General features: G+C 42.3%; 36 protein-coding genes (2 of these 36 only partly in view). 7 read left to right on the top strand and 29 right to left on the bottom strand.

Annotated elements, in window-relative coordinates:
* The 11 genes from DJ568_RS09105 to DJ568_RS09155 form a co-directional block, all read right to left on the bottom strand.
* Nucleotides 1-131 carry the 5' portion of an RICIN domain-containing protein gene (locus tag DJ568_RS09105; RefSeq protein WP_158534902.1) on the bottom strand. It extends 1495 nt beyond the left edge of the window, so the window shows 131 of its 1626 coding nt (coding positions 1-131); the start codon lies at nt 129-131; the stop codon falls past the left edge of the window.
* A 62-nt stretch (nt 132-193) separates the two neighbouring features.
* A complete protein-coding gene (locus DJ568_RS09110) occupies nt 194-3277 on the bottom strand; it encodes a discoidin domain-containing protein (protein ID WP_114004951.1) in 3084 nt (1027 codons plus the stop codon).
* A 96-nt stretch (nt 3278-3373) separates the two neighbouring features.
* Nucleotides 3374-6427, bottom strand: coding sequence for a SusC/RagA family TonB-linked outer membrane protein (locus DJ568_RS09115; protein ID WP_114004952.1), 3054 nt, complete (start codon nt 6425-6427; stop codon nt 3374-3376).
* A 41-nt stretch (nt 6428-6468) separates the two neighbouring features.
* The gene (locus tag DJ568_RS09120; RefSeq protein ID WP_233496663.1) at nt 6469-8235 is read right to left on the bottom strand and encodes a RagB/SusD family nutrient uptake outer membrane protein; all 1767 of its coding nucleotides are present in this window, start codon (nt 8233-8235) and stop codon (nt 6469-6471) included.
* A 14-nt stretch (nt 8236-8249) separates the two neighbouring features.
* The gene (locus tag DJ568_RS09125) at nt 8250-11336 is read right to left on the bottom strand and encodes a SusC/RagA family TonB-linked outer membrane protein (protein ID WP_114004954.1); all 3087 of its coding nucleotides are present in this window, start codon (nt 11334-11336) and stop codon (nt 8250-8252) included.
* 39 nt (nt 11337-11375) lie between these two features.
* Nucleotides 11376-12476, bottom strand: coding sequence for a glycoside hydrolase family 43 protein (locus tag DJ568_RS09130; protein ID WP_158534903.1), 1101 nt, complete (start codon nt 12474-12476; stop codon nt 11376-11378).
* A 22-nt stretch (nt 12477-12498) separates the two neighbouring features.
* Nucleotides 12499-13518 carry a DUF4961 domain-containing protein gene (locus DJ568_RS09135; RefSeq protein ID WP_158534904.1) on the bottom strand — a complete coding sequence of 340 codons (1020 nt, stop codon included), beginning with the start codon at nt 13516-13518 and terminating at the stop codon, nt 12499-12501.
* Between the two features lie 10 nt (nt 13519-13528).
* Entirely contained in the window at nt 13529-13981 is a 453-nt protein-coding gene (locus tag DJ568_RS09140; protein ID WP_158534905.1) for a DUF5004 domain-containing protein, read from the bottom strand.
* Between the two features lie 11 nt (nt 13982-13992).
* Nucleotides 13993-15768 (bottom strand): RagB/SusD family nutrient uptake outer membrane protein, encoded by a 1776-nt coding sequence (locus DJ568_RS09145; protein WP_114004958.1) that lies wholly within the window; start codon nt 15766-15768, stop codon nt 13993-13995.
* A gap of 45 nt (nt 15769-15813) precedes the next feature.
* The gene (locus tag DJ568_RS09150; RefSeq protein ID WP_158534906.1) at nt 15814-17592 is read right to left on the bottom strand and encodes an SGNH/GDSL hydrolase family protein; all 1779 of its coding nucleotides are present in this window, start codon (nt 17590-17592) and stop codon (nt 15814-15816) included.
* Between the two features lie 250 nt (nt 17593-17842).
* A complete protein-coding gene (locus DJ568_RS09155) occupies nt 17843-19990 on the bottom strand; it encodes a glycoside hydrolase family 31 protein (protein ID WP_114004960.1) in 2148 nt (715 codons plus the stop codon).
* Between the two features lie 306 nt (nt 19991-20296).
* Here DJ568_RS09155 and DJ568_RS09160 point away from each other — a divergent pair, with 306 nt between their 5' ends.
* A complete protein-coding gene (locus DJ568_RS09160; protein WP_147238735.1) occupies nt 20297-24247 on the top strand; it encodes a hybrid sensor histidine kinase/response regulator transcription factor in 3951 nt (1316 codons plus the stop codon).
* Nucleotides 24248-24414: 167 nt separating this feature from the next.
* Here DJ568_RS09160 and DJ568_RS17200 read toward each other — a convergent pair whose 3' ends face one another.
* Together DJ568_RS17200 and DJ568_RS17110 are read right to left on the bottom strand one after the other, a co-directional pair.
* Nucleotides 24415-24585: a hypothetical protein gene (locus DJ568_RS17200; RefSeq protein WP_158534907.1), complete on the bottom strand. Its 171-nt coding sequence runs from the start codon at nt 24583-24585 to the stop codon at nt 24415-24417.
* Between the two features lie 87 nt (nt 24586-24672).
* A complete protein-coding gene (locus DJ568_RS17110; RefSeq protein WP_147238736.1) occupies nt 24673-24810 on the bottom strand; it encodes a CpsD/CapB family tyrosine-protein kinase in 138 nt (45 codons plus the stop codon).
* A gap of 274 nt (nt 24811-25084) precedes the next feature.
* On the opposite strand from DJ568_RS17110, the gene rhaT reads away from it, so the two are divergent.
* Complete coding sequence (rhaT, locus tag DJ568_RS09170) at nt 25085-26167, top strand: L-rhamnose/proton symporter RhaT (RefSeq protein WP_114004963.1); 1083 nt, start codon at nt 25085-25087, stop codon at nt 26165-26167.
* A gap of 176 nt (nt 26168-26343) precedes the next feature.
* Here the strand turns inward: rhaT and DJ568_RS09175 are convergent, their stop codons facing one another.
* The 6 genes from DJ568_RS09175 to DJ568_RS09200 are packed head-to-tail and all read right to left on the bottom strand — an operon-like array spanning nt 26344 to nt 33344.
* Nucleotides 26344-27723, bottom strand: a complete 1380-nt coding sequence (locus tag DJ568_RS09175) for an FGGY-family carbohydrate kinase (RefSeq protein WP_114004964.1) — start codon at nt 27721-27723, stop codon at nt 26344-26346.
* A gap of 11 nt (nt 27724-27734) precedes the next feature.
* Nucleotides 27735-29009, bottom strand: a complete 1275-nt coding sequence (locus DJ568_RS09180; RefSeq protein ID WP_114004965.1) for a TIM barrel protein — start codon at nt 29007-29009, stop codon at nt 27735-27737.
* A 49-nt stretch (nt 29010-29058) separates the two neighbouring features.
* Nucleotides 29059-30090, bottom strand: coding sequence for a GntR family transcriptional regulator (locus DJ568_RS09185; RefSeq protein WP_114004966.1), 1032 nt, complete (start codon nt 30088-30090; stop codon nt 29059-29061).
* A gap of 54 nt (nt 30091-30144) precedes the next feature.
* Nucleotides 30145-31560 carry an L-fucose/L-arabinose isomerase family protein gene (locus DJ568_RS09190; RefSeq protein ID WP_114004967.1) on the bottom strand — a complete coding sequence of 472 codons (1416 nt, stop codon included), beginning with the start codon at nt 31558-31560 and terminating at the stop codon, nt 30145-30147.
* A 55-nt stretch (nt 31561-31615) separates the two neighbouring features.
* Nucleotides 31616-32296, bottom strand: coding sequence for a ribulose-phosphate 3-epimerase (locus DJ568_RS09195; RefSeq protein ID WP_114004968.1), 681 nt, complete (start codon nt 32294-32296; stop codon nt 31616-31618).
* Nucleotides 32289-33344, bottom strand: a complete 1056-nt coding sequence (locus DJ568_RS09200) for a zinc-binding dehydrogenase (RefSeq protein ID WP_114004969.1) — start codon at nt 33342-33344, stop codon at nt 32289-32291. The genes DJ568_RS09195 and DJ568_RS09200 overlap by 8 nt, the downstream gene beginning before the upstream one ends.
* Nucleotides 33345-33453: 109 nt before the next feature.
* Here DJ568_RS09200 and DJ568_RS09205 point away from each other — a divergent pair, with 109 nt between their 5' ends.
* Nucleotides 33454-34497 (top strand): galactitol-1-phosphate 5-dehydrogenase, encoded by a 1044-nt coding sequence (locus DJ568_RS09205; RefSeq protein WP_114004970.1) that lies wholly within the window; start codon nt 33454-33456, stop codon nt 34495-34497.
* A gap of 1 nt (nt 34498) precedes the next feature.
* Nucleotides 34499-35401 carry a TIM barrel protein gene (locus DJ568_RS09210; protein ID WP_114004971.1) on the top strand — a complete coding sequence of 301 codons (903 nt, stop codon included), beginning with the start codon at nt 34499-34501 and terminating at the stop codon, nt 35399-35401.
* 53 nt (nt 35402-35454) lie between these two features.
* On the opposite strand, the gene DJ568_RS09215 is transcribed toward DJ568_RS09210, so the two are convergent.
* The 8 genes from DJ568_RS09215 to DJ568_RS09250 all read right to left on the bottom strand — a co-directional run bounded on the left by DJ568_RS09215 (nt 35455) and on the right by DJ568_RS09250 (nt 48903).
* Complete coding sequence (locus DJ568_RS09215; protein ID WP_114004972.1) at nt 35455-36234, bottom strand: DeoR/GlpR family DNA-binding transcription regulator; 780 nt, start codon at nt 36232-36234, stop codon at nt 35455-35457.
* A 128-nt stretch (nt 36235-36362) separates the two neighbouring features.
* A complete protein-coding gene (locus DJ568_RS09220; protein WP_114004973.1) occupies nt 36363-39485 on the bottom strand; it encodes a SusC/RagA family TonB-linked outer membrane protein in 3123 nt (1040 codons plus the stop codon).
* Between the two features lie 25 nt (nt 39486-39510).
* A complete protein-coding gene (locus DJ568_RS09225; RefSeq protein ID WP_233496664.1) occupies nt 39511-41277 on the bottom strand; it encodes a RagB/SusD family nutrient uptake outer membrane protein in 1767 nt (588 codons plus the stop codon).
* 7 nt (nt 41278-41284) lie between these two features.
* Nucleotides 41285-44419 carry a SusC/RagA family TonB-linked outer membrane protein gene (locus tag DJ568_RS09230; RefSeq protein ID WP_114004974.1) on the bottom strand — a complete coding sequence of 1045 codons (3135 nt, stop codon included), beginning with the start codon at nt 44417-44419 and terminating at the stop codon, nt 41285-41287.
* 72 nt (nt 44420-44491) lie between these two features.
* Entirely contained in the window at nt 44492-45595 is a 1104-nt protein-coding gene (locus DJ568_RS09235; RefSeq protein ID WP_114004975.1) for a glycoside hydrolase family 43 protein, read from the bottom strand.
* Between the two features lie 19 nt (nt 45596-45614).
* Complete coding sequence (locus DJ568_RS09240; protein ID WP_114004976.1) at nt 45615-46652, bottom strand: DUF4961 domain-containing protein; 1038 nt, start codon at nt 46650-46652, stop codon at nt 45615-45617.
* Nucleotides 46652-47128, bottom strand: coding sequence for a DUF5004 domain-containing protein (locus DJ568_RS09245; RefSeq protein ID WP_158534908.1), 477 nt, complete (start codon nt 47126-47128; stop codon nt 46652-46654). The genes DJ568_RS09240 and DJ568_RS09245 overlap by 1 nt, the downstream gene beginning before the upstream one ends.
* Before the next feature lie 17 nt (nt 47129-47145).
* The gene (locus tag DJ568_RS09250) at nt 47146-48903 is read right to left on the bottom strand and encodes a RagB/SusD family nutrient uptake outer membrane protein (protein ID WP_114004978.1); all 1758 of its coding nucleotides are present in this window, start codon (nt 48901-48903) and stop codon (nt 47146-47148) included.
* Between the two features lie 360 nt (nt 48904-49263).
* On the opposite strand from DJ568_RS09250, the gene DJ568_RS09255 reads away from it, so the two are divergent.
* The 3 genes from DJ568_RS09255 (at nt 49264) to DJ568_RS09265 (ending at nt 55439) form a co-directional block, all read left to right on the top strand.
* Entirely contained in the window at nt 49264-50703 is a 1440-nt protein-coding gene (locus tag DJ568_RS09255) for a cellulase family glycosylhydrolase (RefSeq protein ID WP_114004979.1), read from the top strand.
* A 109-nt stretch (nt 50704-50812) separates the two neighbouring features.
* On the top strand, nt 50813-52156 hold the full coding sequence (locus DJ568_RS09260) for a DUF5005 domain-containing protein (RefSeq protein WP_158534909.1): 1344 nt from the start codon (nt 50813-50815) through the stop codon (nt 52154-52156).
* Nucleotides 52157-52484: 328 nt separating this feature from the next.
* Nucleotides 52485-55439 (top strand): glycosyl hydrolase, encoded by a 2955-nt coding sequence (locus tag DJ568_RS09265; protein ID WP_114004981.1) that lies wholly within the window; start codon nt 52485-52487, stop codon nt 55437-55439.
* A gap of 247 nt (nt 55440-55686) precedes the next feature.
* On the opposite strand, the gene DJ568_RS09270 is transcribed toward DJ568_RS09265, so the two are convergent.
* Both DJ568_RS09270 and DJ568_RS09275 read right to left on the bottom strand, forming a co-directional pair.
* Entirely contained in the window at nt 55687-57309 is a 1623-nt protein-coding gene (locus DJ568_RS09270; protein ID WP_114004982.1) for an NADP-dependent glyceraldehyde-3-phosphate dehydrogenase, read from the bottom strand.
* A gap of 49 nt (nt 57310-57358) precedes the next feature.
* A protein-coding gene (locus tag DJ568_RS09275) for a sialate O-acetylesterase (RefSeq protein ID WP_114004983.1) crosses the window boundary here: on the bottom strand, nt 57359-57671 show its 3' end. Its footprint extends 1187 nt past the window's final position; only the last 313 of its 1500 coding nucleotides appear in the window; its start codon lies off the right edge, out of view — the gene reads right to left on this strand; it ends in the stop codon at nt 57359-57361.

The following is a 57671-nucleotide window of genomic DNA, read 5'->3' on the forward strand; positions in this document are numbered from 1 at the left end:
CCCGACGATTTTTCGATAGTTGTGACAACCTCGTTTTCAGCTGATATAACCGGCTCTGTCTTTTTACAACCCTGTATAATCAGCAATGCAGTTGCTGCTATCAGGATAGATTTTATTTTGTTTGACTTCATAGTCATGATTTAATTGGTTAATCCGTTACAATTGAACTAATTTACTGTTGGCAGCTAACCGGTTAAAAGCTTACAGTGATGCTCTCCTTTTCTGCGTATCCATACTGTTTAAGCATCAGGGCTGCTCCATTTTTAAGCATTTTTGAATCTGCTTCCATGGTTAACACTCTTTCTTCGCCGGGCATCAACGTAAAGTAATTATCGGGCATTAACACCGGCAAAATACGCTGACGGGTAACTTTATCAATCAATCTGAGCCTATTTCCAAAAGCAACGGTATTTGAGTTGTTTTTTACTTTTATACGCAATATTTCTGCACGGTTAGTTTTTGATTTATTCACCAGGCTACACGTTACATCAGCTACAGGCAGGTTATTAAGTGGTGTGTAATCAAGATCCTTTACCCCGTTGCGCCAATAAAAATTCTCAGATAGCAAATCACCCTTGCTGTCCTTTAACTCTAATTTGATAAATTGAAGCGGAGTAATGTCTGAATCTTTCTTCTTATCACCATAAACTTCAATTTCATAAATTGAGTAACCATACTCGGTAGCCCGTTTTACACCGGCCATCCGTATATACTGCGCACTTACAGGCTTAAGTGAAATCTCTTCAGTTGCGCCCTTTCCATCAGTTACATTATGTACCGTTTTCCAGCTTTTGGCATCATCTGATACTTGTAATTTATAAGCCTTGGCGTAAGCATTCTCCCATTTTATCACAACGCTACTGATTTTTTCCTTGCGACCAAGGTCCACATAAATCCATTGGTCATCAGTCCCCCCACTCTCCCAGCGGCTGCCGGCACCGCCATCAACGGCCAGCGCTGCAGTTCCATTATTTGAAGACGATGAAGCAACGGCTGTTTTTCCGGCAGCTAGGTTGGCCGGGTTTAGGTTTAAAACAAACGCCTCGGCTACATCGCTTGCCGATACATTTACCTGTGCGGTTTTACCAAACTTTGGCAACTCCTTGCCGGCAAGGTTGTATACTTTAGCGGTAGCAACGGCACCACTTAGTTTGTTTGAAGTTGTATTAACTACTTTTATGCTGTTACTTGACGCATTCCATTGAATATGCAACGGCTCACACGCCTTCTTAGCCCCCCAATATGCCCCTGTGGCATCATAGTAATAATCATAAGTTTGCCATACAAAAGAAGGGTAGGCCGACTGGCTCATCCAGATAAGCAGGCCCGCTGCATCATTCCACATTTTATCATTCCAGGCCTCATACATTCCTTTCATCACCTCGATATTGATGAACTGGGCTTTTTCACAAAACTCTTCAAGCCCCTTGGATTCACCAAACTGGGTGTTTACCGCAGTTTTGTAATTAACAGGGTTTGCGTTTGACGCCTCTTTACCGAAATAGTGTTTGTTATATAAATTATCGTCCTGGTTTTTCAGTTGTTCATCCGTTGGCAATGGCCATAATTTATCTTCCGGAATGAACATTTTAACACTTTCATAGGTCGGGAAAGTTGCGGTACCAATTTCAGAACGCATTCCATAACCGCGGTCTGATCCATATGGATAGGGCGGCTTGTTCCAGGCAAGGTTACTTCCTGAATTTTCGAAATGATGCCTTGGCGGTTGATTTCCCCACCAGCCGCTGCCTGATAAACCATCCTGGTTGGAGCTAGACTTATACATCCGATCATTATGATCTTCAAGTGCTACAATGGACCGCAGATAATTATCTAACTCGGGCTTAGGGTGCGTTTCGTTAGCACCGCACCACAAGGCAATACTTGCATGGTTTCGTAAACGTTTTACCTTATCAAGTGCGTTGGCTTTAAAATCATCATCATCAGCCACATCATTGTAGGCCACATACAACCAAAAATCGTCCCACACTAAAATTCCATATTTGTCGCAGTAGTCATAAAACTCATCATCAGTCACACAACCTGTCCACAAACGAATCATGTTGTAATTCATGTCCTTGTGCAACTTTATTTTAGTTTCATATTCCTCGCCCTGGCAACGCAACAGGTACTCACTCATTCCCCAGCTTCCGCCTTTCAGGTATATTTTTTGCCCGTTTATGTAAAAATTAAGCACAGGCCAGCCAGCGGCATTTTTGGCGTAGGCATAGTCATATTTTCTTATACCAAAAGTGATGTCCTTCTCGTCAGAAACCTTGTTATCAATTGTGCAGGTTAACTTACAAGTATATAAATTCGGCTCGCCATAGCCATTAGGCCACCATAGTTTCGGCTCGTTTATAAGGAATTGTGGATAGTCCCTCCTATCCAGGTAAATTTTTGAGGAAGCGCCGGGTTCAAGCGTAACTTTTTTTGAGAATTTGATATTGCCGGGCTGTATAATCCCCGAAATGGTAGCTTCCTTTTTTGTAGCGGACGCATTTTTCACCAATGAAGCTACATACAGGTAAGCTATTTCATTTGATTCGAGTTGCGAACGCACCCATGGGTCTTCCATGGTAACGTCACCGGTTACTTCCACATAGGTATTGCCGGTTATTCCCGCTAGCCTGCCGGGGACATACGGCATCCAGTCCCAACTTGCAGCCGATAGGTACGTGGGGCTGGCCGTAACACCAAAGTTGTCTGAAGAATTACGCCTCTTTTTCTGGTCTGCATCGGTTATAAGTACAGCAATGGCATTTTTTCCGGTTGCATTTATCAAGTCTGTTACATCATACTTGGTGCGAAGCATGTGCCCGCTTACGTCTTTTGTAGACGTTTTTGTCCCTGACAGCTTTTTACCATTGAAGTAGAAATCGGCATAACGATTGGTATTGTCAAAATGCAACCAAACACGCTGCCCTTTGGTGTATGCTGCAGGTAAAGCAAAATCGGTACGATACCAAAACGGCCTATTATAAAACGCTTCATCTACCTTCCAAATGTTATCGGCGTAGTTTGGTTCAGGGGCAAGTTTGGCATTCACATAAGCTGTAAACACCGTACCGGGAACTACACCTTTAACCGCGTTAGGTATTTTGAAACCAGGCTTTGAAATTTCAAACCCTGAATTTTTCACATCTGCCTGCGGTTTTATTTCCCAGGTTATACTTGGGTTGGTACTGTTTAATGAAAGCTTTGTAGTTTGCGCATAAACATCAGATAAGCAGAATGTGCAAAAAAACAGGTATAGATAAAACTTAAAATTATTCATTTATTGTATCAAGAATTAGAGGCTGCACCGTTTACATGGCGAGGTGCTATAGTATTTTTTTAATCGGTAATGGTATCAATTATACTGTGTAACAACTTAAAAACCGAGCTGAACGCCAATATTTACGACGCGCTGGTTAAGATAGGAGTCGCCGACCGAATTACTTGCTACTTCAGGGTCCTGCTGGTACAGCGAATAATTTGTCCAGGTTACCAGGTTATAAGCGCTTAAATAAATACGGGCGTTATCAATTTTTAAAGGCAGTAGTTTTTGAGGAAGAACATAGCCTAACTCAACTGTTTTAAGCCTTAAAAACTGCGCATCTATTAACCAAAAGTCTGACGGATACGCAGACGGGCTGTTTATCGTGTTTCTGATTGTAGTTAAACGCGGAAATTGTGCTGTGTTAGCCGTCTGCGGCGTCCAACGGAGCTGATGTATCGGCTGCAATTGACTTTGAAACGGCTCAATAGCCTGGTTGGTTAATATAAGGCTATAGTTTAATGATCCCTGGAACAAGATATTTGCATCGAATCCTTTATAGTGTATGCCAATAGGCAAACCAAATGTTAGGTTTTGCAAATTGGGTTTACCAATAGCACCTTTATCTTTCTGGTCAATTATACCATCAAAGTTAAGATCGGCATATTTCAGGTCGCCTGGCTTGGCCTGGCCTGTGGCAGGCTTAGGACTATTAGCAACATCCGCTTCGTCTTTGTAAAATCCTATCCATGTGTAACCGAAAGGCTGGCCCAGCGGTCGCCCGGTTTCAAGTAAACGCGGGAAATCAGGTGCGGGCTCATCAAAGTAAAGAATTTTGTTTTTTGCATAAGAGAAAACAACGCCCACGTTGTATTGCACGCCGCCTATTGATGAGTTAAAAGTAACTGTACCATCAAAACCCTGGTTGAGCACTTTGCCCAGGTTCTCTTTAGGCAAACCTACACCAAGCACCTCAGACACTGACTTACGGTCAACCAATTGATCATACCTCACATTTCTGAAGTAATCCGCAGTCATGGTTATTTTATCATTAAAAGCATTTAAGTCAATACCTACGTCAAACTGGCGTTGTTTTTCCCAGGTTATAAACTCATTACCCAATGCACCTTCAACTATACCAGCATAATCTACACTGGTTGAGCCAAATTTATAACTGCCTCCCCTGCCGTATTCCTGCCTGTACAAATATTTGTTACCAGGAGTAACGTCTGAGCCGACAAGACCATAGGAGCCCCTGATTTTCAGAAGGCTGATAAACTTGATGTTATTTTTAAAGAAATTCTCTTTAGAAATATTCCAGCCGGCTGATACCGCCGGAAAATAGCCAAACTGCTTTGCAAACCTGTCAGACCCATTGTAGGCCATATTAAAATCAAACAAGTACTTCTGATCAAATTCATAACCTACGCGGGCGCTGTAACCCAAGTAGTTTGTAGGCAAATCAGATTTATTGTTGTTACTGTTTCTATTGTATAAAAATAGCCCGTAAATCCGGCTTTTACCGAAGCTTCTATCGTAATTTAAAAAGCCTTGTATATTAACCGATTTATAAGCATTGCTGTTACCGGCCCGCAGTACAAACTGTGAAAGAACAAACGGACCGCCGGGAGGGCGCACGTAAGATTCGGGCTGGGTTGCAGTAGCGGGGGTATATAGGTAAGTAGGTACCTTGTCACCACGTATCAGGCCACGGAATATGTCAGATGTGCTTGCATATGATACACGTACTTTAGCTGATAAACCCTGGGTTATTGCATCTAGCTTTTGGTTACCCTCAAGCAGTATGTTAAAGTCGGTAGTACGTGTACGGTTATAACCCTGTGTAGCTAAACGGCTGTTAATAGTAGGCAAAAAATTAGTTGAATACCTGTTATAAGCGTAACTTCCATTAGGATTTATAAACGGCGCACCATAAGGCGAAGTCCGTTCGTAATTATAAATTTCGCTTAGCAGCGCTCCGTTCGCCGCCGGTTCATTAATTTCTCCAAATCTGCCGGTAAGGTCAACCCTTAGCGCAAGTGTTTTTGTTGCTTGTAAATCAAGGTTGGTTCTAAAAGTATATCTTTTATAAAAAAAGTTGCTGTTCACTTCGCTACGGTCTGTTGCGAAATTTTTTACCGCGCCATCCTGGCTAAACGCGCCTCCTGTTATAAAGTATTTAGCACGTTCTGTGCCGCCCGAAACTTCTATATTGGCGTTGGTTTGCATAGCCAATGGCTTAAAAATCTCGCGGTACCAGTTAACGTTAGGATGGCCGTATGGGTCTGTGCCGTTTTGAAACAATTCAATATCTGTTTGTGAGAACTGTGAAGCAAAACCGTCATTACTCAAAGCCTCATTACGTAAAACTGCCGTGTTGTATGAATCCAAAAAAACCGGCTTCTTCACTGGTGTCTGCACCCCTGTTTCTATCCTGAAACCAACTTTTGGGTCGCCTATTGCACCACGGCGTGTTCTTACCACCAATACCCCGTTTGCACCTTTAATACCGTAAATAGCCGTGGTTGATGCATCCTTAAGTATTGATATGCTTTCAATCTCATTAACGTTTATCTGTGCAAGCTGGGCGTATGTGTATTCAATATCATCTACCACTATCAGCGGACGGTTACCATCAGCATTAAGCGAGCTCACACCCCTGATAAAAAAGTCTGACGCGTCCCGGCCCGGCTGGCCTGACCGTTGTTGTGAAAAAAAACCGGGTACACGTCCTGCCAGCGTATTTTGCACACTTGAGGTTGGTATATTCTTTATTTTGTCTGCCGATATTGTACTTACGGCACCGGTATTGGTTATACGGGTACGCGTGCCGTAACCCACAACAACAACCTCGTCAAGCCCTTGCGTACTGGTTTGTAACCTTACTTCAACATTTGCTTTATTGGTTGCTACGTTCACCTCGCGTGATATATATCCAATGGTACTGAACACAAGTATATTTGAGTTTCCCTTTAAAGTGATTGCAAATTTTCCGTCGGCATCGGTAATTACGCCGTTTGTTGGCATTCCCTTTTCAACTACAGTAACCCCTGGTAACGATCCCGAAGCATCTTTTACCAGCCCATTAACAACAGCACCCTGCTGCGAATAGGCAATAACCGGGATAAAGATCATCATGATCTGCACTAAACGTATTAATTTTCTCATAACTGGTTGGGCAATATTTAATAAGATGACAGGGATATTCATTACCATCCCGGGTTTTGAATAAGATTTTTGTTTTTATCTAACTCATTCTGAGCAATAGGATACAGATACATTTTCGGCTCAAGAAACCGTGGTTGCAGCACTATTACTTTAGTACCGTCAATACTTCCGGATACCTCTGACCTTTTGATCCTTAATCCATGAAGAGGTTTTTTAGCAAGTTCGCCGGCAATTTTCCAGCGGCGTATGTCCCAGTAACGGTGTTCTTCAAATGCCAGTTCCACACGTCGCTCATTACGGATTATTTCGCGCATTTGCTCTTTTGTGAGATTTTGAGGTATACCGTAATTGTTGGCAGCACCTGCACTTATACCAGCCCTCTTTCGCAAGGCATATAAAGCATCATATACATTATTATCAGGCCCGTTGAATTCATTTTGTGCCTCGGCGTAGTTCAAAAGCACTTCGGCATACCTGAACATCACAAAGTTGCGAGGATGCGGGGCGTAAGTACTTTGATTTCTGAAATGCCCCATAAATTTGCGCAGGTAGTAACTGGTTTTAGTTTGGGTTTTTGAACCACCCGGTTTATGCCTGCCACCCTCGTAGGTTTCTATAAAGGTATTTAACCATCTTGCCCCTGCATAAAGGATGGTTGAATCTAATCGGGGATCGCGATTTGTATAAGGACTTGTGGGATTGTACCCTGATGTAGGATCTGTTATAGGCTTTCCATTTTTCATTGGGAACGCTTCTACCAACTCCTGGGTAGGGCTTGTGCGACTGCCGCCCGTTGCTTCACCGGCAAAACCGATAGGGCCGTTCGCTTTTTCAATATCAGTACCCCGACCATTATTGCGAGCAAAAATTACCTCTTTGTTATTGGCAACAATAAATGTATTCACCATGTCAGCTTGCAAACTAAAAACACCCAGCTGAACTATATCTGCTGCAGCGTCAGCTGCAAGTTTCCATCTGTTGCGGTCCTCATTTTCATAACCGGCAACTAAACGCTCAGGCCCTGAAGTACCGATATTGCCACCATTGTACAACGTACTCGCCGCATACAATAACATCCGTGCCTTTAAGGCCATTGCGGTGCCGCGGGTAACACGCCCAAAGTTGATATTATCTATCGGGTCCAAACGTAAACTGTCTTTTACCGCATCGCATTCACTTACAATATATTGCACACATTCGGCGTATGAATTGCGTGGTAAAAGCACGTCATCAGTAATTTGTTTTACCTCATCGCCTACTATCGGTACGCCGCCCCATCTTTTTACTAATTCAAAATAAAACAACGCCCGTAAAAATCTTGCTTCAGCCTTCCATGCCGAGCGTAAGCGTGTGCCGTTTGGTAAAGTACCGGCCAGCGGCACCTTATCTATATTAGCCATAAAAATATTGGCCTTGCGTATCCCGCGGTAATTGGCTGCCCAAATATCCGTGCCAAAGCTTCCACCCTCCGCATTTCTGAACGGCGTGATGCCTATACCTGTCGCAATCAATTCTACCGGTGTAACAAACGGTGATGACGAAACTGCATCGTCTGTTGCTGCATCTAAAAAATCGCTGCCGTTTTCACTTGATGAAGCTGAGAATATTCTGTTTGCACCAGCGGGTATTTCGGTATATATTTCATTAAGCACCTTTGACGCGTTAACGCCTGCCGAATCCTGGGTATCCCAAACATAGTCAGGCGATAATTGCTCCAACGGCTCTTCTTCAAGGTTTTTTTTGCAGGCACTGGCACAAACAGCCAATACTGCCGTCAATAATAAAATATGTTTGTATTTATTCATCATGCAATTCATTTCATTTAAAATTTGATGTTGACGCCTGTATTAATCACCCTTTGAATGGGGTACACATTGCCAAATACTTCAGGATCGATATCGCTGTTTTTTGAAAATGTAAGCAGGTTTAATCCATTTACGAATACACGCATGCCCGAAATACCTAAGTGGCTTATCCATTTATAAGGCAAATTATAACCCAAATCAACATTTTTGATGCGCAGATAATTTCCAGATTGCTCATAAAAGGTTCGGTTTAACCCAAATGAAGGCGTGTTGTTAACGTTGCTGCCAATAGTAAGGCGTGGCAATGTGGCGCCTAGCGGGTTAGATGGTGTCCAGCGGTTGAGTAATAGAATGTTACCCTGACGCATAGCATCGAGGCCGTAGTAAGGGCTTATTATCCTGTTATGCACGCCTTGCAGCAATACGCTAAAATCAAATCCCTTATAACTGAACCCTAAAGTGGCCCCATAATATATCCGCGGCTTACCTGTACCTACAGCTATCTGGTCATAGTCATTAATTACACCGTCATTATTCTGGTCAACAAATTTTAAGTCTCCCGGCTTCAATATATACCCTTCAAATGTGGCGCTTGATGCTGCTTCTTCTTCGGTTTGTATAATGCCGTTTGTTGCATAGCCAAACCCTCGCCCAACGGGCTGGCCTGTGCGGCGGTTGTAATCATTTACCCGCGGAATTTCATCTGCATAAATTACCTTAGATTGCTCGATAGATGCATTAGCGGTAATAAAGTAGTTAAAATCATTATAATGATTTTGATAGGTTACAGTAAATTCACCACCGTTATACAAGTTAATACCAATATTTTCATTTGGATAAGTTGCACCTATAATGCTGGTGCTTGTGCCGCGCGGCTGCATTAAATCAAAGTACTTGTCGCGATAGTAATCAAGCCTGAATTGAAGCTTATTGTCAAAAATATTGAAATCAACCCCAACATTTAGCTTGTTTGCCTTTTCCCACGTGGCTCCTACAGTAGTAAGCTGTGCTTTTTCTTTCATGCCATCGGCAGTCGCCGGCGGATCGTCGGCCCCAAATTGATAGTCGTTACCGTCTTCGTAAGAAGTGCGGTACGTGTAATAGCCAATATTGGCGTTACCCGTACGGCCATACGTTGCCCTCAGTTTCAATAAATCAATCCATGAGGCGTTATCCTTTATGAAGCTTTCTTCTGAAATTTTCCAGCCCAGGCCGGCTGCGTAAAACAAGCCAAAACGCTTACCCGGTTCATAACGGTCAAACCCGCTATAATTTAAAGCACCTTCGGCAAAATATTTATTATTATAGTTATATGAAGCTTTACCAGCTATGTTGGTATAAGTTCCGGGCAGGTCAAAGTTTATAGTAGCACGGCGCTGATCAGCCATTACAAAAAACGAAAAGTTGTTTAATCCAAACTTTCTGTCGATACCTGCTGATCCCTGAACATACCAAAATTGTGAGCTTGATACCAGCGCGAAACTGTTTACCTGGTCGCTGGGGTTACCGTACCTGTTATAAACAGTATCACCTGAGGTGGAAATTACCCTTTCAAAAACCGATGAAACTTTGCTTCTATCAGTAATAGAGCTTTCGCTTGTAGTTAAGTTACCCTTGGCCTTAACCCACAATCCTTTAACAAAATCGTCAAATTTGTAAGTCAGGTCAAGGTTCACCATAACATCCCGCGTATTATCAATCCTGTATCCTGATTGCGTTAGCTGACTGAACAGGTTGGTTTTAAAATCATTTGATCCCCCAAAACTTCCGTTCGCATTTCTTATTGGATAAGCGTTGTTTGGCGTGGTATACATTCCACTTAATAAAGTATTGGTAGTTGCGCCCGGCTGATTGCCATTTTGTAAACGACCGAATAATTGAAGCGAAACATTAAACTTTTTACTTAAGTCGACATCCACATTTGTATTTATCGTGTATCGCGAAAATTCAGTGTTCGTATTATAACTTTCTATTTCATAATCCTTAAACATGCCTTGCTGGTTTAAGTAACCTAAAGCCACAACGTACCTGGCCTTACTGCTTCCACCGTCAACACTGAGATTATACTTTCGCATCGGCGAACTTTTTCTGAGCAAGGTGCTAAACCAGTTAACATCCGGGTAACCAAAAGGGTCGGTACCATTACGATACGCTTCAAAATCGGCATCGGTATAAACAGGTGCGTTGCCCATGTTTTGAAGTGCTTCGTTATATAAATAAGCATACTGATATGCCGGCAGCGGTTTAGGCAGCTTTAATGGTTGCTGCATAGCAGTTTGCGCGGTAAATGATATACGCGGCGGACCGGCTACCGGCTTTTTAGTAGTTACTAATAATATGCCGTTTGAGCTGCGCTGCCCTAACAGGATAGTAGAAAGTGCATCTTTCAAAACAGAAATCGACTCAATATTTTCAAATTCAAGAGATGAAAATTCACGCTGTACACCATCAATAACAGTTATTGGTGTCTGCCCCCTTAATGATAGGGTTATTTCAGAATTATCGCCAGACTCAGAGTTACCGGTAGTAGTCGGGATAAATCCGGCCAAGGTGGCCGATAAGGCGTCGGTCTGGTTTAAATTACGATAGCCGGAGGTTTGCGTTGCAGATAAGCCAGGCAGGCGCCCTGCCAGTGCATATGGAAATATGGTAGCTGGCGTTGTTACTATTTGATTGGTATATATCGACGCTATTGAGCCTAAATTGTTTTCGGCTTTTATTCTGCTATACAGTACATCTATAGTGTCGGGATCTTTGATATACGTTTTTAACAACCTAACGGTTAGGTTTTTCGATTTGATTTTAAGCCTTTGAATATTAAATTCAGGGTGAGCAAGCACAAGGTTATTACCCTGGGCGGTAATTAATTGAAAGGCGCCGTCTATATCTGTAACAGCAGTTGTTGCAGTGTCTTCAACCACTGCAATTTTTACACCCTCCAATTGCCGGCCAAAGTCATCAATCACCCTGCCTTTTATTGTATCGGCTGGTGCAGATTGCTTTTTCACCTTACTATTTATAGCTGTAGCAGCGTACGATGGTTGAAGCAACCCGGCTATTACAACTGTTATAATGATAGTTCGTTTTAAGTAGCAATAAAACATGAGATCTGATTTAAATAGTGCGAAGTTTAAGTTGTTGTGCTATTTTGATGGCCGCAGTAATGCATCGGTTGCCAGCGTTGTACCCACTGGCGCTCCAAAATCGGGGCTACCATCAGCCTTCCATCCAAATTTTTGTATACGCGGTGTACGGGTTACATTGCACCCTTGCCCGGGTAATGGATTGGCGTTGTAAATAATCCAATCCTCCTTGCCGTCTGCAGATTTAAAAAATCCGTTAAAGGCGGGTCCGTAAGCGTCACGAGAAGAAGAGAAGACAGGTGAAGCGGATTTAGTCCAATTTTCGGCAACAAGCGGATCGCTGCCACTCTTCAGCGTTAACAGCCCCAGCGATACGTTATCAGTTACACATGTATTGGCAGTGTAAGTTACAAATACGTCTCCCCCCTGATTTTTTATCACTTCGGGATTTTGATTTAGCGCTACCCGGTAGGTTTTTCCGGATTCAGTATACTGGTGGCGCTCCCAGGCATTTGTTGGTTCGGCTATTAAAACCCGGCCGCTTTCAAGCGTATATGGGTCTTTCATTTTAGCTATGTATATCGACTGCTCGACATTGGTTTCGGAAGTTGGTGCCGCTTTAAAACCTGACCATAAGAAATATAAAGCGTTATTGTATTCAAATACTGTACCATCAGTAGCTATAAAGTCATTTGCAGGATCAGCCACTTTGCCTTTAAATTCCCAGGTTCCCTGTAACGGGTCGGCCGAACTGTTTTCAATAACATATACGCGGCGGTTGGCAGGTTGGCCGTTATCGGCTGAAAAATAGGTGTACCACTTACCCTCCAAAAAATGTATCTCGGGTTTTGACACGTTGGTGTTATAATCTGAAATGACCGGCGGTGTATAGATAGTTTTTGAATAGGCCTGATCTAAAAAAATCATCTCCTGTGTACGGGTAAGTATCAGGTAATTGGCCCCGGTATTCATGTAATAATAAAATCCGTCTTTTTGAGTGACGTACGGATCAAGAGCTGACCGCTTAATAGGGTTCGTAAAAGTTTTTACAGTGTCTTTGCTCTGATACTGCGGATCAAGATTTGGCGCATGCTCTTTTGAGCAACCGGCCACAACCAGACTTATAAAAAAACAACTATATAGTATTGTAGAGTATCTCATTGTTGCTGTTTGAGTGGTATTATTAATTGCATGAGGTAAACCTGTAAACAAAAGCTTCATCAGTGCCGCGTTTACCAACCTTTACTGATCCATCCTTATTGGCTATCTTGTAAGTTATCCGTGTAAGTGTTTCATCCTTTTGAAGCCCAAAAAACGTGCGTGGGTATATCACAAGCCTGTATTCATCATTAGGCAACGGCTTTAACTGGTTAGCCGGCACACCCCCGCACCGGGTAATCACCTTATTGTCGGCTGTAGTGGCCTGCGCGCACAAATAAATATCAGTTGTGCCTGCTAGCCCTGTCGGCAGTAAGTCATTATCAAAGTCAAACGTTAAAAAATCATTATCTGAAGCAGCAAGCGGCGATGCGTTTGCCAATGGCTTGTTACAAAAATCAATAGGTTCTTCATTGGCGCCGCCGGTTACTTCAAGACACTTTGTGCTTAAAAACACCTTATTATCATTACTACCCTGTCCGCTTCCGGCACCGTTATAACTTACATAATAGGCAAGCTTGGTAAACATATTTTGCTGACCTACTTTGGTTTTTATAGTAATAATTGGATTTACTGATGCGCCCTGCCTTATTACATATTGTTTATCGGTTTTATATACAACCCATTCATGATCATCTAAAAAGTTATTTCCAGCCCGATAAACTGCTTTCAAATAATCAGGATAACTCAGGTCAGGATACTCACTGTTAGGCACCTTTACATCATCACTTAACAATACAAACCGGCCATTACCCAGGTCGCTGGTGTACGTTATCGTAGTATTATTACCCTGCGTTGCCCTCCAACTCCTGGGTACCAGAAATCCGATGTATAAATTTGACGGGTCAAAGTCGCCAAGCGCTTCTGATTTGATCTTTACCAGAAGGTTTATAGTAATAACTTCACCCACCTTCGCAGTTTGCGGTTCAACGCCATCAACCGGATCAATATCATCCACACATGATTGAATGATACCTATGCTGAATAGTATTACAGCAAATACCAGGTATTTGAAGTACTTATGTATTCTAATCTGTTTCATCATAATCATCGGCTTATTTATCGGCAAGTTTAAATGTGTATTGGTAAGTGTTCTGATAATTTCCAGGGCAACCTTTTATAAAGCTAATTCCAAGTTGATATTTACTGCCCACGATAGGGAAAGCCAGTTTTGACGATATTGCGTTACCATCTGTGGGCCTGAACAACATGGAAAAAGGATATTGCGGATCGTTAAAATTCCAGGTACCCCCGGAATTTACGATGAATGGGAGTTCGCCGCTTAAACTGTAGGTATTATCTTTATTAAAAGTTATGCTGAAAGCCGAGTAATCAGCATAAGGAGTTATATCAATACCATTTTGAACAATTTTGGCTATTTGCCAGGTACCGCTGATATCCTTTTGTGGTTCTATTAACTCACTCTTGTTAGTTTTGCAGGCAGCCATCACGGACAATATGGCAATGCAAAAAAACTGTATCTTAATATTTTTTATGTGTATACTCATATTTAACTTGTTTAGTAACCCGGATTTTGCACCAAACCGCCCGGCTTGGAAATTTCGTGCTGCGGAAATGCCCATAAATAAGTTTTAGGGTTGAAGGTATGCTGCCGTACCGAAAATCTTTGGTAAGTGTTTGTTCCATCGGCTTGTAATTGTGCCTGCATACCGCTCATTAATTTATTTTCTGTTTGAGGTGCTATTTTCCAGCGTCGAACATCCCAAAACCTGTGCTCTTCAAAGGCTAACTCAATGCGGCGCTCATGCTGTATGGCTGCCCGCATTTCTTCTTTATTCATGTTTGGTTTAAGGCCGTAATTGCCGTCTCCAACGTCTATGCCAGCACGTTTGCGTATCTCTTTCAATTGCTCCAAAACTTGTGTACCGGGTCCGTCCACTTCATTTTTTGCCTCGGCGTAATTCAGTAGTACTTCTGCATAACGTATAAGCGGGTAGGCACGTTCGCCATAACTAAATAAATTATTAGCGTCTGTAGAGTCGCGCAACATTTTGTTTACGTAATACCCGGTAGATGTTCCTAAGCCCACCCTATCAATTGTAGGCGAACTAAAATAAATTAATACCGGCGCTATGGTTAAAGCTGAGCCGACATACAAAGCTTTCCTGGTGAGGTTACGGCATACTGTATAATTTAACCTCGGGTCGCGATTTGCGTATGGATTTGCCGGATCGTAGCCTGATCCTGTTTCGGTAATCGCTTTACCATTCTTCATCGGGAAAGCGTCAACCAGTTCCTGGTACGGATAAGTACCCTGCATATTGGGTAATCCTCTGCGGGTTGGCGGAGACCAATCCTCCTCCACTTGTTGCCCTGAAACTGTACGCCAAAATATAAGTTCTCTACTAAGCTTATTGGTGAAAGTTTGGTAAAATCCGGCCCCTGGCGTAGTTCCGGTGTTAAGCGAATACATTTTCATTTTCATAACACTGTCGGCAGCGGTCATGGCCAAACGCCAACGTTCCTTCGCCTGTTCATGTGTTGGCTTAGGATAATACCCCACTAATGCCTTATTGTCACCTGCCATTAAATCCACAGGTGTATTGTTGCCGGGAATAGTTCCGTCATCATTAAAGAGCGGGCTTGCGGCGTAAAGCAGCACGCGAGCTTTTAAAGCCTGGCAGGCACCGACGGTCACTCGGCCAAAATCAAGCTGACCATATTCGCGGCTGAGCAATTGTTTTGCCTGGTCGCACTGGCTAACTATATAATTGACTGTTTGTTCAAATGTGGCACGTTTTGTTGATATAGGCTGATTACGTTCATACAATGTGTCACCTACAATTGGAACGCCGCCATAATGCTTAAGTAATAAAAAGTAATACCATCCGCGTAAAAAAATCGCCTCTCCTTTTACCCGGTTACGTTGCGATTGCGAAAATTTCGCCGTATCAACATGCCGTAAAAGCTGGTTTACTGCACGCACGTACTGGTATGATGTTTTGTAAACATCATCCTTAATAGTGCTGGGGTCGACCGTGCCGTTTACAAATTGGAGGTATGTATTATCGGATAAATTTGCCGGCCCTTCGGCTTCGTCGCACGCGGCGCTCATACCTGTACGGCTATCATTGGCGTTAAAGCGCCTGCTGCTAAACGAAAAATCAACGCCGTTATAAATATTCGCCAAAAAGTCCATGGTACGGGCACTGTCAGCAAAAACAGTTTGTTCGTTCAGGTCAGTTATGACTACCGCATCCAAAAAACTTTGCTTTTTGCATGATACAGCGCCTATCAAAAGGCATGCGGCTATAAAACAATATGCTTTATTCATTATAAATAGTATGTATATATCTTAACCATCGAAATATCCTTGCCCCTAGTTAACCTTCACCAGTTCGATTTTGCGTTTAAGCGGTTTGTTAGCTGCATAAATCTCATTTACCAGGTTGTCCATTTTATCCTGCCAGCCGTTGCGTGTTTCAGGTTTGCTGCCACGCTCGTACAGGCCGAGGTCAATCCAGGCATTGGTTTTTTTCAGTTCTTTCATTTTTTCCAGCGAAGCGGGATCACTGTCATTGGTGATACCGTTAGGACGGGCGAAGTTGTAAACCTGCACATAATAGTCGCGCATGGTTTTTTCTGTACTGAAACGCTCTTCATTCTTTTTTAATAGTTCCATGGCCTGCAGGTACTGCGGGGTAGTTTTAATGGCTGCCATATTTATGCCTTTAGCCAGCGTATCTGCCGAAAACCGACCCACTACCTTGCCGTCTATCTTAAGATCGTAAGTTTTACCGGCCAGGTTTTGCACCGTTATCATTTCGCGGTTAAGGTCCTGCATAAAGCTGATATATTTTACCGCTGCCGAGGCAGGCCTCGTGTCGCCGGAACGTTTGGTTTCATCAAGCGGAAAGGGCAGAGCGTAGGCTTTGTAATTAAAGCTTACATTGCCACCGCTGCTCACCACATCACTTATTACGCAGTTAGTTGCCCCGGTTGTAAGCCCTTTAGCAGCGTCTATAGTAAAGTCGGCTACATCGTGTCCTTTGAGGTTTTGATTGCGCAGGTATATGTATGCCCAAACCAGGTGACCTTCCGATTCAGGATGTACACGGTCGCCGCGACCGCTAATAGTAAACTTGGGATCATATTGCTGAAAAAACCGGTTTATCTGGTCCATAGGATGATATGCGTCTATGTATTTCCAGTTATTAGCTTCAGCAGCGTTTTTCTGCAGCGTAACAATCCGCTCGTAAGTTGCAGGCTTTTCGCTCCAGTAACCATCAACGGCGGTTGTTTTGGCATCATACGGCGAACCCGACATAATAATGGTTTGCATTTGCGGGCGTCCCTGTAATTTATTGATCACGAGTTTAAAAGCGCTGTCGCATTGAAAAACCAGCCTGTTAGACGTCTTTACCGGATCAGTAAAGAGATATTGGAAATAGCCCGAATCATTCATGCCAAACGTAAGGTTAAGCACATCCGGGTTTTTAGGAAAGATATCTTCAACCATCCGGTTATTGATATTGGCAACAATATCGCCTGCTATGCCGCCATTTAAAACCGTTATGCGGTGGTTAGGAAAACGCGTCATGTAATACAGCCAGATATATGAGTGATAGCGGCCGCCATGGGTAATGCTGTTACCAACAAACATCACCTTTGAGTTCTCTTTAAAAATATCGTTCACATAAGCTGCATCTTCATACACCAGGTTAATTTTCCAGTTTTGGACGGTACCTGACGGTAGCGTTACTTTATATATTCCGCTGTTTCCCGTTGTTACCAACTTACCAACAGCAGGGTGTATGAAGGCGCCCGCAGCCAGCTTTACACTTGGCGTGATGCTGGTTAAATTAGCACCCGGTTTTAATTTAATTGTAACTACGTATGTCTCCCCATCAAGATTAAATACCGTTTCGCCTACCTGTACACTGCCAGGTAATGAAAATTCTTTGATTCCCCTGTCAGCAACATCTACGGTATTGTTAACCGGCTGCGGCGACACTTTTTTTGTACACCCCTGAATGGTTGCCATCAGTGTTACCAGCAGCACTACAAGGATTAGCCTTATAATAGTATCTCTTTTTTTAGCTGTAAAAAATGAGGGCAAATAACTTGGTTTGTAGTAAAGTTCGTTCATACTTCTCATACTCCTATTTTGTTTATTTAACATTTAATCGTTTTAGCTATAATTAACCAGGATCAATTGCCAAGGATAACAGTTAATAAAAATTGTTTATTAAAGCACATGCCGCAGTTGCCCCGAAGTATTATAATTGGTGTTATAATTAGTGTCAAAAGAACAAATTAACAAAGGATAACAGGGAAACTAATAGTCGCATTTTAGATACAAATAGTATCATAATAGCTAGTTAACAGCTTAGAATTACGCTGTACAACTATTTGATGTAAGTTGTATTAACTATGTTGAACCGTTTTAAGTTGAACTTGCCGTTTCGCTTAACCTTTATCTTTCCGTTCTCGGCCATCAATTCCACAATGTTGTAATTACCTTTTAAATAATTATACGTGTCGCCATCATCTTCAAACAAATAAGATTTATTTTTCGGTGCTCCAAATACATAGCAGTTTATATCAAATTTGGTGTTTGAATCCGCAAACTCAACAGGCTTTGCCAATGGCAAAATTGTCCCTTCTTTTACAAAAAGAGGTAACTCGTCATATTTAAATTTTATCAAGTACTCTTTACCCCCGGTCAATTTTTCGTGCGTATTGAAATTATACCATACCCCTTCAGGAAGGTAAACTTTCCTGGTTTCTGCATTTCCGCTAAATGGTGCTGCTAATAAATTTTCACCAATCATATACTCATCGGCTACTTTAAAAAGGTTTTCATCATTAGGATAGTCAACTATTAATGCCCTGAATGGAGGAATTCCTTTTGATTGATATTGATAAAAAGCAGTGTACAGATACGGAACAAGGCTCATCCTGAATTCAAAAAGCTTTCTGATAATGTTTTCATTAGCTTCTTTGTCTTTACGTAATTCGCCATTGTTGTTTTTACCTCTATCAAACTGCAACCATGGCGGATATTGTAAATACCAACTGTTAAATAATGCCTGTGCTGACAGAACCGCCGTTTGACTTCTCATTACCAGCTCTTTAAAAGAATTAGATTCGCGCACTTCGGGTGACCATAGTAAGCCTGAAAAGCCAGAGTTGGCTATCATCTCTATATAACTCTTATGATCATAAGTATCGCTATAAAGCGCCGCGGGATACGGTGAGGCAAAGGCATTAGAAGCCCTAACATCTAAATATGTTCGCTGGTTGGCTTCTTTAAACATGTTGTAAATAGCTTTTTGGTATAATACGCCAAACAACTGGTGCATTTGCTCTCCATTTATACCCGACGGAAATTTTGTCATTTCAGGGAAACTCCATCTTGCATCTCCACGGGTTATGTCAGAGTTATCGCATTCGTCCATTTTAAAGCCGGTTATACCCATATTTAAAAGGCTGTCTTTATGGTGTTTTGCGAAAATGTCCCTGGTCGATTTGTCTGCAAAATCAGGAACTAACCCGTGAAATGCCATAAAATCTCCTGAACGGTTATATAGCTGCTCATATAGAGGCGACTTGTTTGATACAAATGCATGTTCCCATAAATTCATTTGTAGCCCTTTAGCCTTAAGCTTGCTTATCATGTCTTTGGGGTTAGGGAAAAATTCTTTATCCCAAACAAAAGAACATGGATATGCGGCAGTTTGCCACCGTGGTTCCAGGCCGATAACATTTACGGGGATACGCTTTTCTTTGAAATAATTAACGGTATTTAAAACGTCAGCCTGTTTAAAGTCGGCCTTAACGCGATATTTTATACCCATTCCCCACAATGCCGGTAATGCGCCGCCGCCAGCAAATAAGTTATAACGTTGTATGGCGGTGATCATATCAGGTCCCGCAAAAACATACATTTCAATGCCTTGGGCGCCTTTAATATCCACTAATACATTGTTTCGCCCGGAAACTTTGGTTTGATAAAGCTCTTCAACCGTTAGTTTGGTTTCGGCAGGCGCATTATCTTCCTTTTTTTTCGTCCCTTTAGCCTGGTTATTTCCGCAGTAAAAAGTGGTATAACGCGATGTATTAACTAAGATAGCGTACCCTTTATTGGATACATAATACGGTAATGGGGCGTGGGTGTATCCCAGGTTATTTAATGGATAGTCATTTACTATCGGCATCTTCCGCATTCCGTTTTGATTAAACGAGCCAATTTGCAATCCAAATCCATACAATTGTTCACCATCGCCAAGCGGAATAGCTATCTTACAGCCACGATCATCAATGTTTACTTCAATTTCACTCACATCAAATGGCAGAGTACCTTTAGGCAATTGCTGCAGCCCGCTTACGTTCGACTTTTCTTCTCTAAAGATTTCCGGCGTGAACTTTTCATTAGCCCCTGACGAAATTTTAAAAACCCCATGAGCGGTTTCCTTAATTGACGTTTGAGCTATCCCCGCCTTAATTAAGACCAGCTGTACACAACATAGCGCTATAATTCTTACTCGAGCCATTATTATTTATTGTTAATTAATTGTTTTGAATCGGTTTGAGGTTTCAAAAAAACGAAGATCTTGCTACCGGCAGGGAAACTAATCATCTCAAATTGGAGACAAAATGCATTATTATACGCTATATTGTGTATTTATTACGTTTAATATTAAAGGAAGCATCGTAATGCTACAGGATTATCTAATAAAAAAAGTAGATGCTCCTATAAAAGTGTTGGCTTCGGCTTATATTTGCCGGCACAACGCGTAAAACATACCCCCAACAATGTTTACATGGGTATGTATATTTTAAACCTTATAAATAGTTGATTGAAGCATTTCGTTTTATTTATTGTAGCCTTATTTTTAACGAAGGTAGCGCACTGCCAGGATTACTCGTTTGAGCATTACAAGGCGGAGAATGGGTTATCCTATAACACAGTTTTGTGTAGCATGCAGGATAGCAAAGGATTTATGTGGTTTGGTACTCTTGACGGATTGAACAGGTTTGACGGGTATAATTTTAAGGTATTCCGGAATATTCCTGATGATTACAGATCAATAGGAAACAATGTTGTAAGCGCTCTTTATGAAGACAAGAAGGGCATTATTTGGGTTGGGACCCATAATGGCTTATATAGTTACAACCCCGTAACAGAAAACTTTATTTTAATTGAACCTACCTACAGCAAATGGATTGGCAGTATAACAAGTGACAGAAAAGGTAACATCTGGATGATTTCGGGAGGTAATTTATGCAGGTACATACCTTCTGAGAGAAAATTCACTGTATTTGTGCCTACCGCCGTTCAAACAGCTACGCTTATTAAAAATGAACAGGGCGAGATTTGGTTTGCCAGCACTTCAGGAAAACTTTGCCGTTACGATGACAGTTCTGGCCGTATTTTATCTTACGATGTTTTTAGCAAGTCGCCATATGTAGCAAATAAACAAATAACTAAAATCCGCGACGATGGAAACGGGCGAATTTTAATGGGTACCCGATACCAGGGTGTTAAAATTTTCGATAAAAAGAATTTTACCTACCGTGATGTTTTAGACAGCAAGGGCAGGCAACTAAACTTTTATACAAACGATATTTTACAAATTAGTAAATATGAGCACTGGTTTGCCACCAATTCAGGAATTTTAATATATGATATAAAAACCGGTAATGTAGACAATATAACAAAGGATAATGCAGACATATTTTCCCTATCGGACAATGTTGTTAACACGCTTTGTACCGATAGCCATGGCGGTGTATGGGTTGGAACCAACTTTGGCGGCATTAACTATTACAATAAAACCAACACGATATTTGAACGGTATACCTATGCTGATAAAGGTATACCTAACGGTAATGTAGTAGGACAAATAGCTATAAACAAGAGTGGTAACCTACTGATAGGGACAGAGGACGAAGGCTTATATGTTTTGAATACCAGGAGTCGTGTTTTTAATCGCTATCCTGTACCATTTAAAGGCATATCAGCTGTATTAGAGGTTGATAACGAGTTATGGATAGGGAAGATTGAAAAAGGACTTGATGTAATCGATAAAACTACAGGGCGGGTACTCCGTAGTTACAAACGCGGCACCGGTAAGTATGACCTAAATAGTAATTTAATAACCTGTTTATATAGAACGCGAAACGGAAATATATACGCAGGCACGTCGGGTGGTTTGTACCTTTATGATTTTGCCATTAAACAATTTAGTATGGTGAAGGCGCTGCCCGATTTATACGCATCGTGCATTCTGGAAGACCATGAAGGCAACCTATGGGTAGGTGCACACTTTTCAGGAGCTTACTATTTAGATACTTATAGAAATAAGGGCAAAACTGTGCCCATTGATTTTTCTAACGGCGGACGTAATAACAACACCATTACCAGTATTTGCGAAGATAGCCGTAATAAAATTTGGTTTTCCAGTGAAAGCGGTGGAATAGGTAAATACGATCCACAAACAGCAGTATTTGAAAAGCATACCGTAAACCAGGGATTCCCCAATAATAACACTTTTAAAATTCTTGAGGATAACTTTAAAACCCTTTGGATATCAACGTCAAAAGGCATCATACAATTTGACCCTGTTACCAAAAAAACATTGGTGTATACCAAATCAAATGGGTTAGTGAGCGACCAGTTCAACTACAACTCCGGTTATAAGGACAGCACCGGCAAATTATATTTTGGTGGCACGCAGGGGCTTGTGGGCTTTACACCGCGAAAACAAATCTATAACCATAAGTCTCCGCCATTGTACATAACAGGTATTCAAATAAATAACCGCGATGTTAAGATTGGCGACGATGCGCCACTTAAAAAGTCGACAATTTTTACCAGTGCAATCAAACTAAATTACAATCAATCCAGCTTGAGCATCGACTTTGCATCCCTCTCCTACCCTTTTGCCCATATGACGGCGTACAAGTATAAGTTAGTGGGCGTAGATACCAAATGGACCAATTTGGAAACTAATCGCCGGGTGTATTTTACTAATCTTGCACCGGGTAATTATACTTTTAAAGTAAGGGCGGCCACGCAAAACCACAAACTGCAACAGGTAGAAAGAACCCTGAAAATCACCATTTCGCCCCCATTTTGGAAGAGTAACTGGGCGTTAATGTTCTACCTATGTACGGCCGCAGCCATAGTATACTACTTTATTAAAAACTATTTGAAAAAAATTGAAGCGGATAACAAACGAAGATTTGAACTGCTCGAGATTGAAAAAGACAAAAAAATATACGAATCAAAAATTGATTTTTTTACCAACATAGCCCATGAAATACGCACGCCATTAACTTTAATCACGGCACCATTAGAGAACATTCAGAATACCAACGATTTAGACGAGATTAAGTACAATGCCCGGTTAATGGATAAAAATACAAGCAGACTGCTTAAGTTAACCAATCAATTGTTAGACTTTAGAAAATCTGAAATCGAAGGCTTCCGCTTAAATTTTGTTAAAATTGATATCTCAAATATCTTGCTTGAAATATATTCGAGATTTACGCTTAGTGCCGAACAAAATAAGCTTAAGTATACCATAAACATTCAACAGCAGCCCCTTATGGTTTACGCGGATGGCGAAGCTATAGATAAAATATTAAGCAATATCTTAAATAATGCGGTTAAATACGCTTCTACCACTGTAGGCGTATTACTTACACAAAACACTGAAAACGAAATTTCCATTGCTGTAGAAAATGATGGATTTATAATACCTGCTAAGTACCAGGATAAAATATTTGAACCTTTTTATCGTATTCCGGATACCGACAAAAAGGCGGGCAACGGCATTGGGCTTGCATTAGCCCGATCATTAACGGAATTGCATAACGGCAAGTTGTTTTTACAGCCCGGGGGCACCAAAAATGTATTCATTCTTACGTTACCTGTGCATCAGGAAAACGAATTTGAGATTGAAGAAAGCGCAATTGAGCAAAACACAATTGGAGAGCTGGACGAGAGTGATCAAGCCAGAGTAACAATTTTAGTGGTAGAAGACAATAAGGATCTGATTAAGTTTATAAGCAATGATCTGGCCTCCGATTATGCAGTTTTAAATGCATCTAACGGTGAAGAGGCGTTAAACATACTTCAAAGTCATACTGTTCAATTAATAGTGAGTGATGTGATGATGCCCGTTATGGATGGGATTACACTATGCAAAAACTTAAAAACCAATATTGAGTTAAGCCATATTCCGCTTATTTTGCTTACAGCTAAAAGCACCCTACAGTCAAAAATAGAGGGCCTGGAAACCGGCGCCGACGCGTATATTGAAAAACCTTTTTCTACATACCATTTAAAAGCGCAAATAGCCAGCTTATTATTCAATCGTTTACGTCAGCAAGAATTTTTTGCCAAAACACCATTAGCCAGCGTAGCTACCATGGCACATTCAAAAGCTGATGAAATATTTTTAGACGACTTAAAAAACGCGATACTTGAACATATTGCTGACACTAATTTAGATGTAACCATGCTGGCGAGTATCATGAATATGAGCCGTGCCAACCTCTTCAGAAAAATAAAGGCCGTTTGTGATCTGTCGCCCGCTGAAATGATAAACATAATCCGTTTAAAAAAGGCAGCCGAATTAATTCAACAAAGTAATAATCGCCTGTACGAAATAGCCGACCTGGTAGGCTTTAATTCACGCACAGTGTTTACACGTAACTTTAGTAAACAATTTGGTATGTCGCCGTCAGAGTTTGTTAAAACGCTCAGGAAGACTGACAAAACAGGTTCTTCGCCGGAATAATATACGATGAGAGCAAGCCTTGTGATAATCAATTGAGTACCTAAATTCATTGTACAGCATGCTTGGTATTAACTAGGCTTGACGCCTTAATTGAGAAGTACGCAATTACTGATGTTGTAACAACTAGCTCCGGTTAGCTATCAACGCACCTATAGACATTCTATTTCTTATGAATCTCTTTTAGACTTTAATATCGCTGAGAACCAGTTACTAGTCTTTTTATCATCTGTGTTACCATATGACCCGTAACCGTAACCATAGCCGTATCCATAACCATAGCCGTAGCCATAAGAGTCAGATGCTTTAATATCATTAACCACTATACCGATCTTTTTCATCTTTCGTTCTCTGTTCAACTCCTCTACAATATTTAATTGTGCTTTATTAGTATATTTCTGACGTACCAAATACAAACACATGTCTGATTAAACATTTAATAATTGTGCGTCGGTAACTATACCAACCGGGGGCGCATCAATAATGATGTAATCGAATTGCTCTTTCAATTCGGCAATTAATGTTTCAGCCCGTTTTGGCCACAACCAGGTTATCCATCTCATCATTATCGCTAATTTCACCCACTATCGGCACATTGGTAATCTTCGTGATATCTTCCTTACTATTAACCCGGGTATTTAGTATTTCCTCAGATTTTGAGGCTCTGCGTCTACCTCCATGTAAATTTGACCGCTCGTCTTCAAAGCCTGTTATACAAATGATTTTATCACGGAAAATCTCAATGGCCGGGGGAACTTTAAATCGGCAAGTGCATAACGGTAGGTAACGGTTATTGTGGCGGTGCCACTTATCTTGGGCACTTAAATTATAAACCTGTATATGCAAGCAATTTTTGGAGTTATTTTTCATCTTATTGGCGGTTTCGCTTCCGGAAGTTTTTATATTCCGTACAAACGGGTAAAAGGTTGGGCATGGGAAAGTTTTTGGATTGTAGGGGGCATATTTTCGTGGCTAATTGTGCCGCCGGTAGCAGCATGGCTTACTGTGCCGCATTTTTTTGATATAATACAGTTAACCGATAGCTCGACTTTACTGCTTACTTATTTATTTGGAGCGCTTTGGGGTGTGGGGGGGCTTACTTATGGTTTAGGTGTAAGATATTTAGGGGTAGCATTAGGAAGCTCAATTATCCTTGGCCTATGTTCGATTTTTGGCGCTATTATACCGTCCATCTATTACGATTTTTATCCCGTAGAGGGCAAAGACACTATTACAGCATTGCTGACCAATTATTGGGGGCAAATGGTTTTGCTGGGAATATTTGTTTGTGTATTGGGAATAATAATTTGCGGCTATGCCGGGGTTATAAAAGAGCGTGAGCTATCCAAAGACAAAACAGTAGCCGTTAATAATAACGAGTATAAATTTGGCCTTGGGCTAACTGTAGCTATAATTTCGGGCATGTTAAGTGCTTGTTTTGCTTTTGGAATAGATGCTGGAAAAACAATGGCAGACGAAGCAAATACAGCGTGGAAGGCAATTATCCCAAACGAAGGCGAATTTTTATTTCAAAACAATGTAACCTACATAGTGATACTGTGGGGCGGACTCACAACTAATTTTATTTGGTGCATGTACTTGAATGTACGCAATAAAACATTTGGCGACTACACAAACCGCAAAACACCGCTGAAATATAATTACATGTTTTCGGCGCTGGCGGGCACCACCTGGTTTTTGCAGTTCTTTTTTTATGGTATGGGCGAAAGCAGACTGGGTAACGGCCCTAGCTCATGGATTTTGCATATGGCTTTCATTATCCTGGTTGCAAATATGTGGGGTCTTTGGTTAAAAGAGTGGAAAGGCGTGAGTAAAAAGGCGTTAATTATGGTTATTACTGGCATAGCTACTATTATATTATCTATATTAATAGTTGGTTACGGTAATTCGTTAAAGGCTTAAAAACGTTGTTTTTGTAAAATCAAGTAAACGGATAAAGTAACGGTACGCGAACATTCTATATAGGTATACCAATGGTAACAAGCCAATTCACCATTGCAGCCAGCCGTTATTAATTAAAAAAAATAAGGGGATAGAAGATATCCCCCTCTCTTTTTTATATTATGCCACTGTTAGTTTTAGTTTGAAGGCACGTGAGTATTGCCTACAAAATAATTTAGCTCTATAAGGTTTGAGGGCAGTGGTTTACTATTCCACGCTTTGTGGAGGGATATAGCTGCGCCTAAGGCGGTTGACTGAGCCATCGACGCGGCGAATACTTCCATTTCAGGCAGTGCTATCGCTAACAAATTCATAAATACCTTGTTTTTACTAAAGCCTCCGTCAACAAATATTCGTTTGGCATTGGTGCCGGTCAAAATCATTCCCGTTGATTTCACCTGCAGGTTAACCAAATCCGTTACCAGCTGATGGTAAGCTTCGATATCGTTTTCAAAAGCGTTCAAATCCCTCATTCCAAATGCGGATACCTTACCCTGGGGAGTGGGTTGATTATTACTTGGATTAAGCTTGTTTATGATAGCTGCATCGAAAACCACATCACGATATTTGATTGCATCAGTTCCAAAATGCTCAGAGATTCTTTTAACTTGTTGCTCATGCTCGTTTCCTGAAAAAACCCGGGCCGCCTTTACAGGTTTGCCCTCATATTGCAAATAACACAAGCAGTCGTCCATAAGCTCGCCATTACTTAATGGTTGATGATTAAACGGATTTAAGCTGATACACCACGTACCGGTAGATATCAATACAAATGGTTCGTTAAAGTTTACCAGGTAAGGAACCAATGCGGCAGAGCTATCATGTAAACCTACTCCAATTTTTAAAGCATTGCCCGGAAACAAGGGATCAAAAACACTATCGGTAGGTTCAATTGGTGCAAGGATATCCGAAATTCCTTCCTGCGCTACCCAGTTGTGATAGCTTCGTTTCTCAAAATCCCACAAACCTGTATGGCAGCCGATGCTTGTAATATCTGAGCAAGCTTTGCCCGATAACAAAAAGCTCAGATACTGCGGCAGATGCAAAGCGTATTCTACCTTTTTATAAATACCGGGTTGTGTGTGCTTTAATCGGTAAAGCTGTAATCCTGAATTAAGACTACCAGAGGGGGGCGATGCCGTTGTTATACTAAATTGCTGTTTACCGCCATATTTACTATAGAAATCATCACTTATATGGTCCGGGTACGGTTTCAGATAATTATACATAGGACACAAAGGGTTACCTTCGTCGTCTATATATACCAGGCTAGCTCCGTAAGAAGAAAAGTTAACCGCCTTAACATCAAATTGTTTTAGCCGGAATACCTCGCTTAACGAGTCGAACACAGATAGTCTTAAGCTCTCAATGTTTTCGCAGGGAAAGCCGTCCTCATCTACAGTTTCAATAAAACGTGCCGACTTTTCGTAAACAATCTTGTAATCCTCATCAAATAAAAACAGTTTTTTATTTGTTTTTCCAACATCAAAAACCGCAATTACAGGTATTCCGCTCATTTGTAATTGTATTATAATCCCCGGGCAACTGATCTCGATCCACGTTCCCTAATCAGATTTTCACGCACTCCTAAACTCCTGTATGCTTTTAATGGATCTAACGCCCCGCCTATTCTAAAGCTAGCTTCAGCAATCAGCGGGCGTACATCAGTGCGATAAGCATGTTGCAAAATTTCCTGTGCGTGTACAACGTCATTATTTAGCTGCGCTGTCAATAAAGCTTGCTTGTCAACCAGCAGCGCTTGTGAATAAGCAATCTTTATAGCCTGCACCGATTGTATCAGATCCTCTATCGGGTCTTTTATATTATGCGATGCATCTATCATCCAACCAATTGACGTGGCATGATCCATACCCTTTGAATCCATGCCCTCAACCAATTCATTAAAAATAAGAAACAACTGGTAAGGGTTTATACTGCCTACGGTAAGATCGTCATCGCTATATTTCGAGTCATTAAAGTGAAAACCTGCCAGGTTATCCTTCATTAATAATAATGATACTATCTGCTCAATATTAGCGCCTTGTAAATGGTGTCCCAGGTCAACCAGCGTTTGGGCCTTTGGCCCGAGCGCGGTCGATAACAAGTAAGCCTGGCCCCAGTCGCCAATAGTTGTTGAATAAAAATTTGGTTCATACGGCTTATATTCTACCCAAACCTTCCAGTCGGCGGGTAAAGCGTCATATATTTCTCTTAAACTTTCCAATGTATTTTCAAAAGCGTGCCTGAAGTTTAATTGTCCCGGAAAATTCGAGCCGTCTGCAAGCCAAACAGATAGCGCTTTGGAACCGAGCTCATCTCCATATTTAATCACTTCAATATTGTGTTCAACGGCCTGTTTTCGCACGGCTTTGTCCACATGATGCAAGGAGCCGAACTTATAGCTTAAGTTTTGATCTTTTTGATCCTGAAAGGTATTTGAATTTACAGCATCGAAGTGTAATCCATGTTCCGAAGCTAAGGCTTTTATGTTGGCTGCATCACCGGGAATATCCCACGGAATATGCAGAGATATTGAATTGCTTGATTTGTTAAGCGCATGTATTATACCCACATCTTCAATTTTTTCTTCGAGGCTTCTGGGCTCGCCGGTGCCCGAGAAACGACCAAAGCGTGTGCCGCCGGTTCCTAACGCCCAGCTAGGTATGGCTACGTTGAAGGCTGCCAGTTTAGTCATTACATCCTCCAGGGCAGCTATATCTTCGGCAACAAAATCAAACTTCCTTCTGTGTGCTTTTAGTTCCAGATGGTTAAGTTCATCTATCCGGTTATTCTCTATCTTCATAATATTAACTTAATGGTTTTTAAAAGTGTGATTTGATTAGGTTTTACGGTTACAATGAGGGCCTCAGCCTTAAATAAAAGGGCACCTGCAATCTTTCTCTCGAATTTCCGAGGACAAGGCCGGCCGCTAAACGGCCCATTTCATAAAAATCGGTCGAGATAGTAGTTATACCTTTAAGAATTAGTTTTTTAAGAGGAGTTTCATTGTATGATATAATTCCAACCTGACGACCAATGACCAGTTTCACCCTATTGATCTTTTCAATAGTAGTTACCAGGTCATCCTCCATTAAAATAATATACACCTCCCCTTCGGAGATATCCTCGTTATCAATATCATGTACAATTTTATAATTATACTGATACTGATTGCAAAACTTCACAAAGCCTCGTAATATATCTATAGGAAAGCAGTGCCGTTTAGAGCATATTATTTTTATGGTATGGTATTTCTTTATCCTTACAAGCGCTTTCTCTAGCGCACCATATATGTCAGCTTCAAAATCCTGAAAAACACCGCTATACTCGTCATGTATTCCCGGAACGGGTTTATCAAGTAATATTATTTTATCTTTCTTGATATTACTTATCGTTTGGTATACATCATCCTCGCCATGTGATAAATCAGGAATGATCACATAGTGTGCATAATCGTTTTTCTTTTCGTGTATCAGCTTTTTAAATAGGGTAAAATCGTTATTATATACATACAAATCAACTGCATTATTGTCTCCTATTGCTTCAACGAAGGCATCATACAATATGGTTTTGTGCGGGCTAAGCTTATTAAACAATAGGAGTATTTTTCGTTGTCGCGGGCAGGCGGCGGGCGAAATAAAATACCCCTTGCTAGGCACTGATTCTATTATCCCCTTTTTTCTTAGATATCTATACGCCTTCTCAACCGTATTTCTCGATATTTCCAGTTTGCAACTCAGTTCGTTGATAGATGGTAGCGTATCATTCGCCTCGATACTTCCCGACTCAATGGAATTGATGATTGAATTGCACAGCTGTAAATATTTAGGTGTGGCTGCAAGCCTGTTAATATGTATGTGTTCAACAATCGTGGCTATTTTCATTATCTGGCTCAACTACGCTTATAACATTTATTTACAGATGACTTGCGGCAATATTTAGCAGATATGTACAGTTTTGATATTTAGTATTGTACCTAACTTTTCTATTTTAGAAGCGATATGCCCTACGCCTATAGCACAGTGGTGTGACGGGCCCTCTTTAGACCATCTGTTAACAAACTCCTTAGCACCTATCGGGAAACGGTAGCGGCTATTGGTATTCCCTATCTGTAAAATGGGTCCTTCAACAGATTCACCTTCGGCAACCAAAAGGAAAATCCCTTCTCTGCCCTCTACAACTGACAAAAGAGTAACCGGGCCGTGCTGCACCGACATTTGGATAGAAAGCCCTTTACCCGGCTTACCATGATAAACGGGCAATGGCACCAGGTTTACGCGCCCCTCTGCAATGGCAAAATGGGCCGGGCCGTCATGTCCCAGCATTACTATGTCATCGTTAAAATCCATTGCGTAATATTCAGAAAATGAACCACCGGCGCCAAAAGCATCCATTATCTTCATCGCCTGTACATTTTTTACTTCGCATTCGCCCGCTACCGGAACATTACGGCCGGTTAACAAAGTATTGCCCGCAATTACCGATGTAACGATATTTTCATAATCGTTGCCCGACTCTCCTTCATAGTAGTAGGCCATTGAACCGAGGTTATGGTTCTCTACCAATTTATCTAATGCTATTGAAGTGCGCGCAGCCCGCTCAATCTCTATCGGGTCGCATTCTTCAGACACATCAAACTTGCTGTTAAATTCCTCTATCTTAGCTGCAATTTCTTCAGCGGTTACAGCATCCCGGTACTTTTTCACTTCGCACATTTCCACAATCTCTATATGGGTACCAAATGTTATTGCATGCCGGGTAAGGTCGGCGTATACATCAAGCATACCATGAAAATGATGGCCCAAGACACCCAAACGGTTATTACGCATCACATAAGTAACCTTTGCGGCGTCTATCCAATCGCCTATTTCTTTCCAGGCTTCAGGGTCGTCCAGCCAGCCTGTAATAAAGTCATATTTAAGTCCCGCATTATTAAACACGCAGGCAATTTCTGGCACTGGGCAGGCCTGGCAATAAGCCAACCACTCACCGGTCATCTTTCCGCGGTCACCCAGCTTGTTAAAATTTTCGTAATCGATAGCCTTTACAGGTTGCAGGTTTAATATTATTACAGGCACATTTAAACGGCGCGCTACCGGCAACACGGTGTGCGACAATGCGTAGGTAGACACGAATAAAAATACTATCTCTACATCGCTGTTTTTTAAGTACTCTCCAGCCACATTAGCTTTTTCTACAGTATCTACCAGGCCGGCATCTACTATATTCACATCATATCCCTTCATTCTATCACTAATGTATTCCTGGTAACCCAGCAAACGTTCGTGAAGTCCGGGGAATTGCGGCCAATAAGTATCCAGCCCTATGCCAAATAGTCCAATATTTATACTCATTTAATTGTTGTTTTTGGGTTTATACTTTGTTTTTTAATGTAAATAGCTAATACAATTATTCCGCACTAATTGTACTTAATAAACTTTTTAGCCTGCTCATGCTTTTAACCCGGTCCTGGTTTGCGCCAAGCACGGATGATGTCCCTACCACCAAAATCTCAGCGCCGGCTTCAATCATGCCCGGAATATTGTCCCAACTTACGTTTCCATCAATCTCTATTTCGGCGTTACTTTCAAATTTGTTAAGCCAGTACCTAACTTCTTTTATTTTATCAATGCAAAAAGCCAGCAAGGGCTGTCCTGCATACCCCGGGTTAACACTCATAACGCACACCTGGTCAACAAGTGGCAGTAAATGTTTTAATGAATCAATAGGCAATGCCGGGTCAATGGCCAGTCCTGGTTTACAACCCGCCTGCCGTATGCGCTGTATGGTGCGTACCGGGTGCCTGCTGGTTTCGGGATGGAAGGTAACTATTGAGCCCGGGATTGAACAAAAAATATCAAGGTAGTTATCTACATCTTCAACCATTAAGTGAAAATCAAGCGGAATATCTGAATAACTAACCAATGATTTTGCAAAGTCAATACCTAATGTGAAGTTCGGCACGTACCGGCCGTCCATTATATCTACATGCAGCAAGTCAATATCAAATTGCTTGAACACATCTAATTCTGACTTAACATCTAAAAAGTTTACGCACATCATTGATGGCGCTATTTTTATCTTACTCACCTTGCTGGGGTTTTACAATTACCTTCATCCCTGCTCTTGACTCGTGATACATAAAAGCGTCCTGTATTTCGCTAAGCGGGAAGGTTTTTGATATGTATTTTTTTGCCGAAATTTTGCCGGCAGCTAATAGTTGTACCGCTTTCTCCACATCGGGCAATGTTGAGCCATGGCTGCCCATGATAAAACATTCTTTATAATGTATCCGGTTTGAGTCAATCACAAGCGGCGGTTGGTTTTTAAGGCCGGCAAATAAATTTACGTAGCCTCGTTTTTTTACAATTTTAATAGCGTCTTCCTGCGCCTGGGTTGTGCCTGCTGTTGTAATTACCAAATCAACTCCCTCGCCGTCTGTTTCCTTTAACACTGTTTCAACCAGATCTTCTTCCTCAGTAGCAATAAACCGTGCATCAGGCAAAAATTCACGCGCCATGTCAAGGCGCTTACGTGACCGCTGTGCTGCAAAAACCTTGCTTGCACCAAAGTATTTCGATAGTTCCAGTATCATGCAGCCAATAGGACCTAATCCAATAACGCAAATGCTTTTTCCCAGGCTCATTTGTGCAAGTTCAAGCCCGTGTATGGCGCATGCCAGCGGCTCTGCTATACAGGCTTCGTCGTAGCTAAGCGTGTCCGGAATCTTAACGATAGGACCATATTTTACGGTAAAATCATCCAGCTTCATTTTTTGCTGAAAAGCCCCGTCAAGCTGGTACCCTATGGCATAATTCTCAGGACAAAGGTTGCCCATCCCTTTTAAAGTATACTCTCTACCGCTTTCCATATCCGGTACGTCGGCGCCAATTACTATTCTGTCGCCTACTTGCAGGTTGCTTACATCTTTACCAACCTGCGTAACCACTCCGGCTACTTCATGGCCAATTACTGTTGGTGTAGTTACCCGTAGATTTCCATAACGAAATATCCTTACATCAGAACCACAAACCGACACTGACTGGGGTTCAATTATAGCCTCTCCATCTCCGCATACCGGGTCAGGACGATCTTGCACAGTGATCAAGTTTAATTCTTCGAGAACAGCAGATTTCATGTAGTTTGATTTAAATTTGATTATAATTTGATTAATACAGCATCAAAAGTAACAATTTTTGCATCTATTCAAATATTTTTGATTTATTTTGTGAGAAATTTATAATTACATGAAAGCATTAGTACTTGAAAGTGATAAAATCCTAACTGTTCATGACCGTGAAATGCCACAGCGCATCCGTCCAAACGATATTTTAATAAAAGTTGCAGCCTGTGGGGTATGCGGTTCAGATATTCCAAGAGGGTTCCAGGCAGGGGCATACCACTATCCCCTGGTGATGGGACATGAATTTAGCGGCGTGGTAGCGGAAGACAAACATCCAAGTAATTTTACCAAAGGTGATAAAGTGGCTATATTCCCATTAATGCCTTGTAACACCTGCGCACCCTGCCAAACCGGCGATTATGCACAGTGTTTAAACTATAACTACTTTGGCTCGCGTTGTGATGGCGGTTTTTCAGAATATTTATTTATACCTGAACGTAATCTTTTTAAAATACCAGAGCACGTAAATATTTTGCACGCTGCTATGGTTGAGCCAGCTGCAGTAGCCTTGCATGGTGTACGTAAACTCAACATCAAGGCCGGCGATACGGGATTGGTTTTTGGAGCTGGCCCTATAGGCAACATGACGGCGCAATGGCTAAGGATACACGGCTGCAAAAAAGTGATTATTGCCGACATTGACGACAAAAAATTAGAAATAGCAGCCGATATGGGCTTTGAAGCGATTAACAGCAAACGCAAAGATGCGGTAAAGTTAACCGAAGAACTTACTGATGGAAGAGGTGCCGACCGCGTAGTAGAAGCGGTAGGCATGCCTGCCACTTTTTTGCAGGCCATACAAGCAACTGCCAGGTTTGGCGAAGTTGTTTTTATGGGTAATATACATGGCACGTTTTCTATAGGCGAAAAAGACTTTTCAAATATTTTACGAAAAGAGCTGACCATCTATGGTACCTGGAACTCTAAAATAGTGCCTGTTGGCACCGATGACTGGACAACCGTGTTAAAATATATGGATAGAGAGCTGGAGGTAGGCCCGCTGATATCAGACCTTCCGTCCCTTGACGAGGGACAGTCTATATTTAACAGTATTATAAATAAAAATAAGTTTCACAATAAAGTGATTTTCAAAATCGCAAACGACTAAAATGATAAAATTAGGTATAAAAACAGACCCAATTAATAACAGGTTCAGCTTTGAATGGCTTTTTGACCTTTTAAAAGAAGAGGGAATCAAATTCGTTCAACTAGGCACATTTTCAGAAATATACACTTTAGAGGATGATTATTTCCATCATTTAAAAGAGAGCGCCGTTGCCAGGGGCCTACACATTAAGAGCGCGTTTACCTCATTTCGCGAATTGGGGGGCTTTTTTTACGGAAATAAGTATATGGAACGCGCCGCCCGTAAAAATTTTGAACGTTATATAGAAGTAGCTTCAATTTTAGGTGTTGACTATTGCGGCTCAAATCCAGGCGCCGTGTACCGCGACCAGATGCATTTAAAGAGCGAGGGCATAACGTGTTACTTAACACATATGAAAGAGTTAATGAGCTTTGCTTATGATAAAGGTTTAAAAGGCCTCACCATAGAGCCGATGTCATGCCTGGCCGAGCCTCCTACACTGCCGGCTGAAATGGACCACATGATATCGACACTTATGGATTACCACGAAAGTACACCCGGAACTGTGCCGGTTTACCTGTGTGGAGATATAAGCCACGGATACGCCAATGCCAATAGCGAAATAGTTTACACCAATACCCAATTGTTTGAACATGCAGTAGCTTATATGGCTGAATTTCACTTTAAAAACACTGATAATATGTATAACAGCACCTTTGGTTTTTCGCCTGAGGAGCAACTAAAGGGCGTAATTAATCTTCCGGAACTGAAAAAATTAATATTGGAAAATACGGCCAGATTTCCGGTGGATGAAGTAGTTGGTTACCTGGAAATTAACGGGCCCAAAACCGGAAGAGACTACACAGATATCCTTTTGGAAAACACCTTAAGAACATCGTTAAGGGCCTTGAAAGATTTTTTTTAAACCTTCATCACTGCAAAAACCGGATTAATTTAATCCGGTTTTTTATAAAACTCTTACCTCACTTCAACTACATCCACTCCTTTTTCACCTATCTCGGCAATAAGCTGCGCATTATCAGGATGATGGTTAGTGATTAAAATATCAATTTCTTCAATCGCGCATATCCTGCTCATGCTCACCTTACCAAATTTGCTATGATCGGCAAGCATCACTACTTTCTCACATTGTTCTATTATGGCCTGCTCTGTTTCAACAACCAGTTGATTTGAATTTGTAGCTTGGTCGCCTGAAATACCCTCGACCGATAAAAATGCCCAGTTAGCATTGTATTGTTTTATATTGGCGATTGACTGTGGACCAACCAGCAGACCCGAACTTGGATACATCATTCCGCCTGTAACAAATACTTCAGCTTCAGAATTTTTATATCGTCCTTTATCCATTTGCGAGGCAATCAGTATTGAGTTGGTAATCACCCGAATTTTTTTCTGGGAGAGAAATTTTCCCAGGAAAAAAGTGGTAGTACCCCCATCAATTATAACAATATCACCGTCCTTAACATACGATGCGGCCTCTTCTGCTATCTTGCTCTTCTCTTCGGCAAATAGAGTTTGCCTGTATGATACCGGCGACATAGAGCTTTGATTAGCGGCTGATGTTAAAGCAATTCCTCCCCAGGTTTTCTTTACCTCGCTTTTTACTATCAGTAAATTAAAATCCCTGCGTATTGTGGCCGGCGACGCCTTGAATAGATCACAAGCCTCGCCAACTGTTAATTCATTGTGATGAAGCAAATATTCATTTATCTGTTTAATTCTTTGCTTTTGATTCATTTTAGCGTAAGTATCTGTTATATTATAAATTTAACAATATTAGTTAAATAATCATATTTAAATCAATCTAATCATATTTAACAAAAAATAAGTTACGCTAACTACTAAGCTCGTCAATAAGTAATACATCAAAATCCAACCTGAACGCCTAAGTTTACCACGCGTTGGTTCAGATACGCATCGCCAGCGGTATTGCTGGCAACTTCAGGATCTTGTTGGTATAAATCGTAATTAGTCCAGGTTAACAAATTATAGGCACTTAAATATAACCTTGCGTTATTGATTTTAAAGGGCAATAATTTATTGGGCACCTGATATCCCAACTCCACAGTTTTCAATCGCAGAAATTTCGCATCAATCAAGTAAAAATCTGAAGGGAAAATGGTCCCGCTGTTAACCCCGCCTGATATCGTTGTCAAACGTGGAAACCTTGCCCTTTGGGCATTTTCAGGCGTCCAGCGTTCCAAATGTATAGGTTGCATTTGGCTTACAAACGGATCGATACCGGTATTTTGTATAGCAAAACTATAGCCCTGTGAACCCTGGAAAAGCAAGCTGATACTAAATCCTTTATAATTTGCTCCTAAAGTAAGGCCATAAGTGGTTGTAGGCAGGTTAGGCCTGCCAATCGGCCCTATGTCTCTCGCGTCGATTTTACCGTCGGGCATCGGGTTTCCGTTTTCGTCAAACATCGGATTACCGTTTTCATCAACACGGCCTGCAATATCTTTATATTTTAAATCACCGGGCTGTATGTTATCAAACGGTTTTGCGCTTTTAGCTATGTCTTCCTCATTTTGATAATAGCCTATCCAGGTATAACCGAAAGGCTGCCCTATTGGAGTACCTGTTTGTCTTAAATTTGGATATAACGGGCTTGGTTCATCCAAAAATTCTCTTTTGTTTTTTGCGTAAGAAAATACACCGCTGATGTTTAACTGTACCGCACCAATATTGGGCCTATATGAAATTTGCCCGTCCCACCCACGGTTAGTTACCACTCCAAGGTTTATGGGTGTGGTACCTACACCTATAATTCCTGAAAGTGACTGGCGCACAATTAACTGGTCATACCTTCTGTTATTAAAATAGTCTACAGTTATAGACACCCGATCGTTAAACATATTAATGTCCAAACCAATATCACGCTTAAGCTCTTTTTCCCATGTAACGTTACCATTTCCTGATACAACATCCCCTTCATAAATACTTGGTGATGCAACACTGTGATCAAAGTAGTAATTTGGGCCATTATAGTAAAGAGATTTATATAGGTAACGATTACCCGAAGTTACATCTGATCCAACAGTACCAATCGAGCCTCGCAGCTTAAATATTTCGATAAACGGGAACGCCTTTTTAAAAAACTTCTCCTGCGCAACGTTCCAGCCTGCTGATAATGCAGGAAAGAAACCATAAGGCTCCTGGAACCTGTCAGAACCGTTATAGCCGATATTTACATCAATAAGATACTTTGATGCATAATCATACCCCCCTCTGAATGAGTAACCCCTGAACTTGATTGGCGGGGCCAGTATGCCCGAAAAAAACAATGTAGGTTGCCTGAAAGTTTCGTGGGTTTGATTAAGCAACAAAAGCGAGGAAAAATGATGTTTGCCAAAAAGCCGGTCGTAATCCAGGTATGCCTGAAAATTCACCTTAGTATTATAAATAGGATTATCTCCGCCTACAATCAATGGCGCCAGGGCATGCTTTCCGGATGGGTCAAGCTGATACGTTCCGGTTTCAGAATTGTAATAATATGAAGGAGGACCGCCTGTGCGGTAAACTGACCTAACTATTTGTGAAGTACTGGCGTACGCTATTCGGCCTTTAAAGGTTAGTCCTTGTGTTATAAAATCAAGCCGCTGTGTAGCCCCAAAAAGCACGTTAAAATCTGTTGTGCGTAAACGCTCGTAACCACGTGCGGCCAATCGCGCGTTAAGCGTAGGTTGCTGGGTAGTTGTGCCTCTTGTAAATGCATAACTTCCATCAGAATTTAAAAATGGGGCCGAATACGGATTGCTTAGCCTAAAGTCATATATCTCACCAGTTACGTTAGAGGCGTAAGGGCGATTTGTTTCCCCAAAACGTCCGGTTACATCAAGCCTTAATGCCAGCGTCTTGGTGGCTTGTACATCAAGGTTTGTGCGGAAATTATATCGACGAAAAAAATAATTGCTGTTAACACCGCTCAACTCATCAGAAAAGTCGCGCAGGGCTCCATTCTGTGTCAAAGCCCCCCCTGATATAAAATATTTAACGCCGCTTGTCCCACCGGATATATCAAGATTGGTGTTAGCCTGTAATGAGTACGGTTTAAATATTGATTTGTACCAGTTCACGTCAGGATGCCCGTAAGGATCATCGCCTGTCCTGAAATGCTCCAGGTCTTCCCTGGTAAAGGATGGTAAGGTAGCTCCTGCCCCGTCGTTACTTACTGCTTCATTATTCAGCAGTGCAGTTTGGTAGGCATCCAGAAATTTTGGAGTGCGGGATGGTGACTGCAAGCCGGTTTCAATACGAAGGTTCACCTTCGGCGGCCCCATTGCACCCCTGCGTGTTGTGACGATTAATACGCCGTTTGCCCCTTTAACCCCATAAATAGCTGTGGTAGAAGCATCTTTCAGTATGGATATGTTTTCAATCTCGTTAACATTTATCTGCGATAGTTGCGCATAGGTATATTCGATATCATCTACTATAATCAAAGGCCTGTTGCCTTCGGCATTCAGTGAGCTCACGCCGCGTATAAAAAAGTCTGATGCATCTTGCCCGGGCTGACCAGACCGTTGTTGCGAGAAAAAGCCCGGCAATCTGCCGGCAAGCGTGTTTTGCACGCTTGAAGTAGGTATGTTACGAATGGTACCGCCGGATATTGAACTAACGGAGCCGGTATTGGTAACCCGCTTACGGGTGCCTAAGCCAACAACAACTACCTCTTCCAACCCTTGGGTAGACGGTTGTAAAATAACCTCAATCGGATCGTTTCCGGAAACTTTAATTTCCCGGGTATCATATCCAACAAACTGGAATATAAGTACGTTTGAAGTCCCTCGCAGCGTGATACGAAACTTTCCGCTGCCATCAACAGCTACGCCATTATTGGGTACTCCTTTTTCTCTGACGGTCACCCCTGGAAGGATACCGGTTACATCTTTTACAATTCCGGTTACAACCTTTTGCTGCGCCAACAAGGTAACAGGTAAAAAAAGCGCGATAAATATAAAGACAACTGATATTTTCATCATTTTTTGCAATAATTGGTTATAGGTGTTACCAACCCGGGTTTTGTTTCATGTTTCTATTCCTCACAAGTTCGTTGTAAGGAATCGGGTACAAGTACATCTTAGGCACTGAAAAAGTTGTAGTGAGTACGGGCTCAATTGAGTAGCTGAAGGCGCCGGTATATGGGTCTCTTCGTATAATATACCCTTGCAAGGGTTTATTATACACTTCTTCGGCTATCTTCCAGCGGCGAATATCCCAGTAACGGTGCTCTTCAAAAGCCATTTCAATTCGGCGCTCATTGTAAATAAACTTGCGCATTTCATCCTGGGTCATATCGGTTTTTATACCGTATGCACCCTTGCCGGGCAATATTCCCGCACGCTTTCTTAACTCAATTAAAGCAAGATATACTTCCCTTACAGGGCCCTCGTATTCGTTAAGCGCCTCAGCATAATTGAGTAATACTTCTCCGTATCTGAATATTACAAATGCATGTACCTGGTTTGTAGCATATTCTGTACTCTCCTCAAAGTTGCCTAAAAACTTACGGAGGTAATGGCCTGTTTTGGTTTGCTGGCCAGATCCGCCCGGCTTACTTAGCCCGCCGTTAAAAGTTTCCAGCGAAGCTTTCAACCACCGCGAGCCATTGTGTAATACGGTCATATCCAGCCGCGGGTCACGCCGCTGAGATGAATCAATTCCGGGGCCGTACGGATTTGCTTCGTCGTAATTAGAAGCCGGGTCAGTAATAGGCAACCCATTTATCATGGGGAACGCTTCAACAAGCTCCTGTGTCGGGCTTGTTCGCCCCTGTCCTACACCTTTACCAACACCAACGGGCCCGTTAGCAATTTCAAGGCTCTTGCTGCTTTGTCCGATATGTGCAAGTATAATTTCGTTGTTCCTGTCTAAAAACAATTTATTTAGCATAGGTTCAAGCGAAAAAACCTTTAAATCTATTATTGCTTTTGATGCATCTGCCGCAAGTTTCCACCGTTCTTTATCAAAGTTGGTGTACCCCGTGAGCGGGTTGGCTGGATCGATGTTTCCGCCGTTGAAGAGCGTGCTTGCTGCATATAACAATACCCTTGCTTTTAAGGCCATGGCGGCCCCCTGCGTTACGCGTCCATAGTCAGCATTCACAACAGGGTCTTTCCGCAAATGCATTATCGCAGTGTCGCATTCTGTTACAATGTATTTGATACATTCATCAAAGCTATTCCTGGGAAATTCAACTTCATCGCCTAACTCAAACACCTTATCCCCCAGCAGTGGCATCCCGCCGTATCTTTTTACCAGTTCGAAATACGATATAGCCCTTAAAAAACGCGCCTCGGCTTTCCAGGCGTTTCTAACCAGCCTGTTAGTGCCATCATTAAGTCTGGCATTCATGGGCACCCTATCAATACTCGTTATAAACTCGGTAGCTTTGCGTATAGGTACATAGTAATTACTAAATGCCGGTGCATTTATAGCAGACGAATAGGTGAATGCATCATCAGGGTTAAAGAATGGTGTAAGGCCGCCCGTTACCATCAACTCTACATCACTTTTACTTACTGATGAGGATATGGCATCATCGCTGGCGGCATCTAAAAAATCTCCGCTTATTCGATTAAAGCCGTTAGGCATGTAATAGTACAAATTGGTTAAAAAGTTACTCGCATTTACGCCTGCCGAATCCTTCACGTCAAATACAAAATCTTTGGTCAATGTCTCAACCGGAACTGTTTCTAACGTCCGCTTACACGAGGCAGACGTAATTGCCAACCCCATTGCAGCAATTAATATTTTTGTATGGCCACTCATCATTTTGAATTTATAATTTTATGTTAACGCCAAGGTTAAACACCTTTTGGATAGGATAATTGAAAACGTTCTGTGCTTGCTCAGGGTCGTAAATATCGTAGCCCGGGTCAGTAAACAGATTTAAACCATTAGCAAATATCCTTAAGCTCGATACTTTAATTTTTGATGTCCAGCTGATAGGAAGAGTATATCCTACATCTATATTCTTAAGCCTGAAATAATTACCCGAATGCATCCAAAAAGACGATGGTACGTTATTATTTATAGTCGCAGCGTCAGATAAACGTGGGTAAGAGGCAGAAGAAGCTGTTTCAGGGGTCCACCTGTTTAAGTGTTGTTTATACGCCTGCCCCGTATATGTTCCGCTACCTAAAAACGCCACAGATAAGGCGTTCATCTCCGTCATAATTACGCGGTTACCTACCCCCTGCACCAGGGCGGTTAAATCAAATCCTTTATAGTTAAACCCAATGGTAACTCCGTAAAACAACAAGGGCTTTTTTGATCCTAAAAATGTTTGATCAAACTGGTTAATCACTCCATCAGGTTTCGGGCTGCCGTCAGGATTAGTATCAGGGCCGCCTATGTCTTTAAACCTTATATCACCGGCCTTAGCTGTATAACCGCTCACTGTCGGACTCGACGATGCTTCTTCCTGGGTTGCAAAAAAGCCATCGGCCAGGTATCCGAAAGGCGCGTTAACCGGCTGGCCTGTTCTTTTATTAAAACTGTTAGGTTGGATAACTTCGTCCATAAACAATACCCTGCTTTGCATAAAAGACACGTTACCTGTTACAAAATAATGAAAGGAATTAAGCTTGTTTTTGTATGTAGCCGTAAACTCCATTCCGGTGTAGCGGTTAATTCCTATATTTTCGGTATTATACACGTTGCCGATAAGGGCGGAGGTTTTGCCGCGTACCTGCATTAAATCGTAAAATTTGTTGTTGTAATAATCAGCCGTAAACTGTAACCGATCATTAAGGATAGATAGGTCGACACCTATATCAAATTTGTTGGCCTTTTCCCAGGTGGCATTTTCATTAGTAAGCGCCAATTCAGACAGATAATCGTATTGCGCAGGATTTAAGCCGGCGCCAAAATAATACAGGCGGCTGTCCTGGCTTCCGTAACCCTTACGCCAGATAAAGTACCCCACATTCGCGTTACCTGTTTTAGCAAACGTGGTGCGTAGTTTTAATAAATTAATCCAACTTATGTGCTCTTTAATAAAATTTTCCTCTGATATTTTCCATCCCAGGCCGCCTCCGTAAAATGTGCCGAATTGTATTCCCGGCTTAAATCTGTCGTACCCACTGCGATTTACCGCTGCCTGGGCAAAATATTTGTTTTTATAGTTATAGTCAATTTTGCCTGCATAATTACGGTAAGTACCCGGTAGCTCGAAATTCAATGTAACGCTGCGCATATCGGCAAATAAGGATGCATTGATATTGTGTGCTCCAAATTGCTTGTTATAGCCGGCCATTACCTGTGCATATACATATTGAGCGCTCGCGGTAAGGCGAAACTCATTATTTGGATCTGTAATTTGTCCGTATCTTGTATAGGTAGGCTCGTTATTGTTTAAAGTGTACCTATAAACCTCGTTAGTACGGTTACGGGCTGCTGCATTTGAGGATAATACAGAGAAATTACCTTTAATTTTGCTATATAAACCAGGCACCCAGCGATCAAATTTATAGTTTAACTCAAGATCAACTACCAGATCCTTGGCATATTTGGGGAAGTATCCCGAATTCACCGTTTGGGCGTAAAGGTTGGTTTGGTAAATAGAATTACCGCCGAAAGATTTATTTGGATTGAACACCGGATAAGCATTATTGGGCGTAGTATACAACTCGCTTAATAATGTTGAAAAATTGCTCCCGGGTTCGTTACTATCCTGAATGCGGCCTAAAAATTTTAATGCTACCTCAAAGTTTTTGTTCGGCGTTATTTCAACACTTGAACTTATGGTGTATCGTTTTAATTTATTATTAGTGTTATAGGTATTGTCAGGCGATGTAATAAACATCCCATCCTGATCAAGATAACCTAATGATAGATGATATCTTGCGAAGTTTCCGCCGCCGCCAACATTGAGATTATACCGGCGTATAGGCGCGTTTCTTCTTAATATAGTTTTGAACCAGTTTACATCCGGATGCAGGTATGGGTTAGACCCATCTTTGTATGCCTGCAGGTCTTCGGGGGTGTATTGCGCCGTTTTACCTTCGTTGGTTCGTGCTTCATTATACAGGTAGGCATACTCATAAGCAGATAGCGGTTCAGGCATTTTTAGCGGGTTTTGGAAACCGGTTTGCGCGGTAAACGACACGCGCGGCGAGCCTGCGCGGGCCTTTTTTGTAGTGATAAGTAAAACGCCGTTTGAACTTCGCTGTCCAAGCAAAATTGTAGATAAACCATCTTTCAAAACGGATATCGATTCTATATTCTCCGGATCTATCGAAAAAAGGTCGCGCTGTACGCCATCCACTATGGTAACGGGTTTTAACGGACCGCGCAATTGCAGGTTAACCTCTTTATTATCCGTAGGTTCAGGCGCCCGGCCTGTATTTGAAGGAACGGAAATATAGAAAAATGTTAGCAAAGAAGATGCATCGGCCTGCGGCCAACCGCTATACTGTTCAGTGTACAAACCTGCCAATCTGCCTGCCAAAGCTACAGAATAAACCGGCGAAGGTGTGGTGGTTACCTGGTTTGTATATATTGAAGAAATTGAGCCCACTATATTATCAATTCTTGTGCGCCCATACAAAATATTAACAGTATCGGGTTGTTGTAAATAGCTTGGGGTGAGTTTTACTAAAATGGCCCCCGTATCAGTAATAAGCTTCTCTGCATCTAAGTACCCTTTGTAATGGAAGTAAAGTTTGCTTTTAACGGGTGCCGCAATATTAAACTCACCATTGGCGGCCGTATAAACGGTTAGCGTTGTGCCCTGTACACCAACTTTAACACCTTGCAACGCATGACCATAATCATCTACAACCTTGCCGGTAAGTGTATCGGCAGGGGCATGCTGAGTTTTTGCATATATGGGTGACTGGTAGCTGATTTGCAGCAGTAAGAACGTTACAGCTGCAACGGTAAAATAATTTTTTAAGTAGCAAGAAAGCATATCTTAGGTTAATTTTAATCGTGATAGGGATTATATGTAGCCGGTTGTTAGGTGAGGATCGATTTATAGCTTCTACTCGCCTGAAGGTTTTAAAAAAGGCACTTTAGAAACATAAGGCTCCCCAAAGTCAGGTGTTCCGTTATCCCGCCATTTTATTTTTTGTATGCATACGTTTCTTGAGTCTGTACACATAGCATTTGGCACCAAATTGGCATCGTAAACCATCCAGTCTTCGGTACCATCCTTTGATTTAAAAAAACTGTTACGGCCCGGTCCATAAATGTTACTTGCAGGTGTGGTTTTGAATACGGGATCCGGCGTTTTCACCCAGTCTGTAATGTTTAACGGGTTGCCTTCAGCTTTTAACGATAACAAGCCAATGCAATAGCTGTCAGATGAACAGCTGCTTGCCGAAAATGAAACAAAAACACGGCCCGACGAGCTTTTAAGAATTGCGGGCGACTCGTTTTTAGCTTCGATATTAGTGATGCTTGTGCTGTCCACCACGGTTTGGTATACATATTTCTCCCAATCGTTCACCGGGGACGAAATCATTATCCGTCCCGGCTCAACAGTATAAGGATTAGTCATTTTTGAGATGTAAAGCTGCTGTTTACCCTTATTTGAAGAGTCGGCATTCTCCCATCCCGACCATATTAAATATCGCAGGCCGTTATGGTCAAGTACCTTCGGGCCATCGGCAAACACCTCTTCAACACCCGAAATTTTCTTAGACTCCCACGTACCTTCCAAAGGATTTGCCGAACTGTTTTCCAATACAAACATCCGGTGGTTCTTTTCAAATCCGTTATCGGCCGAATAGTATATATACCATTTGCCATCGATATTTTTAAGCTCGGAAGGCCTTATATTATTGCTGTTTTCCTGGTTATTTGCGGGGATATAAACAGTACGTTTAAATGCAAACCTAAGGTAAGATACACCGGTACCCTGGTAAAGAACAATCCGGCCCGCCTTTGTATCCATAAAATAAACCTTACCATCGCTTTGTGCAACTGAAGGCCCGTAGCTGTCCTCCACAATCGGATTCGCCACCATGGTTTTGCTGTACGCAGGGTCAATAGAATTACCGCTGTCTCCAGAAGGTACACGCGAGGATTTGCTGCAGCCTGTTACCAGCAGCAATACCCATAAATATCTATATTTTATCTTCATTTAAAAATTAATTAAAGTGCTATTCGCAGCCTATCTTGTAAAAGAATGGTTCAGTAAGATCATTCGGGTTTGGGCCAACTGCAGGTTCACCCGGCGTGGCAGTAGCTGCATTTGTTAAAAAATATTCAATATGACTAAGTTGTGTGCCCTTACCTAGTTTAAATAATTGGCGCGGCCAAAATTCAATACGTCCCGTCTTATCAGTAAAGCGCGTAAACAGCGGCCTGCTCGTGGAGTTTATCCTTACATCATCAACAGTAACCGCCCTGGCATTTAAGTAAACATTTGTACCAATCAATTGAGGCACCGGACGTATATTCAGATCGTAGTCGATAGTTATAACATCATCCGCGGTGCCCTGTATAGGTACAGTGGCCGTCAGTTGCGGGTTACAAAAGTCAACCAGCGGACGGGTGCCATTTGTAACTTCAAAGCATTCAGAAAATACATTTTTGTAGGGGTTTACGTTACCATCGGTTATTGTATTAAGTGTTAGTGACACTACAACACCAAGTTTAACAAGCGTATTTTGCGGACCCGCTTTAACATTAATGGTAACGTTAATTGGGTTAGATATCATCCCCTTAAATACAGTGTAAGGTTTACTCCAAAACGCTACCCACTCTACATCAGGCTTTAAATTGCCGCCCAAACCGCTTCTTTTAAGCATCACCTCAGGCCAACTTAAGTTAGCATATTCGTCTACAAATTCTGCCCCAACTGTGGCACGCTGGTCATCAGGCACAATTGTCATTGTTTGTGTAACTCCAAGCCCGTCGTAGTCCGATTCGTATGTAATTACAGCATTTTTGCGGATATCCCATGCTTTGGGCGCTAAAAAGCCGATGATCATCCGTGGCTGGCCGGCTTTTGGCGCCGTAACTTCTAAAAGAGAGGTTTTTACTTTTATAGTAAAATTTTCACCGGCTTTAACTGACGCAGGCATTTCAACAATCACCGGCTGTTCAAAACAACTTTGTATAACAAGCCCGATAATTACTGTAGCAGCCAGCAAGTAAAGTTTTTTTCCTTTGATCTTAATTTTTGATACTATCATTATTCCGTTGTCTTTTCTAGCGTGTATTGGTAGGTGTTACGAAAACAACCCGAATTAAAGTTTATTATTAACTGGCGTTTGCCAACGGCGAACGGATAGTTAAAGTTTGCCGTTACAGGTACTTCGCCTTCACCTTTTAAAGTTATCAATGTGGTATAGTCCTGATTGTCGAGGCTAAATGTCCCATTGCTATTTTGCACAAATGGAATGTTGTTGCTGAGTTTAAAGGTTTTATCACTATTAAAATTTACCCTAAAACCGGCATAGTCAACACCGTAATTCACATTTAAACCATCTGCATTAAAAATGGCAGAACCATTGCGCACAGCCTTTACTACTTTCCAGGTGCCTGTTATATCTTTAACACTCTCGGGTTGTATTTTTAGTCTTTCCGTTTTGCACGAAGTCATAACGCCAGTCATTATGATGATGATGCTAATGCACACCAATGCTTTAAGAAGTATATTATTTATCATTGACATAAGGATTTTAGTTAATAACCAGGGTTTTGCCTTAGCTTTCGGGATTTCGCCAACTCGCTAAGCGGGAGGGGCCAAAAATACATAGCAGTGTTAAACGAGTGTTTTATAAGCGGCACCCGCTCATAGGTGTAGTTACTATTGGCCTGCTTAGTTATTTTCATGGCATGCATCATCTTATTCTCAGTTTGTTCAGCAATCTTCCAGCGCCGTACATCCCAAAAACGATGCGACTCAAATGCTAGTTCCACCCGCCTTTCTTGTCTGATTACTTCGCGCATTTGCTGCTGGCTTAAGCCAGGTTTAACGCCGTAGCTGCTATCGGCGCCCGGCAAGATGCCCGCGCGTTGCCTTATAAGCCGCAAACAATGGTAAACACTATCATTAAAGCCTCCAGGGCCATCATATTCATTTTTGGCCTCCGCAAAATTTAGCAGTATCTCGGCGTATCTTATAAGTGCATAATCGTGCAATGTACCCCAGTACGGGTTGTTAGGAACCTGCCTGTCATCAAGCATTTTATTTATATAGTAGCCTGTAGGTGTGCCTTTGCCATAACCATCTCCGGAGGGAGCGTCGGCATACGTATAAACCGGGTCGTAACCAAAATTGGAGGCATCAAACATCCTGTAAATTCGTTGTCCGTTGTATAAAATACTGTTATCAAATCGCGGATCACGATTTTTATAAGGATTTTTTGGATCATAACCTGAGCTGGGATCTGTTATGGCTAAGCCATTATTCATCCCGAACGCTTCAGCCATTTCATGATAAGGCCAGGCATGCCGCGTGGCCCCGCGCGAGGGTGGCAGCCATAAGTTTTCAAATTCCTGGGTACCCGGAACACCTGCCTTAAAAAAAATGAATTCAAAATTTGGCGAAGCGCCGCCGGCTATAGTAAATAAATATTTAAATGCGTGGCCCGGTATTTTACTAACAGAGTCTGTTTGGGCATCAATTTGCAACAAACTGTAAGTTCCGCTTTGTATCACCTGTGCCGCAGCATTGGCAGCACGCTTCCAGCGGTTTGGGTCAATGGTAGTAAAGCCGGTAAGTTCGCCGCCAATATTCCCTTCGTTAAATAACGGGCTTGCTGCGTACAGTAAAACCCGTGCCTTTAAAGCCTGGCATGCTCCTATTGTTACCCTTGACAGGAAAGCGGCATCACGGGTGGGAGGTAAATACGTAGCCGCAGCGTCACATTCGGCCAAAATATAATTAACACATTCGGCATAAGTATTTCGCGCGAGGTCAACATTGTCATCAGCCTTAAATACCGTATCGCCTACTATTGGCACGCCGCCATAGTGTTTTAGTAATATGGAGTAGTACCACGCGCGCAAAAAACGAGCCTCGCCCTTAGCGCGTGATTTTACGGTAGCGTCCATGTTTACGCCGGGCAATTTCTTTAAAAATAAATTAGCCGCGCGTATGTTTTTGTAACAGGTTAACCATGGCGAAGGGGTGGTATTTGCTGCATTTACAACACCTGTGGCAAACTGCCTGAAGGTTTCGCCGCCACCATTGCTGAATCCTTCGGCTTCGTCGCAGGCTGACTCAAGACCCGCGTTGCCGAATTGTACAGGATTGAAACTAAAACCTATCTGCGTGTAAATATTGGTTAAAAAAGACATTGTGCGGGCGCTGTCCGCAAATACCGCCGTTTCATCCAACTCGGATACTACGCCTGTATCAAAAAAATTACTCTTTTTACAAGAAGCAAATAAAATAAGCAATAGTAAGGTGTTTACACACACAAAAATCTTTCTCATATTATAATTTTAGGTGACCTTAACATGGTTGGGCCATGTAACCAGACGGCAATTTTATCTTTATGCTTTCAGGAACGCGTCCTGTTGCATCCTGCTTTTTATTAATATTTAATCAATTTACAATCATAATGATTTATTTATGACTAAATTTTCGGCAATTAATGACATTTTACGGTCAAATCCTAATTTTTTTTAAAATAATTTTCGATACTTGCATTTATTATGATTAAATTATGAGTTTCCGGCGCGTAATTCTTTTGCGAGGACAGAGAGGGACGGTCTGCTGATAATATAAACCTATTTTAGCGTTTAGGCATCCGGCCGGCCTATAATAAACAAACCAATTATAAAAATATTGAAATGAGACTGAAAACAATCCCCTTCCTAATTGTCGCACTAGCTGTAGTGTTTACCAGTTGTAAAAAAGAAACGCTAAAGAACGCGTCAGAAAATTCATTAAAAGAAAATGCAGTTCACGGCTATACGGTACATGCCAGCATAAGGAAGTTAGACAATGCCGGCGCTAATAACTTTAACTATGAATTTACCTTTTGGGTAAGCACTGATGCTCAGCCATTAACTGCCTTACAACTTCCGGCGCAGCTGCAACTTGTGGGTGAATTAAGTGCCGGTGGCACCAAAGAAATAAAAAAACTCACCCTGCAAACAGGTACGAGGGTAACGCGAAAAATATACAGGCTAACCTCGCCCGTATCTGTAATAGGCAAGTTCAGTGTACCCGGCTTATACCAGGGGAAGCAAATAAATTGTACAGCTACAGTGATTGAGCAGCCTTACAACCTTCCCGCCGTCGCTGTGCAGGGCACGGGTTTCGTCGACTCGGAGGGCAAAAAATTTATTCCGTGGGGTGTAAATTATACCAACGGCAAAACTTTTTTATTAATGGATAATGAATGGTATGACGAAACCGACTGGCAGATCATTAAACAAGATTTCAGAGAAATGAAGGCTATGGGGCTGAACATAGTACGAATTCACCTGCAATATAAAAACTTCATGACCGGTGTTAATACACCCAACCTGCAATCATTAAAACGGCTTAAAGAGTTAATAGATTTTACGGCTACTATTGGCCTGTACCTGGATATAACCGGGTTATGCAGCTACCTCAATGAAGATCCGGCATGGTATACAAACCTTGACGAAGCCGGACGCTGGGCAACACAGGCATTGTTTTGGAAAGCTGTGGCACGGGTAGCTAAGGGCAACAATAATGTATTCTGTTATAATTTAATTAATGAACCCGTTACGCCTACATCTGCAACAACTATATGGTTACCGGGAGAAGCTTTTGGTGGATTATATTATTATGTACAGCATATAACGCGGCAACCAGCAGGCCGGTCATGGACTGCCATTACAAGCGCATGGATAAGCAAGCTTAAAAGCGCCATACGCGAAGAGGATAACCGCACCCTTGTAACAGTTGGGTTTATAGGGTTAGGAAAGATTTCGTATTTTAACGATCTGCTTGATTACAACAGCATTCACATCTATCCAAAGTCCAACACAATTACCCAGTCATTAAATATTATAAAATCAAGCCAATCTGACAAACCTTTAGTTGTTGAAGAAACAAGCTGGGAAGCCGGTTACGATAATATGAGGTTATTTATTAATACCACACAAAACGATGGTTTAACGGTAGGTTATATGGCGCACTACCACGGTGAAACCATCGAAGATCTTGAAAAGCAAAGTGGCATGGGACCAGCTATACAGCGTGAATGGTATAAAATATTTATGTTTGAATTGAATCCTAATTTTAACAAGCCCTAAAGGCTACTAAGTTTTAGATTAATTTTTAGGGTGTTAAGCAGGGACTGCCGCCCTAAAAAAGTCGTTGTATATGATTATAAGATGTATTATTAGAGACTTTTGCATAAATATGAGCAAATATATTATAGCGTTAGCATGTTTATCCATCACTATAGCAAGCTGTAAAAAAAGGAATGAAAACCCCGCAAAAAGCGCCGGCAACAACATTTTGTCATTTACCATTAACAACAGCCAGGTAGGCGAAGCAGTTTTAAATGCCGACTCCGCAACTATACGGATTTTTGTAAAACAAGGAACAGACCTGACTACTATTAAGCCAGAAATACGCGTAGCCGACAAAGCCAGCATATCCCCGGCATCCGGCCAGCAAGTTAATTTATTACCTGACAGCGTTATAACATACACGGTAACGGCGGAATCTGGCGCAACTCAAAAATGGCAGGTTCAGGTGAAAATATACCCGAAACCAAACCTTGCAAGTTATAAACCTGATGTAAAGCCCGACTCTGTATTTCAAGGCTATTTTACCCGCTATAATGGGTGGAACAGCGGCGACGGGGCACAGTCAATTTTACTTCCGGATGGACGCACGGTATGGATGTTCGGCGATTCATTTGTAGGCGAGGTAAACCCCGACCGTACACGTGTGAATAACAAAACATGGTTTATAAACAACGTGATGATGATACAGCAAGGCAGTGAGTTTACAACCCATCACGGCGGAACATCTGATAAGCCCACTGCCCTGTTTGTGCCCGATAATCCCAAGCGCTTTTATTGGGCAAGGCACGGCTTTGTTGATGGCAATGAGCTTTACCTGACCCTGATGGAACTTGAAAAAGTAAAGGTGAACGGCAGGGACGAGTTGGCGCATCATGCCGATAAGATGGCTGTATTAAGCCTGCCAGATATGAGATATATTAAAATGCTGGATATACCATACCGTAACGGAATTAGTTATGGCGACCGCTGCTTTAGCGATGGCAACTACAATTATATGTTTGGACAAAAGGGCAACGGCTGGAACAACTATTTATATATAGCGCGGGCAGCGGCTGGCAAAGCCAAAGATACCTGGGAGTTTTTTGCGGGTGATAAAGGCTGGGTTAAAGATATGAGCAGCGCTACTACAATTAAAATGGCAACGCACATCAGTTCGGCGCCTACATTGATAAACCGGAACGGCAGATATTATATGATTATACACCGCAACTTTTTCTCAAACGATATATTGATGTTCAGGGCTGACAAACCCGAGGGGCCGTATACCGATGAAGTAAAATTGTATACAACTACCGATGCCGACAACTCATACCTGGCAATTGGGCACCCTCAATTTATGGAAGGCAACAGGCTGCTTATAGGGTACTCTGTTGCAGGCGATATTTTTAAATCATATAAGAACGTAGATATATGTGTGCCCAAATTTATAAGGGTTACTCTGCCTGAATAATTGATAATAAGCATACCGGATGTATAGGCACTAACACAGGTGCCAACATGCTACTAACTGAGGATGATGGAAACATCCATCCAACGACTTGTCCTGTTACGCCATTTAAGATAAATTAAGGGATCCCGCCCGATGTGTAAGAATCTTCTTTTTTGATTATTATATGATTTTATTTTGATTAAAAAGATGAATATTTGAATAAATACTGCACATATTTGACAAATTTAACTTAAATTGCATTGGCTTCATTTCGTCATACAACTAAATATAGGGCAAGGTGTGAACGATTGAATGCCAAGTTTAATTAAACCTATAATTTTTTATTGACATGAGAAGAAAACATTTGGCGCTTGGCCTGGTGATACCCCTGGTAATAGCGTTTTGCTCTTTTACCATTACATTTCGTAATACTGCGCAAAATAAAGCATTGCAAAGTGACGACACGCTGGCACGCGGCTTTGCTGCACCACCAAAAGCCTCGCGCCCGCAAGTATTTTGGGATTGGATGGGAGGATTGATTAGCCGGGAAGGCATAACTAAAGATTTGGAAGCCCTTGCTGCACAGGGCATAAGCGGTGTTCTTGTTATGCAAATGCCCGACCAGGCTACTGACGGGGTAGCCGTTACTTTCGGCGATTACAAAGGAAAAGTAAAATGCCTGAGCGATGAGTGGTTTAACCTGGTAAATTTTGCCATTGGGGAGTGCGATCGTTTGGGACTTAGCTTTTCCATATTCATTTCGCCTGGTTGGAGCCATGCGGGCGGCCCCTGGGTAACTCCAGAGTTTGGTTTAAAAAAGTTACAGGCTACAGAATTAACCGTAACAGGGCCGGCCAAGGTTGACAAGCTATTGCCACCGCCACCAAAATTAATTGGTATAAAAGCTGAATATGTTAAACCAGAAGATCCGGCTTACTATAAAGATTTTGCAGTTGTAGCCATCCCTGATGACACCTTAATTGCCGCAAGGGATATTATTGACATAAGTAAAAACTTTAACGCTGAGAGCAGACTGAAATGGAACGCGCCGAAAGGCAAGTGGAAAATTGTACGACTCGGCATTGCATCTGAAAACGGCCAAAACCACCCTGCCCCACCCGAAGGCACAGGCCTGGAAAGTGACCGTATGAACCCAAAAGCAGTACAGATAGTGTTTGACGGAATGGTTGGGCGCATTTTGCGCGAAGCAAAAGCCAAAGGCTACCGTTCATTTAAAGCATTTGAAACGGATAGCTACGAAGGCGGGTACCAGGACATCACCGACGATTTCCGGGAACAGTTTAAACGCCGCCGCGGTTATGATTGTCTTACGTGGCTTCCGGCGTGGACTAATGAAAAATTGGTAATAAACAATGCCGACCTAACTGCCCGTTTCCGCCTCGACATGCAGCAAACAATTACAGAACTGCACACTGAGCGTTTCTACAGCGAATTGCGCCGGTTGGCTGATGTTAATGGCTTAACCTGGATGACAGAGCCATATTGGGGCATGCCGCAGGACTGGAGGACAACCGGGTCAAAATCAACTATGCCGGGATGCGAGTTTTGGGTAGCACCTAATACATCATCTGCTAATCCGGCTTATTTAATTGGCGCTGCGCCTGACATAGCCGCACTATATGGTCTGCCTGTTGTCTGGGCCGAATCATTTACAGCTGAATCATTTAACAGTGCCTGGCGAAACGACCCCTACTTTTTAAAACCCTGGGGCGATATAGCTTTTTGCCGTGGAATTAACCAGGTATATTTTCATGGCTTTACCCATAATCCGTTTGATGACCGGTACCAGCCCGGGGTAAGCATGGGCTTTTGGGGCACACAGATAACCCGGCACGCCACCTGGTGGCCATACTCACTACCATGGCATACCTATTTGGCGCGGTGCCAATATCTGCTACGTCAGGGACGCCCGGTAAATGACCTGTTATCATATCCATCAAGCATTCAAAGCGTATCCGGCCCGGCAGTTAACTCAGGCGTATACAGACAGGTGGTATTAAACGACGAGTCACTTTTTTCACGAATTTCGGTAGTCAATGGCCGCATAGTAGTAAAGGGTGGGGGCGAATTTGCAGCGCTGGCACTTGCGCCATGGACAGCTTATAAACCTGAAGCTTTGCGTCGCATACTTGAACTGGTAAAAGAAGGTGCAACCCTTATTGGCGGGCGACCACCGTCAAGGTCGCCTAGTTTGCAGAACTACCCCGCTTGTGACAGCGAAGTCGGCGCGCTTGTAAATGAGATATGGGGAAACGAAAATTCTGCGAATGAACGCAACCTGGGCAAAGGGCGGGTTATTAACACAGGTGACGTTGCCGGAGCAATGGATAAAATAACAAGTCCGGATGTGCGCTTTACTACCGCTAAAAAGGATACCGGCAACAGGTTTGATTTTGTACACCGTCGTGATGGTGATACTGATATCTATTTTATCTGCAACTCCAGTGATAACCCGGTTGATGTAACCGCTGATTTTAGAGTGGCGGGCAAATTTGCTGAACAATGGGATGCCACAAGCGGTGCTACACTGGCGGTTACCAATGCACAGCAAAAAGACGGACGCACCCTGGTTCCGGTACATTTTGAACCTCGCCAATCATTTTTTATCATATTTAAAAAGGCAGCTAGTGCCCAGCTTTCAACTAACCTTACTGCAAACAAACGCAGTACAGTTGCAGTTTTAAAAGGAGGCTGGGAGGTTGCATTTGACCCAAAATGGGGCGGGCCGGCAAAAATAAAATTTGACACCCTGCAGGATTGGAGCAAACACCCCGAAGAGGGCGTGAAATATTACAGCGGTACAGCTGTATATGCTAAAACTTTTGACGTAGATGCAGTAGTACTAAAAAACAAAAACCTATATATCGATTTAGGTGAAGTACAAAACATAGCCCGTGTAAACCTTAACGGGAAAGACCTGGGTGTAATATGGTGCGCGCCATGGCACGCCATTATACCTCCGGGCATTTTAAAAAGCAGGGGCAACAAACTAACCATACAAGTAGTTAATACATGGGCAAACAGACTGGTGGGCGACGAACAAAAACCCGACGACGCTGAGTTGGTAGCCTGGAACCCGCCGGGTGAACGCAAGGGGAGCTACGATAAAAGTGTAGGCTCGCACAGGTTAAAGGACCTCCCGGATTGGCTTGTACGCGGTGCCGAGCGTCCGGCCACAGGTAGATATACTTTTTCTACCTGGAGATTTTACAACAAGGATGCTCCGCTTATACCCGCGGGGCTGCTTGGCCCGGTAAGCATTAAGGCTGCCGTTGAAAAATAGCCTGATTTTTGTTGTTAGCACAAAGAGGCTGTCTCGCGGTGAGACAGCCTCTTCGTGCTTTTGGAGCATTTGTAATATTTAACGGCCATAAGCAGCGTTGAGAAAGGCAACATAATTGTGCTAACGAGCATCTTTGACTTCGCCCAAACACGTTTAGCTTAATACTTCACTGTAGGTTTACTTTGGAAATAAAAAAACCGCCTCACGATATGCTCATGAGACGGCTCCTTAACGTGGTAGTTATTTATTATAAAATAAACTTGGTGCTCAGGAAGTTTGAGTCATTTTCGTCTACTATGGTATTCAGCAGTTGTTTGTTCGACTCGTTTAGCTTTGTAGCTACCAATGAGCGTATAGAGAACGAGCGCAGCGCATCGTGAACAGAGAGCGTACCCTCGGCACTATCTTTACGGCCTGTGAACGGGAACACATCCGGACCACGCTGACATTGGGCATTTACGTTTACACGGCTTACCAGGCTTACCATTGGGTCTATCAGCGCTGATATCTCTTTGGCGTCATTACTAAATATGCTTACCTGCTGGCCGTGCGGCGAATTGATCTGCCAGTTGATCGGCTCCTCTATTGATTCAAACGGAACAACAGGTATAACAGGCCCAAACTGCTCCTCGCGGTATAGCTTCATCTTTTCGTTTACCGGGTATACTATTGCCGGGTATACAAACGATGCTTCGCTTACGCCGCCGTTTTCATTGATCACCGACGCGCCGTTAGCTTTTGCGTCTTCTATAACTTCTTTCAGGTAGTCGGGCTTATGCGGCTCGGGCAGCGGGGTTAGCTTTACGTCTTTATCCCATGGCATTCCCAGGGTAAGTTTCGGTATGGCTTCGCTAAGCAGCTTTAAAAATTCATCTGCCACGTCCTTGTGTACGTAAATGATCTTGATAGCTGTGCAACGCTGCCCGTTAAATGACAGCGAACCCAGTATACATTCACTTACCGCCAGCTTCAGATCGGCATTTTTAGTAATGATAGCCGCATTTTTAGCATCTAAACTCAAAACGGCGCGTAAGCGGTTAACTTTAGGGTGACGCTTTTTCAGGTCATTGGCTACCTTACTGCTGCCGATAAAAGCCAGCACATCTATTTTACCACTTGCCATCAGCCCGGGCGTTACTACCGCACCACGACCATAAACCGTGTTGACCACACCTTTAGGGAATGATTCCTGGAACGCTTTTAACAACGGGTAATGTAATAACGAACCGTGTTTCGGTGGTTTAAACAGTATGGTATTGCCCATGATAAGGGCAGGTATCAGCGTGGTGAAGGTTTCGTTTAACGGGTAATTGAACGGGCCCATGCAAAGCACTACCCCTAAAGGTGAACGCCGTACCTGGGCTACCACGCCTTCTTCTATCTCAAAGCGCGAACCCTGACGGTCGATGTCTTTTAAGGCTTCGATGGTGGCTAACATGTACTCTACCGTACGGTCAAACTCCTTGGCCGCATCGCCCTGCGATTTGCCTATCTCCCACATGATCAGCTTTACAATCAATGAGCGCTGCTCGCCCATCTTGCCGATAAATGTCTCCAGGCTTTTTATACGCTGGTCAACGCTCATCGTTGGCCATTCGCCACGCCCGTTGTTATAGGCCGCCACAGCTGCCTCTAAAGCTTCGCTGGCTTCCTTCTCTGTGCACAAAGGGTACGTGCCGATAAGCTTTCGTTTTAACCCTTCGCTTGTAGGGATACAAACCGGCGAATATACTTCGCTTACCGGCCCGTCCCATTTACGCATTTCACCGTTGCACAAATACTCGCGCTGGTGTATCTCATCTATCCTGAAGTCCTCCGGTATACGGGCTTCTTCTACAAACAGTGATTTAATCTGGTCTTGAAAACTCATTGTAAGTTATTTATTGTTTTTATTATTGACTAGCATTGACTGTATTAACCTATTCATCATTCCTGAACTGCTCGGCAGGCAAACCTGCCTTGTTGGTTAAGTTAGTAACTACCGAACTGGTAAAGGCGTAGCGTAGGTATAACGGCTTTTGTACACTACCTGCCTGCAATATAATGTCATCACCTGCAATTACAGCATTCGCGGCGTAAAATACCTTATCGCTACCGGCTATAAAAAAATTTGCAGGGGGTTTATTATCTGTGGTGGCTAATCCGCCTGCCAGCGTACTTTTGTTATATATTAGCCTTAGTGAGCTACCCTCAACAGTTATGTCACTTACCTGCGGACCCAAGTAGGGCGTA

It is taken from the genome of Mucilaginibacter hurinus (assembly GCF_003324525.1).
Taxonomy (GTDB): Bacteria; Bacteroidota; Bacteroidia; order Sphingobacteriales; family Sphingobacteriaceae; genus Mucilaginibacter; species Mucilaginibacter hurinus.

Coding starts and splice junctions, on each gene's coding strand:
- DJ568_RS09140 (WP_158534905.1), bottom strand. CDS start 13,981: ATGAGTATACACATAAAAAATATTAAGATACAGTTTTTTTGCATTGCC.
- DJ568_RS09270 (WP_114004982.1), bottom strand. CDS start 57,309: ATGAGTTTTCAAGACCAGATTAAATCACTGTTTGTAGAAGAAGCCCGT.
- DJ568_RS09230 (WP_114004974.1), bottom strand. CDS start 44,419: ATGCTTTCTTGCTACTTAAAAAATTATTTTACCGTTGCAGCTGTAACG.
- rhaT (WP_114004963.1), top strand. CDS start 25,085: ATGCAAGCAATTTTTGGAGTTATTTTTCATCTTATTGGCGGTTTCGCT.
- DJ568_RS09120 (WP_233496663.1), bottom strand. CDS start 8,235: ATGATGAATAAATACAAACATATTTTATTATTGACGGCAGTATTGGCT.
- DJ568_RS09250 (WP_114004978.1), bottom strand. CDS start 48,903: ATGAGAAAGATTTTTGTGTGTGTAAACACCTTACTATTGCTTATTTTA.
- DJ568_RS09205 (WP_114004970.1), top strand. CDS start 33,454: ATGAAAGCATTAGTACTTGAAAGTGATAAAATCCTAACTGTTCATGAC.
- DJ568_RS09215 (WP_114004972.1), bottom strand. CDS start 36,234: ATGAATCAAAAGCAAAGAATTAAACAGATAAATGAATATTTGCTTCAT.
- DJ568_RS09225 (WP_233496664.1), bottom strand. CDS start 41,277: ATGATGAGTGGCCATACAAAAATATTAATTGCTGCAATGGGGTTGGCA.
- DJ568_RS09175 (WP_114004964.1), bottom strand. CDS start 27,723: ATGAGCGGAATACCTGTAATTGCGGTTTTTGATGTTGGAAAAACAAAT.
- DJ568_RS09115 (WP_114004952.1), bottom strand. CDS start 6,427: ATGAGAAAATTAATACGTTTAGTGCAGATCATGATGATCTTTATCCCG.
- DJ568_RS09185 (WP_114004966.1), bottom strand. CDS start 30,090: ATGAAAATAGCCACGATTGTTGAACACATACATATTAACAGGCTTGCA.
- DJ568_RS09265 (WP_114004981.1), top strand. CDS start 52,485: ATGAGAAGAAAACATTTGGCGCTTGGCCTGGTGATACCCCTGGTAATA.
- DJ568_RS09245 (WP_158534908.1), bottom strand. CDS start 47,128: ATGATAAATAATATACTTCTTAAAGCATTGGTGTGCATTAGCATCATC.
- DJ568_RS09190 (WP_114004967.1), bottom strand. CDS start 31,560: ATGAGTATAAATATTGGACTATTTGGCATAGGGCTGGATACTTATTGG.
- DJ568_RS09145 (WP_114004958.1), bottom strand. CDS start 15,768: ATGAATAAAGCATATTGTTTTATAGCCGCATGCCTTTTGATAGGCGCT.
- DJ568_RS09200 (WP_114004969.1), bottom strand. CDS start 33,344: ATGAAATCTGCTGTTCTCGAAGAATTAAACTTGATCACTGTGCAAGAT.
- DJ568_RS09125 (WP_114004954.1), bottom strand. CDS start 11,336: ATGTTTTATTGCTACTTAAAACGAACTATCATTATAACAGTTGTAATA.
- DJ568_RS09260 (WP_158534909.1), top strand. CDS start 50,813: ATGAGCAAATATATTATAGCGTTAGCATGTTTATCCATCACTATAGCA.
- DJ568_RS09135 (WP_158534904.1), bottom strand. CDS start 13,518: ATGATGAAACAGATTAGAATACATAAGTACTTCAAATACCTGGTATTT.
- DJ568_RS17200 (WP_158534907.1), bottom strand. CDS start 24,585: ATGAAAAAGATCGGTATAGTGGTTAATGATATTAAAGCATCTGACTCT.
- DJ568_RS17110 (WP_147238736.1), bottom strand. CDS start 24,810: ATGATGAGATGGATAACCTGGTTGTGGCCAAAACGGGCTGAAACATTA.
- DJ568_RS09220 (WP_114004973.1), bottom strand. CDS start 39,485: ATGATGAAAATATCAGTTGTCTTTATATTTATCGCGCTTTTTTTACCT.
- DJ568_RS09235 (WP_114004975.1), bottom strand. CDS start 45,595: ATGAAGATAAAATATAGATATTTATGGGTATTGCTGCTGGTAACAGGC.
- DJ568_RS09110 (WP_114004951.1), bottom strand. CDS start 3,277: ATGAATAATTTTAAGTTTTATCTATACCTGTTTTTTTGCACATTCTGC.
- DJ568_RS09240 (WP_114004976.1), bottom strand. CDS start 46,652: ATGATAGTATCAAAAATTAAGATCAAAGGAAAAAAACTTTACTTGCTG.
- DJ568_RS09180 (WP_114004965.1), bottom strand. CDS start 29,009: ATGAAGATAGAGAATAACCGGATAGATGAACTTAACCATCTGGAACTA.
- DJ568_RS09130 (WP_158534903.1), bottom strand. CDS start 12,476: ATGAGATACTCTACAATACTATATAGTTGTTTTTTTATAAGTCTGGTT.
- DJ568_RS09255 (WP_114004979.1), top strand. CDS start 49,264: ATGAGACTGAAAACAATCCCCTTCCTAATTGTCGCACTAGCTGTAGTG.
- DJ568_RS09210 (WP_114004971.1), top strand. CDS start 34,499: ATGATAAAATTAGGTATAAAAACAGACCCAATTAATAACAGGTTCAGC.
- DJ568_RS09155 (WP_114004960.1), bottom strand. CDS start 19,990: ATGGCTCGAGTAAGAATTATAGCGCTATGTTGTGTACAGCTGGTCTTA.
- DJ568_RS09150 (WP_158534906.1), bottom strand. CDS start 17,592: ATGAGAAGTATGAACGAACTTTACTACAAACCAAGTTATTTGCCCTCA.